Below are 54,655 nucleotides of genomic sequence, written 5' to 3'. Positions count from 1 at the left end.
GCCTTCTACCTGGCCGCGACGACGATCGGTGGAAACGCATGGGACCGTGCCGGTCGGATATGGTACAATGCGCTGCTGGACCCCAATACGCGGGCCAACACGGACTTCGCCGGCTTTGCCCGCGTCACGATCGACGTCGCGGGGCGTTTGCATGGTACGGACAGTGCCGAGACGACAGCTGTCGCCGAAGCATGGACAACGGTTGGAGTGATCTGATGCAGATGGGCAAGGCTTGCGACGAGACCGTAACGGGCGAAGCCCGGGTTCGGATCGAGGGAGGCTTCGCCCATTTTCCCGGTCGTGCGAAGGAACAGACCATTTCGTTCGGCGACCTTGCAATGCCCGAGCGTCAGGAACTCACCAGCCTTGCCGATCAGGCCGACTTCTTCGGTTGCGAGCCATCCACCGATATCGCGAGGCCGGATGCGCGCACGTATACGGTTGGCCTGACGATCGATGGACGAAGCCGGGAGATGCGGCTCGCCGAGCCGATCCGTGACCCCGCCATGGCGAAGCTCGTCTCTGTTGTTCGCCGCCTGAGCAAGCAGCACGCACCCACACGGTGACGGTCTAACCAAACCCTGAGGCTTACTGATCCTTTTCGGCGCGTTTGCGATCGGCCTTGCGCGCCCGGCTAACGGCCGCAGCATGTTCGCGAGCGCGCTTCTCCGACGGTTTCTCGAAATGGCGGCGCAGCTTCATCTCGCGGTACACACCTTCGCGTTGCAGCTTCTTTTTCAGAACGCGAAGAGCCTGGTCGACGTTGTTGTCGCGGACGATGACCTGCATGAAACCTGACTTTCGAAATTGCGTCGATGATTAACGCGCCCATGCCTATAAGCCCGGCGGTCATGTGCCAAGTCCATGATCAACTTGCCGCCTTTGATCGCAGTTTTCTAAGGTGACTGTGTTTACTCCTGCCCCATGCTGGAACGGTTTCTACGCTGCAGCCCCTGGGCATTGACACTGATCCACTAGGCCGGAGAAGACACCATGACCAATTCCGACATACCTACCTTTCGTGTTCAACTGCTACCGGCGCCGATGGTAATCGACGCGGATGGCCTCCCAGTCCCGAATTCCCATGTGGTCGAGATCGTGTTTCCAGGGGACACGATCGACACGACGCTGGGGAAGGTGAACACGATCGTCGGGCCGGGAACGGCCAAGATCATCGTTGAGGACGCGACGTACCGCGGGATCAGCCTTTGCTGAGTTTGCGCCCTGTGTAGCCTTCGGGCAGGGGAGCCTGCCAACCAAGGAAGCAGCGATACATGGCGAACCGTCCCACGATTGATCAAGACAGCCTGGTCGACAACGACCGCGAAAAGCAGGTCGAGTTTACCGCCGAAATCGATAGCGAGGACCGCGATTTTGCCGTGAAATACGCCGTTTTGCGTGAAGTGAGCGGCGACGAACCAGACAATGACGCCCTGGAACTGTTCGAGCGGTTCAGCGACGAGATACTCGATATCTGCGCCGATCTTGCCGAACTTCGGCCAACGGCCAATCTGATAACCGTGACAGAAAGTGACCTCGAGTAGCGGTCGCTCCGAGGCGCCCTTCGAAGCGTGCCGCTTAAGGCAGCAGTCAGGTCAGAGTTGGCATCCTCAAGGCTCATTTAGGATACCAACTTCGGCATGTTTTTCAGTTCTCTACGGCGTTTACAGATCTGTTTTATCGTTGCCAGCTTGGCATTCGGCCTGTCTGTGCAGGCGGCATATGCCCGATCACGCGTCTCTGAGATCGTCGTCGATGCCTCAACCGGTACCGTTCTGTTTTCGCAGGCGCCGGATGCAGCGAGACGGCCGGCCTCGCTGACCAAGCTGATGACGCTCTATCTCGCATTCGAAGCGCTGGCCGATGGCCGCTTACGACCAAGTGACCTTTGCCGATTTCCCGCCGGGCGGCGCGCCAGCCGGCGACGCATTTGGGTATAGCCGCGGGTGGAAGGATCACAGTCGGCAAGGCGCTAGACGCTATCGCGGCGATTTCGTCGAACGATTTGGCCGTTGCCGTGGCCGAACGCATTGCTGGCAGTGAGCCGAAATTCGCCAGACTGATGACGGCAAAGGCGCGCCAGCTTGGAATGCGGAACACGCGGTTTGCAAACGCATCCGGGCTGACCAGCGCCGGGAACGTGACGACGGCGAGCGACATGGCGAAGCTTTCGCGCGCCATCGTCAGGCGATTTCCGCGGCAATATGCCCGGTTCAGCAGACGTACGATTCAGTGGCGATCGCGTCGCATCGGCAATCACAACCACCTGCTCGGCCGGGTCGCAGGCGTCGACGGTATCAAGACCGGGTACACGTCCGACGCCGGCTACAATCTCGCAGCGTCGGCGATGCGTCGAGGTCGGCGTATCGTGGTCGTTGTGCTGGGTGAGACCAGCGTTTCGGCACGTGATGCGCGCGTTGCCAACCTGATCGAGTTGGGCTTCACCGGATCCAGATCGAAGGGGCATCGCGTACGACGGCGGTAACTCTACGAACGGCCTTGGCCTGGCTCAGAGCCATGAGGTTTCAAGTTGAAGTGCGACACGACATACCGCCGGGTAGCAGCAGGGGCAGCGTGTAGCCATCCCAACAGCGCAGCGGTGCCCCCGCTGATGCGATACCCCCGCGGCTCCTGCGACCTTGGACCCGCTGCGCTAGCAGCGGGCTCGGTCACAACGATTTTACGCGCATCAGATTTCTGCAGCGCTTAATGGCCCGGTTTCACGGCATTTTTTGCCTTGATGCGAAACCTGTGATTTTTGCATCAGGCCTGAAGATAGCGTCGGTCAGAGGTTGGGATTTGCTCAAGTTCAAGCTGAAACCTCGACCGTCACATAATTAGTGCGCAACTGCTGGTACGCAGTCGGGCCAGCAATACTCATCAACTTGATGAGAGCCCGAATTCGATACCGTCCGGGATTGGGAAACACGTTAGTGGCGCGCACACCTATTTTGATCTCCAAAGGGCTGTTTGGCGTCACTACCGTAAGTTTTCCTTCGTCCAGCGGTGGCGCCGGGGGCGAGATGGCGATTGGCTCGCGCGGAGCGACCTGCTTTCCGTTCTGATCGATAACCTCAAAAGCGATTCCGCGCGTTGCCGTTATGTAGGGTGAAACCCTAAGCTTCCCGTCATTGGATGATAGGATCACAGTGAGCGCAGCCGAACCATTCATTGAAACCGGCTTGTCGTCAGACGCCATCCGGGCCTTGATATTCGATCCGTCGCCTGCCCATTGAGCTTGAACGGGAGGAGCCCAAGCCGCTGTCACCACCTGAACTAGCATCGCGAAAACAAAGCTTATCATGAAAGTTCCTCACGCGGCGCGTTGCTAACTACTTAAACGCAATGGCAATTATCGGGAAGCCTTCGACGAGGCCCAAGACCAATTGTGAACCCCATAGACCAGTAGGCTTGGGCGCGCCGCTGATGCAAAACTTTTGATTTTCCCATCAGGCTTGCCCGGAGGTGAAGCGGAAGTCATCAGCTCGAGGTGGAGTTCGGGGCATATTCTGCAAAGCCCCGAGCGACGAGCTCGTCGTTTGACAAACGGGGACCTCTCGCGCGCGGTGGCCTGCCGCGAGGCCGCGGTTCCGCTATTACCACATCGAGCGCGGGCGGCTTGGCGAATAGGCCAAATGATCCGGAGCTGCGAGCCGGTTCACTGTTGTTGCGCTTGCGATGGTGCGGAGTTGCGGCGTGCATAGCTTGCGCCATCGCCAGTGCCGCGCCCAGATGCTTGCTCTCGACGATGGCGGCCTGGTTCACTTGGCGCATCTTATCGAAGACGCGGTACGGAAGCGGCTGGTCGCCGTGACGAATTTCGATGCGGCCATCGGGATATTCGCAAATTTGTACCCGCTTGCGGGCCAGGGAGCGGGTGAGGGGCGTAGGTTCCAGGAGGAACATCGCCTTGTTGTAATGGAGGGCTAGCGAGGCGGTCACAGTACGCTCCTCCCGCCAGACCATCTCGGCCTCGACGTTATCATGTGGCGCCAGAGGTCGATGTACGTCCCGGGGATCGACCGGCGGACAGGCGAACCGGCTGTTGTGTCGGATAATGTAGGACGGAAGATAGGCGTTTGCCTCGACGATGGAGGAGATGCCTTCCAACCGCATCGCCTTTACCAAGCGGTCCTGCAGTGTACCGTTCGCGCGCTCGACTCGGCCCTTGGCTTGCGGAGAGTTCGCGCAGATGATCTCGACGCCGAGCTTGTCCAGTGCACGGCTCAGATGCGTCATCCCGTCGCCATCTGCGGTTGCGTTGTTATTCCTGAATGCGCTGTGTTTGTCGGAATAGAAAGCGACCGGCTTGCCATGCCGCTCGAGGTAGGCGCGGGTTGCCCGCATGTAAGAGAAAGCGCTCTCGCTCTCGGCCATTTCGAGATGCATCAGCTCGCTTGTCGCGTCGTCGATATAGACGAGTAGACTACAACGGGGACCGCGACCTTCGAACCAGTCATGGTCGGATCCGTCGACCTGGATCAGCTCGCCCCGACACTCACGCCGGTATCGGGACTGGTAGATCTTGGTGCGCTTCGTCGGCTTCGCTTTCCATAAGCCCGCCGCCATCATGATTTGGCGCAGTGTCTCGTGCGACACGGTGATTCCATGGCGTTCGGCTAGGTATTCGCAAGCCAGCGTGGGACCGAAGTCGGGATAGCGTTCCCGTACAATGGCGATGACCTGGTCACGAAAAGCATCACTGAAGCGACGGTTGCTCGGCTGGCCTCGCTTACATGACACAAGACCGGCTGCGCCGTCTTTCTGCATCCGTTTGAGCAAACGGTACAGCTGACTGCGGCCAAGCTTCAGGAGGACCATGGCGTCTGTCGGTCGAATGTCACCGCGGTCGAGCCGCATGAGAGTGTCGAACGATCGTGTCCCACCGCGTGGTGTAGCTTCAGCGGCGTAGCCGCTTTGATCTCCGGACATGGCCGGGTCGATCACGCCGCCATGGACGACAACGTGACGGTGGGATCATCGCTCAATTGCGTCACGCTTTCCAGTGTCATGTAACGGCCCCGCTGGACCGCCCACTCGTCATTCTGTTCTAGCAGAATGGCCCCGACCAGCCGGGTGATGGCATCCTCGTTGGGGAAGATGCCGACGACATTGGTGCGTCGCTTGATCTCGCCGTTGAGGCGTTCGAGCGGATTGGTCGAATGTAGTTTGGTGCGATGCTGTGGCGGGAACGACATGTACGCGAGCACGTCCTCCTCGGCAGTGTCCATGAGCTTCGCGAGCTTGGGGACATTGGGCCTGAGCTGATCGGCGACCTTGCGCCACTGACCCTTGGCGGCCTCGGGCGTCTCCTGTGCGTACGCGGTGGCGATGAAGGCCGAGACGACGCGCCGCCCGCTCTTGCCGGCATGGGCCGTAGCGTTGCGCGCGAAATGTACGCGGCACCGCTGCCACGTGGCGCTGAACACGCGTGAGACGGCAGCTTTGATGCCCTCGTGGGCATCCGAGATGATGAGTTTCACGCCGCGTAGGCCTCGCCGCGCGAGGCCGCGGAGGAAGTCTGTCCAGAACGTCTCGGCCTCCGACGCACCGATCGCCATGCCGAGCACCTCGCGCCTGCCGTCACTGTTCACGCCGACCGCAATGGTGACCGCGACCGAGACGATCCGACCAGCCTGACGCACTTTCAGGTACGTCGCGTCGATCCACACGTACGGCCAGTCGCCCTCGATAGGCCGGTCGAGAAACGCCTTCACGCGGACGTCGATCTCCTCGCAAAGGCGGCTTACCTGGCTTTTCGAGATGCCGCTCATACCCATGGCCTTCACCAGGTCGTCGACCGAACGGGTCGAGATGCCTTGGATGTATGCCTCCTGGACGACCGCGGTTAGCGCTTTCTCGGAAAGGCGCCGGGGCTCCAAGAAGGCGGGAAAGTAGCTGCCCGTCCTCAGCTTGGGGATACGCAGTTCAACGGTGCCGGCCCGCGTCTTCCAGTCCCGCTCGCGGTAACCGTTACGTTGCGCGAGGCGGTCACTGCTCTTCTCGCCATAACCCGCGCCGGTCAGGTTGCCGACCTCCAGGTCCATCAGCCGCTGCGCGGCAAAGCCAATCATTTCGCGTAGGAAATCTGCATCCGCGCTCTTTCCCACCAGCGCCTGCAGGTTCATCGTATCGTCGGTCATCGAAGGTCTCCGTTGGTTGAGTCTTGCAACCCAAACCTATCCGAAGATCTTCGATGGCCACCCGTGAACCTGACCGGCCGCTACAGCGCTGGATGATAGCGCGCGGCCGGTCAGCTTCACTACCGCTGAGCTACACCACCAGCGGGGACACGACCTGTCGAACCGTGAAACTTCCGAAGCGCTCATTGTCAGCACCGTCATAGCTTGCACATCCTCGCTACCCGAGGACGGCCATGCCACTGCAGACCCGCCACGGCACTGGTTGTGCCATCTCTATCTAGCGGGATAGTGCCATTTCTATGTTGCGCTTACAGCCCATGAGGTTTCAAGTTGAAGTGCGACACGACATACCGCCGGGTAGCAGCAGGGGCAGCGTGTAGCCATCCCAACAGCGCAACGGTGCCCCTGCTGATGCGATAGTCTCGCGGCTCCTGCGACCTTGGACCCGCTGCGCAAGAAGCGGGCTCACTCACAGCGCGGGTGACGGCTTGCGCGCAGCCTGGTCGAACGTTCAGGTGTAACCACTCAACAGTTATCTAAGCTGGTTCAGCTGCTTCTGGATAATGTGCGCAAGATCAAGTGCCTCATTGGATATGTGACCAGCCTGTCGCAAGCAAGGAGACACCAGACCGTGACTGAAAATGCGGGGCCGCTGCTAATTCAGTGTGTCTGCTTTCTTTGTCGTTTGAACCCGATTACTAACCGCCAATAGTAACTGCTGCCGATAATGCAATCTGTTCGGCAAGTATCTCGCGGGGCGTACGGTAGCCGAGGCATTTGCGTGGAGTATTATTGAGCCGAGCGACTAACCGGTCGATGTCAGCTTCTGGGATGCGAGCGATGTCGGTGTCTAATGGCAAGAAGCGCCTTACCCGGCCATTACTATTTTCAACGCTACCCTTTTGCCAAGGTGCTGACGGCTGACAAAAGTACGCGGTCATTCCAAGCGTATCTCGCAATCGAGCGTACGCCGCGAACTCGGTGCCTCGGTCGAACGTGATGGTGCGCCGGAGGGAAGGGGGGAGATGATGGAGGCGTTGCTCTATGCCCCCTATGACTCCGGCAGAGTGGCGGCTGGGGTTCGACGTCAGAACCGTGAAGCGGCTACGCCGCTCGATGAGGGAGGTAAGGTTCGCTGTGCCATGCTGCAATTTGAAGGCGATAAGATCGCCTTCCCAGTGGCCGAAGTCCAAGCGACTTGCTACCTCCGCTGGTCGCGCTGCAATTGTGTTAGCTAGTGGAATGTTCACTCCGCGCGGCCGACGAGCATAACGGCGCCGGCGTTTTTTTCGGCCGGTCGGCAGGAGGCGCGCTAACTCCATGTTGCGGCCCGTGGGGCTATAGACGAACTGATAAATCGTCTCGTGGCTAATCTGGAGGCTATCTTCGTGCCTGTGCCGAAGGTAACCGGCAATTTGTTCTGGAGACCAGGCTTCCATCAGCCGTTCGATGACATACGAAGCCAGTTCAGCATTTTTGCTGATTTTACTGCCCTTAGTTCGTCGAGGCAGCTTTGTCCTGCGCTGTAACTGGGAAATATCCGCGGAACATTGGCTCGTTGTCGAAATGCTGGTTCCGTTTCAGCTCACGATAGATTGTCGAAGCATGCCGCCCGAGCTCGACTGCCGCTTGCCGCGGGCTTCTGCCGCTGGTGATAAGCCGGTATAGCTTGCGACGTTCTTCCAGATCGAGATGCTGGTAGTTACCCATGTGCGACCCCTAAGCGGGTAGAACCCGCGTATAAGCTGACTTTTCGCACTTCAAATTAGAATCCGCCCCACGAGCATCGTTCGGATCGATAATATATCTTATGTTAAATCAATGACTTAGGCGAATAGTTGGCACCGATTTTGCATGTCCCAGTTCCTGTTTTCGCCGAGAGGCGTCCTAGGTAGCAACCCAAGCCAAGACCTCATGCACCTAAGCGCTTCCCGCGCCGAGGTCGCCGGAGATGGACGGCACGGACGAACTGTAACGAGATCGCTCATTGTGATTGATGACGTCAGTCCAAAGGAGTATATACATGGCATATACAATGGAGGCGTCGTGACACAGACATCGGCTCATTTCGACGTGCGCGAAGCCAGGCTGTTTCGTAATAATCGCAGTCAGGCGGTTCGTATACCAGCCGAGTTCGAGTTCTCGGGAAGCCGAGTGCTCATCCACAAGGAAGGTGACAAGCTTATCATCGAACCCGAACCCAAGGCACGACTTCTCGACATCCTGAAAGGGCTAGCCCCCCTCCCCTCTGACGATCAATTCCCAGACGATCTCGATGTCACGCTGCTCCCGCTTAAGGCAGTCGACCTGTGACCGGCTCGCGCTACATGCTCGACACCAACATCGTCTCCGATCTCGTTCGAAACCCGCAAGGCGCTGTGTTCGACAAGATCGTCGAGATCGGGAGCGACAATCTGTGCGTCAGCATCATCACTGCGGCCGAGCTTCGCTACGGTTGCGCCCGTAAGGCGTCCCCTCGCCTGCTCCAGCAAGTCGAAGCCATTCTGGGCGGGCTCGAGATCCTTCCGCTCGGTGTCCCGGCTGACGCCGAATATGGCGGGATCCGCGCCGAGCTTGAAGCCGCTGGCAAACCGATCGGTCCCAACGATCTCCTAATCGCGGCCCATGCCTATGCGCTGGGCGCCACGCTGGTTACCGCCAATGTCGGCGAGTTCGCTCGCGTTCGAGGTCTTAGCGTGGAAAACTGGCTAGCCTGACATCTGCGCGGTCTGCATACCAAAACGGGGCCGGAACCGATAGCAGCGGTCCCGACCCCGTCGATCGAAGGATCCTCCGTCGAGACGGTGGATAGACTGGCTTAACGCATCTGCGTCGAATCCGGTCCACCACCCTCGATATACGGATCGTCGTCAATTTTCCATGAACGGGCCTTTCGGCCGTTCCACCCGCCATACGGCACTTCACCCGAAGGACTTCACCCCGAAGGGACATCACCATGACCGTCATTGCACTTTCAGCCCGACGCAGTTCACTGAGTTCACTCGAGAACGCCTACGCCGTGGCTATTCAGCTTCGTGAGAGCACCGGCGTCGACCAGTTTGTGGTCCGCACCGACAATCCCATTCAGCCTTTCCGTGTCTCCCGGTGCCGGCCACATCACCCGGAGAGTCTTCTCGCCCTGGTCGCCTGACCGAGCGACTATCGTTAGCCCTCGGTCGTTACGTTGGCCATGATCTGCGCAGCCGTCAGGCTCTCGCACAACTGGGCGTTCGTGGCGTAGATTACCGCGAGCTTCTGCTCGCGCATCACCATGCACATCCGACCACGACGGTACGTCAGGCTCTGCAACCATGCGAGTTCTGTAATCGCCTGCTCGATAGGAGTGTCGTACAGCAGGTACCAAAGCCGCATCTGGAACGGGCTCTTGTCGCGCAAGATCTCTTCGAGATCCTTGTGCCCCTCGCCACGGCCCATGCCGTTGCGCGTTTCGCTCGCCAGTGCGGTGAACGCTTCCTGCATCTCCGTGATCGCGAAATAGGCGACGTCGAGGCCGATCCCGATCGTGGCGCCTGCCAGCACCCGACGATCGGTCGATATTTCGGGGTCGCCGTTCTCGTTGGTGCCGCTGTTGTTCAGCACGTCATATAGCGGGAGGTCATAGTCGTACCCCCGCATCATCTCCTGTACTTTCATCATATCCTCCTTCGGGTGAGGCCTCGGATTTCGCGGGATCGTCATTCGATCGAGCAATACCCGGTCGCGTGACGAACATTGACAATTCCGCTGCCTGCGGCAATGTCTGTACGTCACGACAAACAAGGTCAAGCCGCCATGCAAACTTTTTCCAGTCGCGACTTCAATCGCGAACCAGGTCGCATCAAGCGGGCCGCGGTTGATGGCGCAGTTATCATCACCGAACGCGGCCGACCCATCATGGCGGTCATGCCCTTTGCCGAATACGAGCGGCTGAAAGCGCCTCCCGGCAACATCCTCGACGCCCTCGACATGGACGAGGTCGGAGACATCGAGGTCGACTTCAGCCGGGCAGCATCGTTCCCGCGTCCGGCGGTCTTCGACTGATGTACCTGCTCGACACGAACGCCCTGTCCGAGCTGCGCAAGCGGCGCAGCGGAAAGATCAGTGCAGCCGTCGAAGCATGGGCCGGTAGCGTCGATCAGGCGGACATGTTCCTTTCGGTCATCACGATCATGGAGATCGAGCTTGGCATCGCACTGCTCGAACGGCGCGATCCGCGGCAAGCCGGCGTGTTGCGGCTCTGGCTACACGACAAGGTCATGCCCGCCTTTGCCGGGCGCATACTCCCCGTCGACACAACGATCGCGCTGCGCTGCGCGCGGCTGCACGTTCCGGACACCAAGAGCGAACGCGATGCCTGGATTGCAGCGACGGGCCTCGTACACGATCTGACGATCGTCACGCGCAATGTCGCCGACTTCATCGGCATCGGTGTGACGGTGCTCGATCCGTGGACCTTCAAGGTAGGACTTGGTTGAACTGATTGTGCGAAACCGCCGATGATTTTCGGTAGAGAAGCCGGACGATGATACCGGAACCGTTCATCAGAACCTTCCTAGCCCGGATCGAATGATCGGAGATTAGATGACAGATGAGCTTGACCACTCCCCCGTTGCCGATCGGCAGCCGGTAGATATTCCGCTGAACCTCATGAAGATGGCGCTCGCCTTGCTCGACCGCGAAAACGAAGACGGCACCGTTTCGGCATGCCTTCTTCAGCAGGCAATCGAGGCCCGTTCCACGCGATAAACACTTGTGTTGCATGCGCTTTGTGCCGGAGCCATTTTGGCAAATGGCGGGTTGATGCGCATGACCTTATCAACAGTCCCTTACGCCCTGGCCGTCGACGACGAACCGTTCATCCTCATGGATATCACGGGAATCCTCGAAGAAGCCGGTTTCCGCACTTACGAAGCCAGTAGCGGCGATGCCGCGATCGCTATGCTTCCAGAGTACGCCCACACCATCACCCTCCTCTTTTCGGACGTCGACATGCCGGGCGACACCAACGGGTTCGCACTCGCGCGCCACGTCGCCGAAAACTACCCGTGGATTGAGATCGTCATCGGTAGCGGCCGCGTCAGCCCGGAGACGGGTGACCTGCCGGAGAAGGCGACGTTTCTCTCCAAACCGTTCAACGCGCAGATGATCCATGGCCATCTTCGCGAAACCCTGCCCGATGGCAAGTTGCCCGAACCGCTCAAGAACGCGGCCTGAGCAGCGTAGGACGGCGCCGCCTAGTCGTCGTCGCTGTCGATCGGACCAGTGACACCGCGTGCTTTCAAAGCCGTCGCGAGCTGCTGCCTGATGCTCATGCCGTTCAAATGGCTGAACACACTTTCATAGCCTTCCGCCGAGAGACGTTCGCGAATGTCTGAAACGGAAAGACAGGCGCCTTCCCTCGCAAGCTGGAATGCCCGCTCAACCGTGCCAATGCGCGTGTCGTTCAATGTCCCCCCGGATAGCCGATCGATCGCGCATGATGCGGTTGTCGGCTTTCGCCGGTTAACTACCAAAAATTATGCGGTTCAAGCCTGTTCGCGGTTGCAAAACGACGTTCGCAGATGCAGCATGGCAACGCCTTTCAGGCATCCTCTCCTAAAAACTATCCGGGCTGGCTCACGCTGGCCCTTTTTTTGTCTGCCGAACGCAGCCCGGTGCGCCTGACGGTATCCGGGTAGGCCAGGGCAACGTGGCCCGCCATGATCTGAAGGAACCCAGCCCGGCTTGATGTCGCTATCGATGCTTGAGCCGTGCAGCCAACACCCTCGCCTCACGCGCGATCTGCTCTTCCATCATTGGCCAAATGCTCCGCGCCGCGGCGCAGTAACCTGACCAGTCCGCCTCGATCGACGTCGACGTCCACTGTGCGATATGCGCCCGCGAAAACATCCGCTTGGTTGCGGTCGCAAAGAGTAACTCGGACAGCTCCGTCCTCAAGCCATCGTCGGCGTCTTTTAGCAACGTCGGAACGATGACCTCGCTGACATACCTGGATCGCGCCAGGCTGGAAGCAGTCAACTGTTTACGGACGTCCGCAAGCTCACGACTGTTCGGGTTTTCCTCGCCGCAGTGCCGTCTGATTTCGCGAAGGCCAGCCATGATCTCTCGATGATGCCCTTCCAATGTATGGAGCATCGCTTCCGGATTCATTTTTGTAACCCTCCCCTGCCGGACGATCATACATCGCGAGGCATCTGCTTTCGTGTTTTCGGCCAGCGCCGCTGCGACGTTCGCCCTTTTAGATATGCCACTCTAAAGACTTGATCGATGCGCTCAAGCCAAGCATTTCCCCTACGGAACGGAGGTGCCTGCCTGTCGTTCGCCTTGCCTCGAGTGTGCTTTATGACCGTCGTTTAACGATGCCTTCCGCCGTCGTTGGACTATCTGTTCGGTCGCATCGTGCAGAGATTGGTGTGAAAACGAAAGCGCCCCGGTGGTATGATCGGGAGCGATCTAGACGAGGGGTAGCCGGACGGAATCGTCGAAGATTTTCAAGCAAGAACAGGAAGGGTTGGGACATCCCGATCGTGTCCCACCGCGTGGTGTAGCTTCAGCGGCGTAGCCGCTTTGATCTCCGGACATGGCCGGGTCGATCACGCCGCCATGGACGACAACGTGACGGTGGGATCATCGCTCAATTGCGTCACGCTTTCCAGTGTCATGTAGCGCCCCCGCTGGACCGCCCACTCGTCATTCTGTTCTAGCAGAATGGCCCCGACCAGCCGGGTGATGGCATCCTCGTTGGGGAAGATGCCGACGACATTGGTGCGCCGCTTGATCTCGCCGTTGAGGCGTTCGAGCGGATTGGTCGAATGTAGTTTGGTGCGATGCTGTGGCGGGAACGACATGTACGCGAGCACGTCCTCCTCGGCAGTGTCCATGAGCTTCGCGAGCTTGGGGACATTGGGCCTGAGCTGATCGGCGACCTTGCGCCACTGACCCTTGGCGGCTTCGGGCGTCTCCTGTGCGTACGCGGTGGCGATGAAGGCCGAGACGACGCGCCGCCCGCTCTTGCCGGCATGGGCCGTAGCGTTGCGCGCGAAATGTACGCGGCACCGCTGCCACGTGGCGCTGAACACGCGTGAGACGGCAGCTTTGATGCCCTCGTGGGCATCCGAGATGATGAGTTTCACGCCGCGTAGGCCCCGCCGCGCGAGGCCGCGGAGGAAGTCTGTCCAGAACGTCTCGGCCTCCGACGCACCGATTGCCATGCCGAGCACCTCGCGCCTGCCGTCACTGTTCACGCCGACCGCAATGGTGACCGCGACCGAGACGATCCGACCAGCCTGACGCACTTTCAGGTACGTCGCGTCGATCCACACGTACGGCCAGTCGCCCTCGATAGGCCGGTCGAGAAACGCCTTCACGCGGACGTCGATCTCCTCGCACAGCCGGCTCACCTGGCTTTTCGAGATGCCCGACATTCCCATCGCTTTCACCAGGTCGTCGACCGACCGGGTCGAGATCCCCTGGATGTATGCCTCCTGGACAACCGCGGTCAGCGCCTTCTCCGAAAGGCGCCGAGGCTCCAGGAAGGCGGGAAAGTAGCTGCCGGTTCTCAGCTTGGGGATCCGCAGCTCAACGGTGCCAGCCCGCGTTTCCCAGTCCCGCTCGCGGTAGCCGTTGCGCTGGGCGAGCCGGTCACTGCTCTTCTCGCCATAGCCAGCGCCGGTCAGACTGCCGACCTCCAGATCCATCAGCCGCTGCGCGGCAAAGCCAATCATCTCACGTAGAAATTCCGCATCGCGCTCTTTCCCACAAGCGCCTGCAGGTTCATTGTATCGTCGGTCATCGAAGGTCTCCGTTGGTTGAGTCTTGCAACCCAATCCTATCCGAAGATCTTCGATGGCCACCCGTGAACCTGACCGGCCGCTACGGCGCTGGATGATAGCGCGCGGCCGGTCAGCTTCACTACCGCTGAGCTACACCACCAGCGGGGACACGACCGACATCCCGCCCAAGAGGGCGGGACCGTTCAATAGTCGGCAAGGGCCTCCCCGAGCCCCGCGAAGAGCGGGTCTCGGCCCCTCGGGTACAATCACTTGTCGGGCTCCCGGAACGCGCTGACAGGGCCCGTGCGTCAGGTCCGCGGACGGTGTGGGGCGGGGTGCGGATCCACCCTGACGTCACGCCCAGGACAGCGACCACCGCAGGCAGCCTTCGGCTGTGGAATCATGCGCTAGGCGCATGATGTGTGCTTTGTGGGCCTGTGTTCTCATCGCACCCTTCGCCGTCTCTCAGTGTCTCTGCGTGGCAGACCCGTCCGACGGGGTCGGCGTCAAAGGAGAATTGTCCGCAAGCGGACAATGCTTTTGTTTGATTTGAAGACGCCTCAACAAGAATACCGGGCCTAAAGGCCCTACGGTTTCCACGCCGCTGCGCGTCGCGGAGCCTCCGTCATTCGTATTGACCCCGCCAGCCGTGCCTGCCTCTTGAGCCCCTGCGAGGACGGCTCCGGGTGCGATGAGAACAAAGGCCGGCCTTGCCCATCAGCACGGTAGAAACAGAATTGCTCGCTACCGCGATCAATGCGTCTTTGATTTGTTATTTACGCCCCCTAGTCGGGGGCTTTTTTATGCTCGGACTCACCGTGTACGATGATCGGGCGTCAAGTAATCAATCAGGTTGGTAAAATAGAGTGGAGGGGGTAGAAAGAAGATGCCGGAGGGGAAAGGCCCCACGCACCGGCAAGCAGGGGGATAGGCCCCCGCAACATGGAGTGAATACTATGAACATCGGTTCTTTCAAGTCGGTCGGCGGTCAGCTTCTCGGTTCGGTCGCAACGGCAACCATCGACCTCGCGCGCCTTGGCCTCCGTCCCGTCGAGAGCACGAACGACAAGGCCCCCGCGTTCGAGATCATGGTTTTGAACGTCGCGAAGCGTTGGGTGCAGATCGGCGCGCTTTGGGAAATGACGAGCAACAGCAGCGGCGAAGTTTTCTATCAGGGCAAGCTGGACGACCCCAGCATCAGCGAACCCCTCCAGATCATGCTTTTCGGCAATAACGAGGAAGGTTTCCGCGTCGTTTGGAACCGCCCGACCACGCGCCGCGAAAATCTGGACGGCACCCGCCAGAACCGCCGCAAGGCAACGGATGACGGTTTCGGCACCGGCAACGCCACCGACAACGGCCAGCTTTCCGAGCCGCTGAACGACGAAATCCCCGCGTTCTAAGCAACCAAGACGGGCGGGGAGAGCGGCTGAAACGCTCCCCCGACCCTAAACCGCAATCCCTGCCAAAGGTTCGAACCATGACCAAGAAAACGACCTCCCCGCGCCTTACCAGCTTTGCCGACTTGGGCGAAGCCATGAACGGCACCAACGCCACGCCCGCGACCGGCAGCGCGTCCGACGACGCGACCGACCCCCGCACGGCAGAGATTGCCGAGAGCATGGCCGAAGACACCGCGACGACCAATTTTCAGGAAGCGTTCGGCGACGTTGGCGCGCTTTCGATTGTGGAAATGGGCGACGAGCGCGCCGAAATGGATATGCCCGAGCCGATCGAGGCGCAGCACGATTGCGCGGCGATCATGGCAACCCTTTTCGACCTGTTCCGCGACACCCGCTTAGAGACGAGCGCGCAGGCAATCGCATGGGGTTTCGTAAATTCGTTTCACTACGAAGCGCAGAAGCTGGAACGCGAGGAAGACACGCTTTGCCGCGACCTTGGCGAGATGACCCGCCGCTATGATCCGTCCGAGATTTACACCGTCGAGATGGAGGAATTGCAACTCCGCGCGCAGACCAAGACCGAACAGCGCGCCGCCATCGAATGCATGCGCGACTATGCCGCCGACTGCTACCGGGCACAGTCCGGCCACCCATGGTCCCCCGCGCGCGGATCGAAGGTTTCCAGCGGAGGCACCGCAAGCCAGATCGCCGCCCTCGATTTCTTGAAGGCTCGCGCGCAGGACCACCGCGAAAAGCGCAACCCCACCGGCCCGCTTGTCGTCTTTTCAGGCGGTCAGGAGTGGCACGACTTCAAACAGCTTTGGGACCGCCTCGACCAGATCAAGGCCCGTATCCCGCACATGACGCTTTGCACCACCGCGCAGCGTAAAGGGTGCGACATGATCGCCGCATCATGGGCCGCAAGCCGTGGCGTTACCGTGGTTGCCTTCACCCCGCAGACGGGCCGCTATGGCAACCGCGCCGGGTTCGTCCGCAACGAGCAGCTTGTAAAACTCGCCCCCGCCGAAGCCATCGTTTGCCAAGGTTCCGGCCTGCAATCGAACCTGTTGCAGACCTTGAAGGACGCCCGCGTCCCGACCCACGCCTTCCGCATCGACGGACAGGCACCGGCACCGACCGCAACCAAGCGGCAGGCAATCGGCTAACCCTATCCGGGCGGCACAGCCGAGAGCGCGCCGCCCCTCCCCTTTCCTTGGCAGGAAACACTAGTCCAGCGGCGGGCGAAATCCCGGCGCTGGCCCTTTTTGTCAGCGTTGCTGTGGGGGGAACCCTACGGTTCCCCCCACGCCAGGCGACCGGCCGCGCGGCATCCTTGGCACGGCCCCGTCGGGCCGTACCTGGACGCCGCGCAGCCGGTCGCCTTCCCCCCTCCGGTACTGCGCTGCCGCAGCTTTAGAAGCATCGCGAACGAGCTGCCCGACAGTCCGGTTTGAGGCTGGCGCGGCACCCGGCTCGCTCGCATCGGTCAGGCCCTTCGGCCTGCCCTTCGCTACGCCTCGGCCGGGGAAGCGCCAGTGCGGGCATCGAGCCCGCCCTGGCGCTGCTGCCGCGGGGAAAAATCTATCTCAAGTCGTCCTATTATCCCGGGCGGCGCGACGAGCCTCAAGGGACGGCAGGGTCCCACCATTTTTCTGCGAAAAATCGTTGCCCCTACCGCCGCTAAAGCGGTCGCAAGAGCGATCCCTTGACCCTCGCCGCGCCGCCCTAATCCGGAATGCGTCTTGAAGAAGAAGGAGGACGAAATGCAAGTCGCGTTGTTCAGAGCACTAAAATCGGCTAATATCGACGACGAGGCAGCTGCAAAGGCAGTCGTCGTCGTCGAGGAGCAGATCGACATGGCCGTGGGTCGCGCAATAGAGCCGTTGAAGCAGCAAATCGCCGGTCTCGAGCTTAAACTCGACCAGAGAATTGCAGGTCTGGAGGTCAAGCTGGAAAGCGGCCTCAAGGGTATGCAGACCTCAATCGACGGGCTCAAATGGTACATCATCGGGCTCGGCTCACTGATGACGGGAGCAATCGCGATCGGGGCTGCGCTCACCGCCTACGCCCAGTTCATCAAATGACCGCGGGAGGGGCTTCGGCTCCTCCCGTCATCGTCCAACACTCACAGGGCCATCCGCGCGATCGGGTGGCGGCCCTTTTCCGTTGTTGATCTCGACGGGCGTGCGGCACCGGCTCGCTCGCTTCGGTACGGCCCCGTCGGGCCTCCCCTGGCTACGCATCGACCGGGGAAGCGCCGGTGCGGGCATCGAGCCCGCCCCGGTGCTGCTGACGCGGTTTTCCAACATCCGACAATGTTACCCTGCACGCATCGCTCGCCTGCGCGCAGCGGCCCTTCGGCCGTGCGCTAAATAGGCGTCGCAGCCTCGATCGTGGTGCTCGATTGCAGGCGTCGCGAAACCTCTCCGGAGAGGAGGGAGGGAGGGATGTGCGGTTTCAACGAAGGAGGTCACCATGACCATTACGTTCCGCGTAGAAGACGGCCGCGCCATCCTCGCGCCAATGGCGGCAATCATCACTCCCGACCAGCTCGCATCGCTACGCGATCTGCTTGCCGAACAATCGCTACGGTTGGGTTTTGCCATGGTGCTTCCGGGCTACGGCGTCACCGGCGATCCATGGTTCGAGTTCGACGCCCGCGTCTGCCATCTGTCGCTCGCGGTCGTCTCGAAATGCTTCGATCACGACCCTTCCATCATCGCGATTTCGGACGAGGCCCAGTTCCTCGGTCGACGCGTCCGGGTGGCCCAGACTGAACCCACTGGCGATATCACGATGCGCCTGTCTCTGAACCCGGATGCGGCCCCGGAAATAGCTCTCGCAAACCCCAAAGCGCTGGCGCTGTTAGACGGCCTTGGGATCGACCGAATGGTGGCCGGCATGGTGCCGATGACCGAGCTTCGCCGGAGGCTGACGGATCCCCGCATCAGGCGTCGGCTCGATTCCGATCCGGACATGGCCGAGAGCATTGAAACGCTGGCGACGATGGCGGCACTCAAACCGATCGAAGGGGAGTACCTGCTGGCGTGGATCTGATCGGTCTGCGTCTATCTAAACGGACCGCAAGGGACGCCCAGCCTACCGGCTGGCGCGTCCCTTTTTTTGCCTGATGCTACCAAGCCGGCTGCGCCTTTCCCCTGTCGAAAAAAGAATGGCCGCACGAGGTAGCAAACCCGTGCGGCCATTGGCGTGGGCCTCGGCCTCGAACCGTCTCAGGCTTTCGCCGTGAGCCGCTTCTCGACCTCGTCCACGCCCAGCGTCTTCACAGCCTCCATCAACCGCTCCAGTCGATTCAGTGGGAGCTTGAACAACCCTACCTTCTCGACCGTCCCAATAGCCGTATCCCGAAGCTTCCTCAGATGCGCCTTTCGACGATCTGCCAGCTTGCGTTCCTCGGCCTCGATCGCAGCCATTTCAGCGTCCAGTGACTTCGCCATATTACTTGCCTTTTGGTCAGGCTGATCGGGCTCTGAACGGTCCCGGTATAGCCATCGATTAGGCGAGGGAAAAGCGTCAACCGACGGCCATCTCGGCACACCAAGGAAAACCCCGTGACGATCATCACAGACCGACCACAAGACACCACGGTAGAGCAACCAATTCGACCGTCATTCCGCCTTGAAGGCGGACCTTTGCGCCACGGAAAACCGAGATCCCATCATATCGATACGAAGGACCGAGGAGATCAAATCAACACATGGGAATCAGGACTACAGTAGAGCACACCTTACGCAAGCTGCGCTTGCCTTTTCCCGTGGCTTAACAGTGAGTTAGGGAGTCCGAGACAGTGTATACAACGTCTTACAGTTTGTCTTACAACGTAATACGCCACAAATAGCGCGGATTTCCGCCGTTTCCTGTGTAAGACACCTTAATACGGCTTATGCGCAAACCACGATATCGAGCTTGTTGTAGCCGCGTTCCACAGCTATAAGGAACGTCCTCCTAAGGACCCATCAGCCTCTCTGCTAGGAGGCTGGTTACTTGAGTACATCACGCCCTTATACCCTTCGGGTAGCCGGTGATCTGCGTGCCCGTATAGAGGCAGAAGCAGCCAAACTGGAGTGCTCGCCGTCGGACTTGGTTCGTCGGGCGATCGAACAACATCTTGATGGCCGGAAGCTGCTTGAAGGCAGTGAGCGACGCCACTTGCGCGTGACCGAATATATGCAGGTCGCGCTCGATGCGATTATCCGGGAAAACCACCCGGAATTGCGTGACACGCTCGTCCTCGAAGCCGACCGTCGCATGAAGCTTCATCATGGCGCGTGATGACCCCAAAGCGCCGCGCCAGGACATCCGCAACGACCGGCGTCCGATCCCGCAGAAACACCATAGCGCGCGTGGTGAAGCGCCTCGCAATTCAGGCAACTTCACCCGTGGCAGCCAGCTTCTCAATACCCAGGTCCTGATGTGGCTACAGGGTGCCAAAATGCCGATCTACATGTGGCTTGGCATTTTCGTTATCGCGTACTCGACGATCCTCTCGCTCACCCTCGACGAGAACAACGTCCAGCTCATCTCGATGCGCATCCTGTCGGGGCTGTGGGACTGGATCTCGTTCGACGAAATGAAGCGCATCAACCTGCGTCTGCCCGACAACAGCGTGCGCCACACCTACATGGGCTACGTCCCTTACGTGCCAGAGGTCATCCTTGCATGGCACAAGGCCGCGAAGGGGTTCATGGGCTCGGTCGCGATTGCCTCGTGCATCACCATCCCGCTGTCGATCTGGTACGTCGATTTCTCCGCCCGTCGCGGCAAGGCGATGATCCAGGAGCGCCATGAGCGCGGCGCCATGCTGGTCGAGCGCGATCTGCTCTATTCCGAGATCGCCCAGCACAACAGAATCGAGTTCGTGAAGGAGGCCGCAAAACTCTTCCCGGACAAGACGCCGGAACAGGTCCTGAAGCTGAAGTTCAAGGCCCGCAAGATGGGCGGGATCCACCACCCCTACACCGTTGCCGGCATCCCGTTTCCGCACCGTCTCGAGCAGTCACATTTCATGACGCTCGGCACCACCGGTTCCGGTAAAACGACCGTGTTCCGTAAACTCCTTCGGGAGATGCGCGAACGCGAAGATACCGCCGTCGTGTTCGACCTGACCGGGGCCTACGTTGAGGCGTTCTACGACCCGACACGTGACACCATTCTCAACCCCGCCGACGCACGCTGCCCGGCCTGGACGATCTTCAATGACTGCCGAACCTATAGCGAATTTACCGCAGCCGCTGGAGCCCTGATCCCCTCCGACGGCGGGGCGGCTGATCCGTTCTGGGCACTCGCTGCGCGTACCCTTTTCATCGAGATGTGCATGAAGCTCATCGAGAAGGGGCTGACGTCCAACCAGGCGCTTGCCGATAACCTCATGACCGCCGACCTGAAGCTGGTTCACAAGCATCTTGCCAACACCATCGCGGACCCCATTACGGCGCCCGAAGCGGCCAAGATGGCAGAGTCGATCCGCGCGGTTTTCAATACGAACGCGCAGGTCCTGCGCTTCCTGCCCGACGACGGTCCGCAATACTCGATCAAGGACTGGATGACGTCCGAGAAGAAGCCTGGCTCGATCCTATTCATCACCTCAAACTACACAGACCTGGAGATGAACCGGGCACTGCTCACGCTCTGGTCGAACCTCGCCATCCACGCGCTGATGACGATGAAGAAAACCCGCAACCTGCGCACCTGGTTCGTGTTCGACGAACTGGGCGCACTCCACCGCCTTCCGGCTATCGAAGACGGCCTCCAGACCGCCCGTAACTTCGGTGGTGCGATGGTGCTCGGGTTGCACTCGTTCGACAAGCTCACGCAGGTCTACGGCGAGGAGAATGCCCGCAAGGCGACCGGATTCGGTGGACTGATAACGACAAGGAGCGCGGCATCTACAATGCCTCGCTGGCCACGATCGCCGGCATTGAGAACGGCAAGGTCACCGTCGAACTGGCGAACAAGGACCAAGTCACGCTCGAGAAGAACGACCCGATGATGCAGCGGATGGACCTCGCCTACGCGCTCAACATGCACATGGCGCAGGGCATCACCGTCAACAAAGCCATCACGGTGATGCAGAGCTTCGAGCGCAATCTGTCGAACCAGCGGCTCTTCAACGTCGGTGTCACCCGTATTCGGCTCGACCTGACCATGGTCGTCGACAACCAGCAGAAGCTCGAGATGCAGCTGGATAAAAACCCTGGCGACAAAACCTCATCGCTGGAAAGCCTCGGCCGCCTCGATATCGATGGCGCTGCCGTACAGACCAAGGCTGCCGACGATGCGCTGACGAAGGCGATGGAAAGTCTCGACGAGGCCAGCAGCGAGAAGATCCTGATCGATCCCGCCAGCCTCGACATGACGGACCTTCCACCAATGGGAACGTCGACCACAGGCTATTCCGACCTCAAAAACCTCGATGGGGAAATGCCGTCGATCAAGGACGGCCAGGACGCTGATCGGCGTGATGCTCGCGCCGATCGGAAGGACGACGAGCTCGGCATGCGTCCGCTCGACATGGACGACCTCAGCGCCCTTCCTGCGATGCTGAAATCAAATGATCAGATCCGCGGGCTTCCAGAGAAAAACCTCAGCTTGGATATGTGAGCGCAGACATGACGATGGAAAGCTATCCTCTCTCTCTACAAAGGCCCTCTGACCATGGACAAAAATATCGCGGCTGTGATCGCCTTGCTCGGCGTGTTCATGATTTTGAAGGCGCTAAGTGGCGCTGGCGCTAGCATCGGGAGCAGGCGACCGCTGGCCAAGCGGTTCATGACCCCTCGCGAGCTGGCAATGCTCGATATCCTTGACTGCCTGCCCGAATACCGCTTTCACGCGCAGGTCGCGATGGGTGCGTTGCTGAAGGCCCCTCCCCGACTGATCGGCAAAAGCCATCCTGCTGATCGCAATGCCTTCTCTCAAAAGATCATTGATTTCGTGGCGCAGGATCGAGTGACCTGTCAATCGGCGTCCAAAAAGGACCCCCTATCGGCGTCCAAAAGAGACCCCCTTCGTTGGGCGGCGTGACGGTAACGGACGCGCCGTTCGCGCTGGTTGCGGCGTAGGGCGGGCGTAGCCCGTCCGGAGGCGTAACCAGCGCGAAGCGTTCCTCTGTCGGGTTCCCGAGGGCTAGCTGCGGTGCTTGAAGCGCCAGCTGTCGTTGCCGGTTTCGACGATGTCGCAGTGGTGCGTAATGCGGTCGAGCAGCGCGGTGGTCATCTTGGGGTCGCCAAAAACGGTCGGCCATTCGCCAAAGGCAAGGTTCGTCGTGACGATGACCGAGGTCCGCTCGTAGAGCTTGCTGACCAGGTGGAAGAGCAGCTGCCCGCCCGAGCGGGCGAACGGCAGATAACCAAGCTCGTCGAGCACCACGACCTCGAGGCGTGACAGCTGAGCTGCAAGCGCGCCGGCCTTGCCAAGGCGGGTTTCCTCCTCGAGCCGGTTCACCAGGTCGACCGTGTTGAAGTAGCGGCCGCGGGCGCCGTTTCGCACGACGTTGGCGGTAATGGCGCTGGCGAGGTGCGTCTTGCCGGTGCCCGTACCACCGACGAGCACGATGTTGCGCTGGCCGGCCAGGAAGGAGCCGCTGTGCAGCGAGCGCACCAGGCCTTCGTTGATGGGTGTGCCGTCAAATACGAAGGCGTCGAGGTCCTTCACCGCCGGCAGCTTGGCGGCTGACATCCGGTAGCGGACCGACGCTGCATGGCGATGGGCCGTCTCTGCCCGCAGCAGGTCCGTCAGGATTTCCATTGTCATACGCTTGCGCTGCAGGCCGGTGGTGACCGCCTCGTCGAAGGCACCAGCCATGCCTTTGAGCCCCAACTCGGCCATGGCCGTCATCATCTCATGCCGCTGCATGGAAACCTCGCAGGCTGTCGTAGCGGCCGCAGTCAGCACGAGGCGGATGGCGCAGCGCCAGGTCCTCGGGTGTGGCGATGGCCAACGGTCGTGGCGGCTCGCGCCGACGGGCAAGGATGTTGAGAATGACGTCGTCGCTGGTGATACCGGCCAGCAATGCTTCACGGACGGCCGCCTCGACGAGATCGAGCCCGTCGTCGAGCACCGCTGCAAGCACGCGCACGAACCGCCGGTCTGCATCATCGCCAGCGCCGAGCTTACGCCGCAGTCGTGACAGCGCAGGCGGCAACTCCCAGTCCTGGAATGGCGCGCCGTTACGCAAGGCGCCGGGTTTGGTCACGAGCACCGGCAGATAGTGCCACGGGTCGTAGATGGTGCGGTCGCGACCAAAGAACCGAGGATGGTCGGCGAGTACCTCACCGCCGAGGCGCACGACGATGCGCGTAGCATAGGCACGCACCTGAACCGTGCGCCGCACGGCTTTGGCCGAGACGGAATAGCGGTTGCGGTCGAAGCTTATCAGGCACGTGCCGCTCACCGCATGCTCGCTCTCGTAGAACCCGTCGAAGGGCGCGGCGACCGGCTGGAGCACACCGCGCTCGGCAGCCCATGCCTGGGCGACCGTCAGTTCCTTCTGCTCAGGGTGCTGGTGCAGGTCGGCCCAGCGGCAACATTCCGCCTCCAGCCAGCCGTTCAGCTCCTGGAGGCTGACAAAGCGCAGGCGCGGTTGGAAGAACCGACCGCGTGCCGTCTGGACCTGGTTTTCGACCTGGCCTTTCTCCCAGCCGGCTGCCGGCGAGCATGCGGTCGGCTCGACCATGTAGTGGTTCGCCATGACCAGAAAGCGCCGGTTGAAAACCCGTTCCTTGCCTGTGAACACGCTCGTCACGGCGGTCTTCATGTTGTCGTAGATGCCCCGCGTCGGCACGCCATCGAAGAAGGCGAATGCCCGCGCATGGGCGTCGAACAGCATCTCCTGCGTCTCGCGCGGATAGGCTCGCACGTACATCACCCGCGATGCGCACAGCCGCACATGCGCAACCTTCACCCGCATCGGCTTGCCCGCGATCTCGACGTCTTCGTGGCTCCAGTCGAACTGGTAGGCCTCGCCCGGCCGGAACAGCAGCGGGATGAACGCTGGCGCGTCCATTACGTCGCGACGCCGAGCCTGCCGCCAGCGGGTAGCGTAGCGGCGCACCGCATCGTACGAGCCATCGAACCCCTCGCGCAGCAGCAGATCGTGGACACGCGTAATGCGCACCTTCTCGCGCCGCGGTCGTGCCTCATCCTCTTCCAACAGCACATCGAGCCGCATCTGAAACGGCCCCAATTTTGGCAACGGCTGTACTTCTCGCCGGTACTTGGTGTCCGCCTCCGGCGCCCGGATCGCCCTGCGCACGACACCGCGTGACAAATGCAGGTCTCGCATTATCGCCTTGATGGCTTTGCCCGACGCGTGCTCGCGCCGGATCCTCAATACCGTCTCCAATACCAACATCCCGATCTCGCCGCCTGACATCTGCCAAGCGGACAGCCTTAGACCAACGGAATGAGGGGTCCTTTTTCGACGCCGATCACCCCGCTACCGGGGTCCTTTTTCCACGCCGATCCACACGAGTGACCGGCGCGATCGTCGCGCTGATCGAGGTCGATGACGCGAGCCACAATGCTCAGCGAGACAGCCGGCGCGACGCAATGACGTCCCATGCCGGCTACCGCACAATTCGCATCGGCCGCGCTGTCCAGCCCCGGGTCCACGAGGTTCGGGTCGCAATCGCGCCATTTTTTCAGGCTCACGCCATTCAAGGGAACGCTTCGTCATGAGCATTGCCGTCGTTAGCGTACTTCGTGCTTTCGAGTACAATTGGATGGCCTCGAGACTACGCTTGGTCACCATCAGAGCAGTGTGCTCAACGACACATCGGGAACAGCGGGAGGTGAGACATGGGGCTGGCTGACCGCGACTATATGCGAGCGCCACCCAGGCAACGTGGCCGTACAACCCGTCTCGATGCCGCGCCGACCGACGGTGTCATCTGGGAGGCAACGGTCAATTCTCGGCCTGCAGCCAGCCCGCGACACCGCCATCGCCGCCTGATGGGGCTGGCATTCTGGTTCGCGGGCGGAACTGCCGTCTTCACGGCCCTGTGGGCGATCGCCTGCGCGATGATCGGAGCGCAATGGCACGGCCAAGGCACCACCTTCACGCCGCACACTACGCAAAGCGATTCACATACCGAGGAGGGTAATGATGCAGCACGCCGAAAGTGAACGATCGTGTCCCACCGCGTGGTGTAGCTTCAGCGGCGTAGCCGCTTTGATCTCCGGACATGGCCGGGTCGATCACGCCGCCATGGACGACAACGTGACGGTGGGATCATCGCTCAATTGCGTCACGCTTTCCAGTGTCATGTAACGGCCCCGCTGGACCGCCCACTCGTCATTCTGTTCTAGCAGAATGGCCCCGACCAGCCGGGTGATGGCATCCTCGTTGGGGAAGATGCCGACGACATTGGTGCGTCGCTTGATCTCGCCGTTGAGGCGTTCGAGCGGATTGGTCGAATGTAGTTTGGTGCGATGCTGTGGCGGGAACGACATGTACGCGAGCACGTCCTCCTCGGCAGTGTCCATGAGCTTCGCGAGCTTGGGGACATTGGGCCTGAGCTGATCGGCGACCTTGCGCCACTGACCCTTGGCGGCCTCGGGCGTCTCCTGTGCGTACGCGGTGGCGATGAAGGCCGAGACGACGCGCCGCCCGCTCTTGCCGGCATGGGCCGTAGCGTTGCGCGCGAAATGTACGCGGCACCGCTGCCACGTGGCGCTGAACACGCGTGAGACGGCAGCTTTGATGCCCTCGTGGGCATCCGAGATGATGAGTTTCACGCCGCGTAGGCCTCGCCGCGCGAGGCCGCGGAGGAAGTCTGTCCAGAACGTCTCGGCCTCCGACGCACCGATCGCCATGCCGAGCACCTCGCGCCTGCCGTCACTGTTCACGCCGACCGCAATGGTGACCGCGACCGAGACGATCCGACCAGCCTGACGCACTTTCAGGTACGTCGCGTCGATCCACACGTACGGCCAGTCGCCCTCGATAGGCCGGTCGAGAAACGCCTTCACGCGGACGTCGATCTCCTCGCAAAGGCGGCTTACCTGGCTTTTCGAGATGCCGCTCATACCCATGGCCTTCACCAGGTCGTCGACCGAACGGGTCGAGATGCCTTGGATGTATGCCTCCTGGACGACCGCGGTTAGCGCTTTCTCGGAAAGGCGCCGGGGCTCCAAGAAGGCGGGAAAGTAGCTGCCCGTCCTCAGCTTGGGGATACGCAGTTCAACGGTGCCGGCCCGCGTCTTCCAGTCCCGCTCGCGGTAACCGTTACGTTGCGCGAGGCGGTCACTGCTCTTCTCGCCATAACCCGCGCCGGTCAGGTTGCCGACCTCCAGGTCCATCAGCCGCTGCGCGGCAAAGCCAATCATTTCGCGTAGGAAATCTGCATCCGCGCTCTTTCCCACCAGCGCCTGCAGGTTCATCGTATCGTCGGTCATCGAAGGTCTCCGTTGGTTGAGTCTTGCAACCCAAACCTATCCGAAGATCTTCGATGGCCACCCGTGAACCTGACCGGCCGCTACAGCGCTGGATGATAGCGCGCGGCCGGTCAGCTTCACTACCGCTGAGCTACACCACCAGCGGGGACACGACCAAGTGAACCGTCCTCGGCCGAGCTCCTGACACCCGATGCGCTGTCCGACACGGACTTGGCGGACAGCTTCCGGACTCAGTCATTCCACCTGATGCAAGCGCATCCCATCGCCGCTGCTCATCTTGTCCTCGCAGCCGCCTCGATCGCGCCGACATGTGATGCCGAGCAGGATGTCGCGGACCAATTCTCCTACGTGATCGTCGATTTCGCGCAGCAGCTCGGTGTCCTGCACCGCCGCGCAGTCAACCGGCGAGCCCAGGACGCCAAGAGTGGCGCAAATGGGCATTGATGACCGCGACTACATGCGCGAGCGCTATCGCCAGCGCCAAGGACTCGCCGCTAGAACGACATGGTGGAATGACCGCAAGGGCCGACGGGAGCTTCATGAAGACCGAACGGCGGTGCCGCTTGGAAGCGCTAGCTGGATTGGCGGAGGAGGCAGCGGCACCGGAGTTGGTTGTGGCTGGTTCGATGCCGCAAATCGTGGTTTCGACCATCAGAAGAACCGGTATCGACCTAGGCGCCACAGTCGGACGCACCCAGCGCAAAAATGGATATTCCTGCTATGGGCGATACCGATCCTGATCCCCGCGTATCGTGAGGCAAAACGCTCCGGCTGGATTCCAGACCGCGCCGCGGAGCTGCCCTTCCCCGCGTCCGGGACCGTCACGGTCAATGATAGCGTCGACCCAAAAATGGCAACTTCACAGATCAAGGTGAATGCGGCGCAGGCAAATGCAGTCGTACAGCTGTTCGATCGCGAGACCGATCTGCACGTCATTTCTGTCTATGTGAACCGAAACGAGGACGTATCCGTACGTGTGCCACCCGGCACTTACCGGATGAAGATCATCGAGGGGGACAAGTGGCATGGCCTGACGACGTGGTTCGGTACATCGACCACCTATGAGACTGTGGTGCGACCGATGGTCTTCACACGGCGAACCAGTCGGATGATCGACTTACATCGGTCGCCGGCCGGCAACCTGCACACCAGCATCAACTTTACGAACCCAAAACCGCTCAACTGAACAAGGGGAACACAAATGAATCGGACACTCGCAATCTTTGGGATGCTTGCGATCGCCCTCCCCTCCCCTCGCGACGGCGCAAAAGCTCGTTGAGGGCGGCAGCGGCATTGATGGCGACATGGAGGTGCCTTGCGGCGACCGATCGCTAGGGACAATCGCGCTAAGCTAGAAGCGTACGCGGTGAACCCTGCCGACGGGCTCTTTGCCGTTATGGTGGCTCTAATTTGGGTGGCTGACGCTCAGAGCGGTGAATGCCCGGGTGTTGGCCCCCCCTCCCCCTTTGCTGAAGCTGTTGGTGTCATAGTCGGGCGATCCCCTGCTTGTCGCCTGCGGAGAGGGTTTAGATGGCCTTCAGCGCGAGCGGCAGCTTGCTGCGGGTGGATCGGTCGCTGGCGCAAACAATCAGGCTGCGCTGAAGGCGGCAGATTACATATTGCATGCAAAGCTGCTCTATTCCGACAACGATCCTGGCCGCGGCGGTGGTCGTCTAACTCCAGCAGGCCACAACGTAGGCCAGCGAGGAGGGTGGATATCCGCAGGATATCCGTTTGATTTGGCCACCATAAGGATATCCAGTCAATATTCTTTGGGTGGCGATCGTCTATTGGACACCATATCCATATGCCACCATAGCCATATGCTATCATAGGCATAGGCTACCATATCCATAGGCCAACATATCGATAGGCAACCATATCGGTAGGCGATTCAAAGGCTACCAAAAGGATATCCATCGTATATGTATTGCGCTATTGATAGGGTTTCGATACGCAACCAGCAGCCTATGCATGGCCAATCGATCGCAATAGGCAATTAGTAGCCTAGTAAAATGTTAATGAGGAAACGCAGGCATGCCAGCGATATCAGTAGCAAACCCGAAAGGGGGTGCCGGCAAAACGACCCTTACGTTCATTCTCGCTGGGGAGTTGGCTCGCAGCGGCGCGTCGGTTGTCGTCGTCGATGCTGATCCAAACGCGATCATAGCGAAGTGGGGCGCCAGGCGTACCGCTGAGGGGAGGGCACTTCCGTTTGAGATCGTAGCAAGCCCTAAAGAGTCAGAGCTAGTAAAAGTGCTCGACGCCCTCACAGAGAAGAACGAGTTTGTTTTAATCGATCTTGAGGGGACTGCTTCGCGAATGACATCACGAGCACTTGCCCGCTCTCACTTGGTACTGATTCCGTTCAATCTCTCGCCGATTGACGCAGAATTAGCAGCTAATGCCGTTGGTTTGATACACGAGGAGGCGGAAGCCTTAGGCCGCGTTATTCCGTACCGCCTCGTCCGGAGTCGTGACAACGCGGCGATTGAGACGAAATCTGCGAAACGAATTACCTCAGCAATCAAGGACGCTGATCTACCCTTGCTCAGCAAGGGACTGGTAGAACGAGCGGCTTACCGTGACGTATTCGATTTTGCATCAACATTGGAAGAACTGACCGATGAAAAGACTTCAGGACTTGCGGCAGCCAAACGAAACGCATTCGAAGTTGCGTACGCAGTCGTAGAGGCTGTGCGTGAGGAGACTGACCGATGAGCGGTTATGGGTTCAAGAAGCCTAATGCGGCATCGGCTGACGAAGTCGCCGACAAACTCAATCTTTCCGGCCTCTCGAAAGCGCCCCTTCGTATCGATCGTGTGAGAGAAGAGGAGGCAGTTGCGCGTGGCGCTGCAATGGGGTTCGTCGATCGCGCCCAGGGGGAGGGCGAGAGTGTCTCAGCTCGACCTAGCCGACGTCGGCGGGAAACCGTCGCTCAGGGAAATCTCTTTATTAAGGGTCCACAAGAAACACTCGACTGGTTCGTTGAATTTACCAACCAGCGTGGTCACCGTTCTTATTGGCAGGCACTTGAGGAACTGAGGGCACTTACCGCAAAGGGTTAGGATCTTCTAGGCACCGAGCCTCCTGCAAGTAAGGCAAGCGAACGGGCTAATAATCTTCCTGGGTATCCAAAAATCGCACTGGCTAGTTTCGTTTATCGAGACCCCGTGCGAGGAGGCGGTCAATCTCTGCCATTGCGATATCAAGATCCGCAGCCGCTGTACAAAGCGGACCGTGATCGAGGGATGCAGACGGCAACGGAGACGAACCGGGGAGGGCAGGGGATACCAAACCTCCCGTTTCGAGCCCAACGAGTCTCGCAGCAGCAAGCGCGCGCGCCTGGATATCGGCACCGGCGCGCGACAAGCTAAGTGCGCGCATGAGCTGCTTGCGCGTGGTCGGACCGAGCGCCGCCAAAAGCGTCCAAGCCTCAAACGCACGGGCGTTGCGGGATAAGCCGGCGAGGGCCTCACGACCGCTACCCAACACCGACTCTATGCGCTCCAAGTTCGTGAACGCGGCCAACGCTTCATGCGTGCTATGGTCGACGAGCGCGGCAGCCCGCTGGGCATCCGTGACATCGAGGCGAAAGACCGTGCGCGGGACTATCCCGGTAACCTGTGGGACGATGCCGCGTGCAACAAGCACAAGGTTCAGGGCCCAGCATCCGGCCGGCTCGGACGCAATGTAATGCCGCATCGATCGGGAGGGCAGGGGGAGTAGCGCCTCGTGCCCAGAGCTTTCGGCGAAGTCCGGCGCGCGGATCAAAACGTCGACCGCGACCGCAGCGCGCGCCAGCCCATGGAGCGGATGATCCGGACCGGCTTCTGCCAGTCCGCAGGCACCGGTGAGGGGGCCACGAGCAGCCGCCTGCGCCAAGGCGTCCTGGGCGGCGTTGAGCAATGCCAGCGCATCGACCTCGAACCCGCGCGTCGCGTTGACCATGCGAACGACCATCGTTGCAGCGTCGGCAATCGGTGGCACCCCGTGTGCAGCAAGCCAGAGCACGACGGCGTCGCGGCGGGGGTCGTCGGTCAGGAGGATCGAGAGGGCGTCAGTAGAAGGCTGGTGGGCAGGGCCGACGTTGCCAATGCCGGCATCGCGTCGATACGCGCGCCACGCGTCAGCCACGGTGGCGAGGCTCGCAACCTTACGGATTTCCGGGGAGGCAAAGCGAATTGCACCCGCCAGTCGACCGAGCGCGTAGCCCAGAGAAGTATGATCAATGAACGTCATTGCGCCCACCATATGCTAGCAATCGCGCGATCGCTAGGCAGCTCTATGTATCATGTATACGAACTTGCCATAATCGGACATTATGGTAACTACAGCGATGTGCTACGAAGGCGGAATGCAGGGTAAATCGGACCAGCGGGCAGGTTCCGCATGAGCGAAATCGTCGTCCATCGCACCGACGGGGAGGGGCTGCCGGTCCGCGCGCGGCGCGGGATCGTCGAGCCGATCGATGTCCGCGTTACCCGGTTGCTGGGTCTTGCGCTGCCGGCTGAAGGTGTCCCGGTCAGCGAGATCGGTTTTGCGGCGCAGCTCGGCGCTATGGCAGCGGCGAGCAAGGCGGCGCTGGCGTCGGACCTGGCCTGCTATCTGCGTTGGTGTGAGAACATCCGTGTCGCCCCGCTGCCCGCAGAGCCCGAAAACCTGGTCCGCTACATCGCCATGCTCGAGGCGCGCGGCGCCAAGCCCGCGACGATCGCCCGGCGGGTTGCCAGTCTCGCCACGGCACACGGCCTGTCAGGTCTGCAGGAGAGGGGACATGCGCCCACCAGCGACGTCATGGTCCGCGCCGCCCTCAAGGGCCTGCGCCGACGGCGTGGCGCTGCCCAGCGCCAGGCGGCTCCGTTGCGCTTCGGGGCCTCGCTAGATCCCCATACCAAGGGGTTCACGCTTACTGCCTTGCTCGGCGCCTGTGGCGGCGATCTGCAGGGCTTGCGCGACGCAGCGCTGCTGTCGCTCGGCTATGACGCGGGACTGCGCGTCAGCGAGCTTGTGGCGGTCACCGTCGCGCATATCGATCCGCACAGCGATGGGTCGGCGCTGCTGTTCATTCCGTCGTCGAAAACCGATCAGGAAGGGCAGGGGGCCTGGGGGTGGCTGTCGGCCGATACGATGCGCCGCGTTGGCGCCTGGCTGGTCGCGAGCGCCATCACAGACGGGCCGGTCTTCCGCCGCGTCGGGGTCGATCGGCGTCGCGTACGCGCGGCGGTTCCGCCGATGGCGTACGAGGCGATCCCCGGGCACACGCGGCACTGGCAGGAGAAGCTCCGTGGCAAGAAGGCGGAGCCCGCGCGTACGGTCTACACCGTCGGCACGGCCTCGCTTAGCCGCCAAGGGGTCAACGGCATCTATCGGCGCGTGGCGCTGAACGCGTTCGATCAGGGGCTGGTCGAGATGCCGATCGCGAAGGTCGAGGAGGCGGCGCGTGCCCTGTCGAGCCACTCGCTGCGCGTAGGTCTCACACAGGATTTGTTTGCGGCCGGCGAAGATGGTGTCGGGATCGCGCAGGCGCTGCGGTGGTCATCACCATCGACAGCGTTGCGCTACGGGCGGAAACTTGCTGCCCGCAGCAACGTCGCTGCGCGGGTTTTGTCACGAATCAGAAGCTGAGTAACACCTCGAGCACAAACTTGTTCGTAGTCTTACTCGCCATGGCTCCGCCTTCTCAGAAGTTGGTGCCTCCGATAAACCCAGGGCGGTTCAGTGCCCGCGCAGCGTAGATGAGCAAGGTACGCAGATAGGATTTGCCGGCTTGGATATTCCGAGTAGCCGAGCCTTGCCGGCAGTGGTGTGCTGTAGGGGAACAAGACCGAGCCCCGCGCCAGATCGCGGGCTTTGGCCAAGCTGCTCGCATTCCCACGGCCGCGACCAAAGCAATTACATTTTGAACCCGATGCCAAGGATTGAGTTCCACCGTCGCGTGGTGGGATCATTACGCGCGAGTGCAGCGAATTTTCCATTCAGTGCTTCGATCTTTCTGTGCCTCGTCCATTCGTCCCGCGGTTCGCTGACGAGTTGATGCAGCCGCGTTGACAGAACCTCACTGTCAGAACCTCGTGCATCACGAGCGGCAACCACAAAAGACCTCAGCCTAGGAATATCCGACGCACCGACAGAGTATATTGAAGTAATCGCTTAATGCCGCATCTCCGGTCCAACTTACAAAGCCATCGGGTCGTACCAATATCAGGCTGCTCCTGTAATGTTGGGCAAGATCCCGATCATCCGTTGAGAAAATGGTCAGGGGAATATTTTGGTCGATCGCGGCGCGGCGGAACCCATCCTCGGTCGTTGCGTCGGCATTCAACGACAGCAGCGTGAAATCGTCGCCAAGTGCATCATGTACGGAGCCGCCGAACGCAAGAGCGCCGGGCGCGAGATGATGCCCCGCCACGGCCTTGAACTGGTGGTGGCCAACGGCGCTGCTCGGTGTCGCTGCATCGCCAAAAACGACAGGCGAACCGAAATAATGTGGCTCGAAACGGTCAACCTCATCGACGGCAGCAAATCCGCGTTTCATCCATTCCGAGGCAAAGCGTGCCGGATCGACAGCCGGATCGAAGGTGTCCAGGAACTGACGGTCGGTATTGATCGACCTTTCGATAAAATCGTTCGCTGTCGACACGAAGACTGCGTGGCGTTCCGCGTGATAGCTATCGAGCAATGCCGACCCGGCCCATCCTTGCAGCGTCGCCGCAAGCTTCCAGCCTAGGTTCCTTGCGTCTTCGAACCCGGTATTGATGCCGTATCCACCATAGGGCGGGTGACTATGCGCCGCGTCGCCCGCAACGAACATGCCGTTCCGACCATATGCGTCCGCCGTCGCAAAACGCAGGTCCCAGAAACCGACATGCTCCATTTCGACGTCGAATGTGGCGCCAACGGTGTCGTGGAGCATGGCGATGAAGTCAAAGTCGCCATCGCGTGCCGAGTGCGGCACTGGGGCATGGAAGAACCATCGATCCTCGAGGTCGACCCGACCAAGAAACAGCCAATAGCCTTTTTGCGCCGGTTGCAGGACGTTGAAGTAGAGTTTGTCGTCGAACCGCGCCAGCAAACGCGTCAATTCGGAGGACCGGAAAACGAGCAGCGCCATCAGTCGATCATGGTCGGACAACGTCTGTTCGATGCCCGCCGCCTTCCGGACAACGGAGCGACTGCCGTCGCAGCCTACGACATAGCGAGCAGTCACGTCGCTCGCCTGGCCTGCACGGTCCGTCGCGGTGACCCGCACCGCACCGCTGTCGGCAACGGCGTCCGTCACCGTGCTTCCGTAGATGATCTCGACGGAAGGCAACTGCGCGGCACGTGAGCGCAGCACGGCCTCGGTCGCATATTGCGGCAGCCTTTCATTGGCCCGGCTGTAGAAACCGCTGACCAGCGCTCGCTTGAGCCATTCGTAATGATGTCCGCTCAGCAAGGTGCCATACGCCGTCAGCCCGCCGCCGCCCGCCGTCGCTGGAATCGTGCGCGCGGCGCGCAGTGCGTTTTCGGCTCCCCAGGCATGCATGTGCTCCATGGTCCGCTGCGTGAGATTCTGGCCCTTGGGTATCGGCTGCGGGGTTGGGTAGCGCTCGATTACGACCGTTCGCACGCCGCGTTGTCCCAGCTCGATGGCGAGACCCATTCCTACCGGGCCACCGCCCGCGATAACCACCTCAGTATCGGTTCGCATCTGATTCACCTAATTAGACAGACGTCTGCCTATTATCGATGTGGGCGACAGGCTGTCAAGTTGAGCGGATCGCCAGACATCAGCCTGGGTGATAGCGATGGACCGAAAAATTTCGTAAACATGCGGCGTTTGTCTCGGGGTCACCATCAATGCGGAAAGTTGTCGTCGTCATTCAAACTCGGGTAGATCCTGGGGAAGCGAGACGCTTGCGTTTGATCTTGGCAGTTCGTCCGCGATGACGAATGAGACGATAGGCTCCCCTGTCGACCTGGAGGCACTGTGGGGGCGTCCCGGATTTCTAATCCGCCGAGCGCATCAACTTGCGCAGGCGTTGTTCCTGGAAGAAATGGGCGATTTAGGCGTCACGCCCACCCAGTACGGGATCATGCGTATTCTTTCGGTGTGTCCGGGCGTGGATCAGATTGGCGTAGCGAAACTGCTAGGGCAAGATCGCTCGACGACCGCCTTCGTGCTCGATAAACTCGTACTGGACGGACTGGTCGAACGCCGCGCAAATCCATCCGATCGTCGCCGGCGCGAACTCGCGTTGACCGTCCGCGGGAGCGATGTGCTCGGCACGCTTGCGGACCGGGTGCGCCGGGCTCAGGAGAAACTCGTCTCGCCGCTTTCGGCCGCCGACGCCGAGCAGCTTCTCGCACTCCTGCGCAAACTGGTGGACGCTTTCAATGACGTCGCTCGTACGCCGCTGGACCCAACGGCGGTGGAGCGCATGGCTATTGGTCCTAGAACAAAGGCGACGTGATTCCGTCACCTCGCGACGCCCTGTTCCCGGCTAGGCCGGAAATCGATAACCGTGTTGCGTCGGGTCGATCGTACCGCCTTCGGCCAGTATCTTCTTGGCCTGGACGAACGACTTCGGTGCGTTGACGCAATCGACTGCGAGAAGCTGTTCGCCGTCCAGATACGCCACGGCAAAGCTGCGGCTTGCCGGATCGCCCGATACCAGCGTGCGATCATAGCCGATGTTGATCCCGGCGGTCTGCAACTTCAGATCGAACTGGTTCGACCAGAACCACGGCACGGGTTCGGCATCCGGCGTGACGCCCATGATATCGGCGGCGGTCGCCTGGGCCATCACGCTGGCGTTCTGCACCGACTCGATGCGCATCCTTTCGATCCTCGCATACGCGCTGGCCCGCGTGGCGCAGTCGCCGATCGCGTAGATGTCCGGCAACGACGTGCGGCCCATCCCGTCGACGATCGCGGCGGCGTCGCACGATGCGCCCGCGTCGCGCAAAGGGCCGACCGACGGCACGATGCCGATACCGACGATGACCATGTCGGCCGCGATCGTCTCGCCGTCCTCGAGTTCGACGGCGGACACGTGATTGCCCGTCGCAACCAGCCGCGTGACCGAGGCTCCGGTACGGATGTCGATGCCGTGCGCGCGATGCTCTGCTGCGTAGAAGGTCGCGATCTCGTTGCCGCAGACGCGTGCGAGCAGCCGGTCCTGCGCCTCCAGCAGGGTCACCGCCTTGCCAAACTTGCTAAGCACGGCGGCCGCTTCCATCCCGATGAAGCCGCCGCCGACGATGACCACGGTCCGCACCTCGGGCAGTTCGGCAAGCAACCGGTCGACGTCGGCGCGCGTGCGTACCGAATGGACGCCGACCAGATCATGACCGGCACAGTCGAGGCGGCGCGCGCTGCCGCCCGTCGCCCAGACCAGCGTTCCATAGTCCATCGTCGTCGCATCGTCGAAGACGACCGCTCGTGCATCCGGATCGACCCGTACCGCGCGCATGCCCGCGCTGACCGCGATATCCCGATCGGTCCAGAACGAGGGGGGGCGCAGCAGCATGCGCTCGAACGGGCGCGTGCCCGATAGGTAATCTTTGCTGAGCGGCGGGCGCTCATACGGAGGATTGGGATCCTCGCCCGTGAGGCCGATCGTCCCGGGGAAACCGCGTTGGCGCAGCGCAATCGCGACCTGCGCGCCCGCATGACCCGAGCCGACGATCAGCACATCCTGATGAATAGGCATATTTTCCACCTTCTCGGTTCGTCCCGGTCGCTGGTCGACCGGGCGCGGATTGCATCGTCGGCGAACAAGCCGGCCCGCAGGCGATTGACATAAAACCAAATAAAAGTCATTTTGTAAATGAGACATATGTCCGCTGTACGGACAATCAAGTGAAAGGAGTTTTTGCGCATGAGCGATACGCAGATCATGGTGGATGTCCGTAACGGTGCCATCAGTCGCGAAATCTTCGTCGACGCAGACATCTATCGTCGCGAACTTGAAACGGTTTTTGCGCGGGCTTGGCTGTTCATCGGACACGAGAGCCAGATCCCGAATGCCGGCGATTTCTATACCTCGCGAATGGGCGAGGAGTCCGTGATCCTGTGTCGCGACAAGAAGGGTGAGGTTCATGTCTTTCTGAATTCATGCCGTCACCGCGGCATGAAGGTGTGTCGCTACGACAAGGGTAATACCTCGCTCTTTACCTGCCCGTATCATAGCTGGAGCTACACGACGGAGGGCAAGCTGCAGGGTGTGCCGCAGTACCGCACGCTCTACGAGGGATCGCTGAACCGCGAAGATTTCTCGCTGATCGAGGTTGCCCGGCTGAAGGTTTACAAGGGTACGGTCTGGGCGAGCTGGGACAAGGACGCGCCGGACTTCGAGACATACATGGGCGATGCGCTGATCCATCTCGATCAGGTGCTTGATTGCCGCGATGGCCGCCCCGGTGGATCCGAGGTTATCGGCGTTCACAAATGGATGGTTCCCGCGAACTGGAAGTTCGCATCCGAGAATTTCCTCGGCGACACCTATCACAATCCAAGCCACCGCTCGGTCGACCTGATCGGCATCGGGCCGGGTTCAAAGGGTGGCGCAGCCGGACGTCGCAACGATGCCGAGCTCGAAAAGGCGCAGCACGTCTGGGTCAGCTTCCCACAAGGACATGGCGTTCACAGCGCCATGGCCGGCGAGCAGAACGAATATTCCAGTTCGTACACGAGCGACCCCGAGATCGACGAGTACTTCCGCGACGCGCATGAGCAGCGCAAGGAGAGGCTGGGCGAGGGCGCGCGGCTTCTGCCGTTTACCGGAACGCTTTTCCCGAACACATCCTATCACGGACGCCAGCCACGCGGGCTGTGCGTATGGCATCCGCAGAGCCCGACCGAAACCGAGGCATGGCGCTTCTTCCTGGTCGATGCGGATGCACCGGCGAAGGTGAAGGATTACCTGCGCCACTATTACATGCGCTATTCCGGACCGGCCGGCATGACCGAGCAGGACGACATGGAGAACTGGCTCTACGCAACGCGTGCGAGCACGGGCACGATCGCGCGGCGTCACCCGTTCAATTATGCACAATCTATCGACAAGTTCACTAGGAACGGGCCGGTCGCGGGCGATGTGAGTTTCCAGATTACCGAGCAGAACGCGCGCAATTATTATCAGCGCTGGGCAACGTATCTGGAAGGCGCGGACTGGAATACCCTGCTAGGCGCAAGCAACACGTCGGCCGCGCCAGATGCGCTGAAAGACGGTGTGGTGGAGGCCGCGGTTTGACGCGTCCCGTTGCCATCGTCAGCGGCGGCACGTTTGGCCTTGGTCGCGATATCACCGTGAATCTGGCGCGGCGCGGCTACGGCGTCGTTGCGTTCGGGCTTGAGGCGCAACAGGTCTCGAGCACCGCCGCCGGTGGTATCGCGGGTACGCGCGCGTTGCTCGAGGCGGAAGGGCTCGACGCCATCCTGCTCGACGCCGACGTCTCCGACGAAGCCGCCGTCGCCGCCGTCGCCAGTCGGGCGCTCGACAGCTTCGGCCGGATCGATGCGCTGGTCGCCAACGCGGCGATCGGACCGCTCGGCACGGTAATCGACACGCCGCCGGCGCTGTGGGACCGCATCTTTGCGGTCAACGTCCGCGGCACATATCTGTCCTCCCGTTCGGTCATCCCCGCCATGCGCGATCAGGGCGGCGGATCGATCGTGATCGTCGGCTCCGGTGCGGCCTGGGGCAAGCCCAACATGGCAGCCTATGCCGCATCGAAGGGCGCACTCGCGACGCTGGCCCAAGCCATGGCCTATGATCATTTCCACGATCATATCCGCGTGAATACCGTAATTCCAGGCGGCGGCGGCATCGTCAGCGGCATGAGCGTTGGCCGGGTCGGCGGCGATCCGCGCAACCTCTCGATCGATGTCCCCGGCACTGCAGCCGGACGCGTTGCGACAGGCAGCGATCTTGCTGCTGCGGTCGCCTTTCTCCTGTCAGACGACGCCGCAGCGATCTCCGGCACCGTGATCGATGTCGGCTGCTTTTCCCATCAGGGTGGACCGGTACCGCGCCGACCAGCCCAGCAAGGATCGAACGCATGAGCGAGACTCTTCCGGATACGCCCCAGGCGTCCAGCCTGGCACGCCTATTGTTGAAGGCCGAGGTCGAGGAATTCCTGTACCGAGAGGCCGATCTGCTCGACCGTCGCCGGTTCACGGAATGGCTGGACCTGCTGGCGGAAGACATCACCTATTTCATGCCGCTGCGGCAGAACGTGAAATTCGGCCAGCACGATGAACGTGAGAACACCCGACTTGGCGAAGGCATCAGCTGGTTTGACGAGGACAAGTGGACCCTGACGAAGCGTGTTGAGCAGATACTGACTGGAGTGCATTACGCAGAAGAGCCGCTGTCGCGTATCTGCCACATGGTGTCGAACGTGCGTGTCATCGATACGCAGGGCGATCCGGTAAGGCCCGATGCCGTCACCGTACAGTGTCGCTTCCTGGTCTACCAGAACAGGGTCGAGCGCGAGAATTATACGTTCATCGGCAGGCGAACGGATGAACTGCGGCGGACTGGCGATAGCTGGCAGATCGCCAGGCGTGAGATCATTCTTGATCAGAATGTTCTTCTCGCAAAGAACCTCACGGCGTTTTTCTAAGGAATTATCATGATCGATGTCATGCCTATTACCGGCGGCACGAAACTGAAGCTCGCCAACGGCGCGCTTGCCGAGGTCGTCGAGAATATGAACGACGGCCAGTGGCTGATGATCCGCTACCTCGCCGCGCGCGACGAGGCGCTTATCGGCGAGGAAGAGCTTTGCCATGCGTCCGACGTCGTGGCGTTCGATGAGGCTTAAGGTCTCGCCTTCCGGACCGGTTCACGCGCAGGGCGTGCGGCACGCCCCGTCGGGCAATCGGCTGTCAGGCAGTCGGCGGCCCTCCCAGATCCGCCGAGAGCCGGCGCGCCGCATCGCGCAACTGTGCGATCCGCATGTCCAGTCCGTCGTCGCCGATCCGTGCCTCGGGACCGAACAATGCAAGCGATCCGAACACCTTGCGGTTATGATCGAAGACCGGCGCGGCGATCGAGGCCGCGCCCCGGTAGATTGCGCCGTGGCTGATCGCATAACCTGCGGCCTGAGCGGCGACGAGTTCGGCGGCGGTGATCCGCGGTTTATCCTCCGGCGTCGTCTGCTTCGCCAGCGCCAGCGCCTCGTCGCGATCCATCCAGGCGAGGATCGCGATCCCGCTTGCTCCATGGAAGCCATCGGTCAGTTCGCCGATGCCGCGCGACATCGAAAGCGCGTGGCGGCTCTTGGATTCGAGCACGCAGAATTGCCGTCCGTCGCGCACTTCGAACAGGGCGCAAGTCTCGCCGGTGGCGTCGCGCAACGCCTGCATGATCGGCTGTGCGACGACATCAATCGTCAACTGGTCCGCCCAGGAGCGGCCCAATCTGGCGACCATCCGGCCGAGCCGGAAGCGTTGCGGGCTACCCTCCACATGCAGCATTTCGGCGGCGACCAGCGTGTCGAGCAGGCGGTACAGCGTCGGTCGGCTGAGCGGGACGCTTCGCTTAATGTCCGCGACCGTCAAAGGGCCGGAGGCGTCGACGAAACTCTTCAGGATATCGACCGCACGGAACACGGACCTAACGTTTCCGGCACCGGCTTCCGCCTCGATTTCTGTTTCGCTCATGTCGTTCTTCCTAGGGACGCCCGTTCGCGGTGTCCACGAATGCCCTTTGTACGGCAAAAGGAGTAAATCATGCTTCGGTACGGCTTCTTGCCCAGCGATTTCCATCCCCAGTTCCTGATCCTCGGCGAGCGCGACGACGTCGCTGTACTGGCAGGAACCCTCAGGCGGTTTGCCGCGGATTCCGCGACCATCACGATCGAGCACGACGCGGCCGCCGATGACGAGCGGAACGTTACGCTCGAACTTCGATCGGCGTCATCGTCGGTCGACGGATTGGTACAGGGAGCGTCGCCGGGCGATTTTGCCTGGGTGTTGGACGGCGCCATTGCGGAAGCTTTCGCCGACATGATCGACGAGATGCTCGTGTCGGAGGATCCCGCGGGCTCGATGATCCTGGAGGTCGCCGGCACCGCGAACATCCCCGTCAAGGTTTCCTATGGCGAGTTCACCGACGATTTCCTGATCAACGACTTTTGATGTCACGGAGAGTAAAATGACGACGATTACCTATCGCCGCGACGGCAAGGATACGTCGCTGGACGCTAATGACGGCGACAGCGTGATGTTCACCGCCGTTCAGCAGGGCGTAGGCGGCATCGTTGGCGAATGTGGCGGCGTCCTCTCATGCGCGACCTGCCACGTCTATGTCGACCCCGAATGGTTAGGCCAAGTGGGTCCTCCGGGGGCTGACGAGGAGGACATGCTGGAGGCCACCGCCGCCGAACGGCGGCCGAACAGCAGGCTGTCATGCCAGATCGAAGTCCAACCAGAGCTTGCGGGGCTGATCGTCGAGATACCGACCGAGCAATAGTACCGGCCAGTTGAGCGGCGACTTCAATGGGAGCGCCGATTTCTAGGAGAGATCGATGACATCGCTTATTATGGTGTGCGGAATAGCGGGAGCGTGGCTTCTGGCCGGATCGGCTGCCGTGTCGCCGCAGGTGGCCACATCATCTGCGGCGGGTGAAAAAGAGAAGCTTGAGGCGAACAGTACCTCCCCGAGCGCGGGTACAGTTCAGCGCCCGAGGCGTAAGACCTACACTCCGACGGGGAGCGGCGAGGCATCATCTCAGGAGCAACTCACGCAAAATCGGAAGGCTGCGCCGACGCGTTTTTTGCTGCGCGACAGGCCAGTTCCAATTTTTCCGAATCCCTTTCCTGCTGCCGCGCGCGGAGACGGACCCCGAGCGGGACCCTTCATGTACGTCCGCTACGCGGAGGATTGGTCCAGCCTGCGCGATGCAGGCAGTGGGAAACGTGATTTGTTCGACCCGCTCAAGTTCATACCGATTGCTGACGGTGGGGACGTGTATCTAACTCTTAGCGGCGAACACCGTTCGCGTCTAAATTATACTACGAACCCAGGGCTGCGCGACGTCAAGGCGCAGGACCAATGGCTAGTACGCAACGTCGTCGGCGCTGATCTGCACGTGGGTTCTCACTTCCGGGCATTCGGGGAACTAAACAACAGCAACGCCTTCGGCGCTCCAGGCGTTGATGCCTCGCCGATGCAGCGCAACGATCTGCTGGTGCAGCAGCTTTTCGCCGAAGTCGACGCAGTAGTATCTGACATCGCACTAGGCCTGCGGATCGGGCGTCAGGAGTTTATGGACGGTCCACCTAACGTCCTGCACATCCGACCGGCGCCAGACGTATACACCTCGATGGACGGAGTTCGGCTGAATGTTGCCAGCAGCAGGGCGCGGGCAAGCCTCTTTTCCTTCAAGACTGTAGCTCTCGGACGCAAGGCGTTCGATGATCCAACCAACGACGGGGAGCGGTTCCGCGGCGTGAGCACGAGCTTCGTTCTGCCCGCGTTCAAGATCGGAAGCGCTGACGCGAAGCTGTTCTTTGATCCGTTTCTGTGGAACCACCGTCAGGACGAGCGCCGCTGGGGTTCGGCTGTCGGCCGAGACGATCGCAACTTCTATGGGGCGAGGCTGTGGGGAACTGCGGGCGATGCGACGTTGGATCTGTCAGTAATCCGGCAGGACGGCTCCTTCGCCAGCCGCGACATTTCCGCTTGGGGCGTGTTCGCCAATGGTGGGTACTTATTGAGCGATGGCCCGCTGCATCCGCGGATCGGTGCCCATGTCGACTATACGAGTGGGGGAGGGGCGTATGGCTCGGGCAAGCTGAAAAGCTTCCAGTTCTTTTACGGCTCCATTCCGTATTTTTCCTGGGGCAACCTCGTCGGGCCGACCAACTTGGCGGACGTTTCCGTCAACATGCGAGTGACGCCGCTTTCCCGAGTGTCGGTGACCGCGGAAGCGTCGCTGTTGCGCCGGCCGAGTGAGACCGACGCCGTATATACCTTCTTGGGAACGCCCTTCACTGGCACCCAGAACGTACGCGGTCACGACATCGGGCGCCTGATCAAGGCTGATGTGCTCTGGCAGGTAAATCCTCACCTTAGCGCTGGGATAAAGACCGACTTCCTGTTCGCAGGCGATGTTCTGAAGCGTGCTGGGCTCAGCAGCAGCACGTACTTCGGATCGGAGATCCAATTTCGGTTCTGATCTCTGCAGCGCGGAGAGTGCGCCACCATCAACAATAAGCCCGGTCGCCGGGAAACAAGGAGAGCGACGTTGACGACATCGAATGAGGGCCAAACCGACCATGTCCTACGAGAGCGCAACGGCTATCGTTGGTTCCTCCTCGTAATATGTTGGTTGGCATTCACGCTCACCTCCGCAGATAGATCGGCATGGGGACCATCATCGCTGTTCGTCGGCGAGGCGCTAGGCGTACCACTCGCAAGCCTTGGTGTCTTTGCGACCGCCTACTACGCGGGATATGTGCTCTCGAACGTGGCGGGCGGCTACTTCACGGATCGAATGGGCGGGCGCACCATAATCGCAACTTCGCTAATAGGAGCGGGCGTATTCATGTTCGTCTTCGGATCGACCCGTTCGGCGGTGCTTGGCATCGCCGTGCAGGGCGTGGTCGGACTGTTCGCCGGGGCCGAATACAGCGCGGGCATCAAGCTGCTTGCGAGCTGGTTCCGTCCTAAGGAGCTCGGCAAGGTCATGGGAGTGTACACCTCCGCTACTGCATTAGGCGTGTTCATCGCCAACACGATCGTCCCACGGCTCATCGACGCGTACAACTGGACCGCCGCATATCACGCATTTGGCACGATCTCGATTGGCATCGGCGTCCTGTGCTTCTTCGCGGTCCAGCCCGGTCCGGTCCGTGCAAAAGCACTCGCTGAAGCGGGCGAGAGCCCGATACGCGCGCTGTTGCGCAACCGTAATCTCCTCTTGGTTGCCCTGTCTGGCTTTGGAGGGTTTTGGGGTACGTACGGCTTCGTAATTTGGTCGAATGCCCTCATGATTAAGGGGCGAGGACTCGATCACCGTACGGCAGGGACCATCGTCGCCATCTTCGCGGTCACGGGCATCTTGGGCAAGCCCCTCATTGGCTGGCTATCGGATCGGATGAACGGCGCGCGGCGGGTGCCTGCCATGGCCATGCTCGGCCTCTTCTCCGTGATGCTGCTGGTGTTTGGCGTGCTCCATACGCCGATCGCGTTCATCATCGCTGCGCCGCTGCTCGGTCTATCTGCGTACTGCTACCTGCCGATGATCGTTGCGCTCGTTCCTCGGCTCGTAGGCAGCGCCCACCTGGGCGTGGCAGCGGGCGTTACTAATGCGTTCTGGCAACTTGGCAGCACGCTGGTTCCACTCGCAGTAGGCGCGGCGTTTGCATGGTCAAGCAACTCGTTCATTGTCGCGCTGGCCGTCCTCGCGGTCGGCCCTTTGCTGGGAATGATCGCGATGTACTTCGTCAACGAACATCCTGCGGATGTACAGGTCATCGTCGACAAGGGAGCCGGCGGATGAGAACAAGGGCAGCTACTGTACGTAAAACGTTCTTTTCGAACTCGTGTGATCCGCAGGAGAAGGCATGACCAACAAGATTTTTGTCTCCCCTTCCTCGGCCTTGCGGGGAATTTTGTTCGACGGCATGACCATCATGTCGGGCGGCTTCGGGCTATCGGGCAACCCCGAAAGCTTGATCCCGGAAATTCGCGCGGCAGGTGTCACGGGATTGACCGTCATCTCCAACAATGCGGGCGCGGACGGGTTCGGCCTGTGGATGCTTTTGGAAAGTCGGCAGATAGCGAAGATGATTTCGTCCTATGTCGGTGAGAACAAGCTGTTCGAGCAGCAATATCTAAGCGGTGAACTGGAACTGGAACTGACCCCGCAGGGGACGCTTGCCGAGCGCATCCGCGCGGGCGGCGCGGGCATACCGGCGTTCTACACGAAGACCGGCGTCGGTACCGTTGTAGCCGAGGGCAAGCCGGTCAAGACGTTCGACGGCGAGGAGTATGTTCGCGAGACGTGGTTGAAGGCGGACCTGTCGATCATCAAGGCATGGCGCGCCGACCCGGCGGGCAATTTGATGTTCCGCAAGACCGCGCGCAATTTCAATCCCAACATGGCGACCGCAGGCAAGGTGACGGTCGTCGAGGTCGAGGAGATCGTCGAGGCGGGCGCGTTCGACCCCGACTGCATCCATGTGCCCGGCATCTATGTCGACCGCATCGTCCTGTCGACGATCGACGAGAAGCGCATTGAGAAGCTGACCGTGCGCCAGCGGGAGACGGCATGATGGCCCATCAGACCAAAGGCTGGACGAGGGAGCAGATGGCGGCACGTGCGGCGCGCGAGTTGCAGGACGGCTATTACGTCAATCTTGGCATCGGCATTCCGACGCTTGTCGCGAACTATATCCCGGACGGCGTGAACGTCACGCTACAGTCGGAAAACGGCATGCTCGGGATGGGGCCATTCCCGTATGAGGGCGAGGCCGATCCCGACCTGATCAACGCGGGCAAGCAGACCATCACCGCGCTGCCGACCTCCAGCTTCTTCTCCAGCGCGGACAGCTTCGCGATGATCCGCGGCGGGCATATCGACATGGCGGTGCTCGGTGCGATGGAAGTCGCCGCCAACGGCGACATCGCCAACTGGACGATTCCCGGCAAGATGGTGAAGGGGATGGGCGGCGCGATGGATTTGGTCGCCGGCGTGCGTAAAGTCGTGGTCGTGATGGATCACGCGAACAAGGCGGGCGAACCCAAGATTCTTGAAACGTGTACGCTGCCGCTGACCGGCAAGGGCGTGGTCGACCTGATCGTCACCGATCTGTGCGTTCTCGCCTGCGACAAGAAGGCGGGCGGGCTGACGCTGGTCGAACTTGCGCCGGGCGTGTCGCTGGATGAGGTCCGGACGAAGACCGGTGCGGCGTTCGACGCGCGCGCCCTCGAGCAGGAGAATGCGGCATGACCGACGTGATCGCTTATTCGGCGGAGGAGGCGGGACTGTCGCCTTCGCTGCATCCCGACTATCGCTCGACGGTCGACCGCAGTCCGCGCCAGCCTTTGATCGCGATCCCGCCGACGCTGACCGAGACGACCGGTCCCAGCGCGTGGGACCGCCTGATGGTGGGACCCTCGGGGATCGACCTGACCGCGCAACATCCGGGCGTGCCGCAGGGTCAGCGCATCATCGTCTCCGGGCGCGTGCTCGACGATCGCGCACGCCCAGTGGGCAACACCGTTATCGAGATCTGGCAGGCCAATGCTGCAGGGCGCTACATCCATTCGGCGGACAATTGGGACGCGCCGCTCGACCCGAATTTTACCGGAGCCGGGCGGGTCGTCACCGATGACGAAGGGCGGTACAGCTATGTCACGATACGGCCGGGCGCCTACCCTTGGGGTAACCACAAAAACGCCTGGCGGCCGGGGCATATCCATCTGTCGCTGCTCGGCCCTGCGTTTGCGACGCGGCTCGTGACGCAGATGTATTTCCCCGACGATCCGCTGATCGAGATCGACCCGATCGCCAATGCCATACCGATGCCCGCTCGCCAGCGGATGGTTGGCCGCTTCGACATCAAGAGCACGAAGCCTGCCTGGGCGCTCGGCTATCTGTTCGACATCGTCCTGAAAGGGCGCGACGAGACGCCCTTCGAGGATCACGACCATGACCATTGAGATCGTAGTCGAGGACCGCGAGACTGCACCGCGGATCGACAATCAGGATCCAACGATTTTCGGGCAGACCCCGTGGCAGACGGTCGGGCCCTTCTTCCACTACGGCCTGCCATGGAAGGGCGGCGCCGATCTTGTCGGCAAGTCCGACATGGGCGCCCGCACCGACCTGTTCGGCGAGGAGCATTATGTCCTCAATCTGTCATCGCCGAGCGGCACGCCTGAGGGCGAGGTGATCGAGATCGCGGGGCAGGTGTTCGATGCGAAGGGGGTGCCGATCCTCGATGCGATGATAGAGATCTGGCAGGCTAACGCGGTCGGTCGCTATGCGAGCATCGACGATGCGCGTGAGACGGTGCCGATCGATCCGCATTTCATCGGCTTCGGTCGCGCTTCGGTCGACAGCGACGGTATCTACCGGTTCCGCACCATTCGGCCGGGGCGTGTGCCGGGGCCCGGCAACACGCTTCAGGCGCCACATCTTGCGGTGTCGGTGTTCGGGCGTGGTATACTGAAACGCCTCGCGACGCGGCTGTATTTCGCCGATGGCGAAGGCAATGACGACGATCCGGTCTTGAGCGCCGTTCCGGAAGAGCGTCGCACGACGCTTATCGCCCACCAGCGAGCCGACCGGTGCTGGTGGTTCGACATCCGGCTGCACGGCGATGCTGAGACGGTTTTCTTTGCGGTATGATCCCGAATGACTGATCTCCTCCGTACCCGCCCTGCCACGACGCCCGCCATGCTGGCCGTCTTCGACGACGACGCCACCATTGCCCATGCGCTTGCATTCGAAGGCGCCTTGGCGCGAGCACAGGCGGCAGAGGGGGTGATTTCCGAGGAGCTTGCGCTTGCGATTGTCGATGCATGCATAACGACGGCGATCGATTCTGGTGAACTGGCCGAGGAAGCAGCGCTGGCAGGCACGTTGGCCATACCTCTCGTCGCCCGCTTGCGTGCCTCACTAAGTGGCGATGCTAAGAAGGCGGTACACAAGGGCGTGACCAGTCAGGACGTGGCCGACACCGTATTGATGATGCAAACGCAGGCGGCAGCCGAGCTGGTACTTAGGGACCTCGACCGTATCGTCGAAGCCCTTAGCCACCTTGCGATACGCCACGCCGAGACACCTGCGGTCGGGCGCACATTGTTGCAGGATGCGTTGCCCGTCGCGTTCGGTCTTCGCATCGCGCACTGGATGGCCGGCATCGCCGATGCCGCCCAGCGACTGCGCGGCGAAGTAGCAGACCATGCCCGGATCCAGCTTGGGGGCGCGGCGGGCGCGAGAACTGGGCTCGACGGCGCAGGACTGGCAATTGCATCGCGGATGGCAAGCGAGCTTGGTCTTGCGGCCAGCGAACCATGGCACGCGCGCCGGATCGGCATCGCCTCGATCGGCACCAGTCTGGCTATCGCGATCGGCGCCGTTGGGAAGATGGCGCGCGACGTAGCGCTCCTGTCGCAGAACACGGTTGCTGAGGCACGTGAGCCGGCGATCGCGGGGCGGGGCGGGTCCTCCGCGATGGCGCATAAGCGCAACCCGACCGGGTGCCAGATCGCGCTGTCGGCAGCGCTGCGCGCACCTGGGCTAGCGGCGACAATTCTCGCAGGCCTGCCGCAGGAAGAAGAGCGCGGGCTAGGTGGTTGGCAAGCGGAGGGTCCCGTATTGGCCGACCTGTTCCTGCTCGCGGCCGGTGCGGCGGAAGCGATGGCGGGTGTCGCGGAGGGGCTCGAGATCGACGAAGGCGCGATCGCGCGCAACTTGAGTGATGCCAGCATTGGTATGGATATCGGCGAAAGCGCTGCCATCGTCCGCGCGCTTGTCGCCAGACGCGAAGGATAACTCTATGCCATTTGCGATCCGTGACGACGTGCGTCTCTATTGGAAGCTTGACGGCGCGCCCGACCTTCCCGTGCTCGTCCTGCTAAATTCTATCGGTACGGACATGGGGCTGTGGGATACGAGCGTTCCACACTTGCTGCCCGCCTTCCGTCTCCTGCGGGTCGACACGCGCGGGCACGGCGCGTCGGATACGCCGGATGGTGACTATAGCTTGGCGATGCTGGCCGACGATGTCGTAGCGGTCATGGATGTCGCAGGAGTGCAGACTGCAGCGGTCGCCGGTGTGTCGCTCGGCGGGATGATCGCAATGGAGCTGGCGCTGACGCATCCGACACGGATTATTGCGCTAGCGCTCGTCTGCACGTCGGCGACTATGGATGCTGGCGCATGGCGTGATCGGATCGAGGTGGTACGCTCAAGGGGTACGCGGGCGATCGCCGACATGGTCATGGGGCGGTTCCTGTCGCCGCGCTTTGTGGCGACGCATGGCGGCGCGGCCGCAAGCTTGCGTCAGGGCCTGATTGCTATGGCCGATGCGGGCTATGCGGGTTGCGGTGCCGCGATCCGTGACATGGCACTGGTCGACCGGTTACCGGCGATCGGTATTCCCACGCTCATCGTCGCGGGCGATCGCGACACCTCGACGCCGTTTGCGGGGCATGGCGAACACATCGCGGCGGCGGTGCCCGGCGCGCGCGTGGTGCATCTCGACGCCGCGCATCTCGCGCCGATCGAGACGCCCGTAGCGCTGGCGGCGACGCTTCGCGATTTTCTGGTACCGACCGATACTCAAGATGCCGCAAATACACTGTTCGAGGTAGGGCTGCTCAACCGGCGTCGCGTGCTGGGCGATGCGTGGGTCGATGCGTCGCTCGCCAAGAGGACGGACTTCACCGCCGATTTTCAGGCGATGATCACGCGGATCGCGTGGAACGAAGTCTGGGGTCGGCCGGGTCTTGATGATCGCAGCCGTCGGTTCATTGTGCTCGCCATCACCGTGGCACTCGGCTGCTGGGAGGAGTTCGCGCTCCATGTGCGTACCGGGTTGATGCGCGACGGCTTCACGCGCGAGGAGCTCAAGGAAGTGCTGATGCAATCGGCCATCTACGCGGGCGTGCCCGCCGCCAACACCGCCTTTGCCGAAGCAGGCAAGATCATCGCCGAGATCGACTCCGGCAGCGACAAGGATTAAACTCATCACTCACGCTTTCCTCTGCGACGCGATCCGCACGCCCATCGGCCGACTGAACGGGTCGCTCGCCGGCATCCGCGCCGACGACCTAGCCGCCATCCCGATCAAGGCGTTGATGAATCGCAATCCCGGCGTTGAATGGGGCGCTGTCGACGACACGATTTTGGGCTGCGCGAACCAGGCGGGCGAGGACAATCGCAACGTTGCGCGCATGGCCGTGCTGCTTGCCGGATTGCCCGAGGGCGTGTCGGGATCGACGATCAACCGGCTGTGTGGTTCGGGTCTCGACGCGATCGGGTCGGCAGCACGGGCGATCCGCAGCGGCGATGCCGAGTTCATGATTGCGGGTGGCGTCGAGAGCATGACGCGTGCGCCGTATGTCATGGGCAAGGCACATAGCCCATTCGATCGGGCGCAGAAGCTGGAAGATACGACGCTGGGCTGGCGTTTCGTCAACCCGGCGATGCGGCATGCTTATGGCGTCGACTCGATGCCGGAGACGGGCGAGAACGTTGCTGATCAATGGCATGTTAGTCGCGAAGACCAGGATCGCTTCGGCTTTGCCAGCCAGGAAAAGGCCGCTGCTGCGCAGGCGAGCGGACGGTTTACCGCTGAGATCGTGCCTGTCACGATCCCGCAGAAGAAGGGCGATCCGATCGTCTTCTCCGCCGACGAACATCTGCGGGCAACCAGCCTTGAGGCGCTCGCAAAGCTGAAGCCGGTCGTGCGGGCGGATGGCACCGTGACAGCCGGCAACGCGTCCGGCCTCAACGACGGCGCGGCCGCGACGCTCATCGCGTCAGAAGACGCAGCGGTGCGACACGGGCTGACCCCGCGCGCGCGGATCGTCGCCATGGCAGCGGCGGGCGTTGCTCCCCGGATCATGGGCGTGGGGCCGATAGAGGCGGCGCGCAAGCTGATGACGCTGGGTGGCATCTCGATCGAGCAACTCGACGTGATCGAACTGAACGAGGCGTTCGCTAGTCAGGCGATCGCAACGTTGCGCGACCTCGACATAGATCCGTTCGACGACCCGCGCGTGAACCGTAACGGTGGTGCAATCGCGCTTGGTCACCCTCTCGGCATGTCCGGCGCGCGGATCACGATGAGCGCAGTCGAGGAACTTCATCGTACGGGTGGTCGCTACGCGATGGCGTTCATGTGTATCGGTGTCGGGCAGGGGATCGGCTTGTTGCTTGAGCGGGTCTGACATCCCGAACACAAAGCCGTGTCGATGAGAGTAGACCCGCAGTACAGACTCATCTGTCGCAACCGCTTCTACGTCTGATCAGCGCCATTCTCGGACATTATAGTAACTATAGCGATGTGCTACGAAGCCGGAATGCAGGGTAAATCGGACCAGCGGGCAGGCGTCGCGTGAGTGAAATCATCGTCCATCGTACCGACGGGGGGGGGCTGCCGGTTCGAGCGCGGCGTGGGATTGTCGAGCCGATCGATGTCCGCGTTACCCGGTTGCTGGGTCTTGCACTGCCGGCTGAAGGTGTCCCTGTCAGCGAGAGGCGGAGCCCGCACGCACCGTCTATACCGTCGGCACCGCCTCACTTAGTCGTCAGGGCGTCAACGGGATCTATCGGCGTGTGGCACTGAGCGCCTTCGATCAGGGGCTGGTCGAGATGCCGATCGCAACGGTTGAGGAGGCCGCGCGGGCGCTGTCGAGCCACTCGCTGCGCGTGGGCCTCACCCAGGATCTGTTTGCGGCCGGGGAGGATGGGGTCGGGATTGCTCAGGCGCTGCGCTGGTCCTCTCCGTCGACCGCGCTGCGCTACGGACGCAAGCTTGCAGCCAGGAGCAATGTTGCAGCACGCGTGTTGTCGAAGATCAGAGGCTGATAATCGGCTTACCCAGTGGGTGTTATGGCACGGACAGCGGTCCCGGCAACTGCCGAGGGAACCACGTCAGGAGGGCGTCCGACAGCGCCGTAGCGACAACGGAGGGATCGCCCGTTCGTGTGCCGCTAGCGCGCACCGTGGTCGCCTGCCCCGTCCACACAACGTGATTGTCGCGGCGCAGCGATACCGTCACCGCGAGACGGGTTACGATCAGTCCGCGCAATTGATCCTTCCCCGAAGGCAAAGTCAGCGACAGGCCTCCAAGGCCCGCTGCCATGCCCGGTCGGTCTGATCGATCGTTGCCAGACCGGACAACGCCGCGCTGTGTCTGCGATACCTCAACCTTGGCGACGTAAAGACTGTGGTTCGGGTCGGGCAGGGGCAGGAAAGGTGTTCGAAGGAGGGTTCGTTGAACGGCGTCGGTGAACGTTCTCGTGATAGCGGGAGACGAAGTCGAACTATCAGCAGCGACGATCGCTATCGTGCCGGGCCTGACTGCGGTGGTGGCAACCGGCGATTGCATCAAGGCTGCTGCCGCAGCGAGAGGAAGTACGTACATCCAACACAATCCGATGCTTTAAGGGGCTTTTGATGTAGCTCGGCACGTCGGAGGCATGTGATTTCCCGTCTCAGCCGCGGTCTTTCGCCTCGGTTCGATTACAGAAGATCTTCGATCCTGAACGGCATCTCGCGCAGCCGCTTGCCCGTCGCATGATGAATGGCATTGGCAATGGCGCCTGCACAGCCCGTCATTGCAACTTCGCCAAGCCCTTTTGCGCCAAGGGCATTGATGAGAGGATCTGGTCGATCGATAAAGCCGACGTCTATCGACCCGATGTCGGCATTCACAGGCACGACATAGTCGGCAAGATCGTTGTTCAGCCACCCGCCATAGCGCGGATCAACTTCGGTCGCTTCGCGGAGCGCCGCACCAATGCCCCAGATCACGCCACCCCGAACCTGACTCTCGGCCGTGCGCGGCGAGATCACCCGTCCACAATCGGCAATGCTGACGACGCGTGGCACGCGGACCCGCCGCGTACCGGGCTCGACATGCACTTCAACGAAGTGGGCAATGTAGCTGTAGGTCGTAAAGGTCGAATAATCCGGCCCGACCAGCGCCATGCCGCCCTTGCGCAGCGTCGCCAGATCCTTCGGACCCTGGTCGACAGCAACATGCTCGACCTCAACCTGAAGCGAGGGACGCCGTACAGTCGCAAGCTGTCGGTGAAGATTGCCCGCCACCTGACGCCCCGCCAACAGCTCGGCCATCGTAGCGTTCAACTTGGCAGCCGCCTCTGCCGCTGCCGGCACGACACTCGCGGTACCCCAGGATCCCGCCGTCGTGTGCTGAGGCGCTACACTGGTGTCGCCGATCGCGATCTCCAGTTTCAAAGGATCGATCGCCAGTTCGCGTACGAGAACCTGTTCGATGGTCGAGCGGATGCCCTGGCCCATCTCATGCCCCGCAGCCGCAAACCGGGTCGTGCCGTCTGCGTTCACGCGTAGCGTCACGATGTTGGGATGTGCGGAGCCCGGATAGGCGCCTGATGCTACGCCCCAGCCGACCTGCGTGCCGTCGGGCAGCGTCATCGATCCCGGCTGGAGACTGCGCCGTTCCCAACCGAACCGGCGTGCCCCCTCTGTCAGGCAGTCCGACAGATAGCAGGAAGAGAGTTTATGGCCGTGGATCGGATCGGTCGTGGCGCGGTGGCGCAGTCGGAAGGCGACCGGATCGACGCCGAGCTTGAGGGCAAGTTCGTCCACCGCGCTTTCGAAGGCGAAGCACGACGGGTGCGGCGTCGGCGACCGCATATAGCCTGGCGCCTGCGTATCGATCCGCAGATTGGCGGCGGTCCCGTGATAATTCTCGATACCGTACAGCATGGGCACGGACTCATGGTAGTCAGGCGGAAACTGGCCTTCGCGTGATTGCTGCTGATCGGCATCGTAGCGCACCGCGATCATTTTGCCGCTGGCATCCGCACCGATCTCGATCCGGTGACGGTTCTTTGGCCGGAAGGTCGCGTTATGGAAAATCTGCCCGCGCGGCAGGACAAGTTTGACCGGTCGGCCGAGCAGCATCGCGGCGCGGGCGACAAGGGCGGTCTGGCGCTGTGCCCCGCCACGCTGGCCGAAGCCCCCGCCGATTTGTGGGCTCTTTACCGTCACCTGCTCGGGCGTAAGGCGCATGTTGCGCATTACGGCACCCTTAGTGTTGCTGCTGCTCTGCGTGCTTTCGTAGATGGTGAGTTGCCCATTCTCCCATACGGCGGTCGTCGACAGCATCTCGATCGGGTTATGGTGCTGTGGCGGGGAGACATAGTCCGCCTTGTGCCGTGTTACCGCCCGCGCCATCGCCTGCGTCGCATCGCCCGCTGTCACCGGTTTGACGGCTTCGCGCACCATCCCCGGCTGCTCGACGAGCGAGGTGAACGCGGGCGCTGTTGTGTAGGTCGGACGAATGGCCTCGGCGCCCTCGATCGCGGCCTCGAGCGTCTCGGCAACGACAAGTGCGACCGGCTGGCCACGATAGGCAATGTCGGCCGTGAGCGTCGCAGGCGGGGGCGGTGCGCCAGGGGTCGCAGGAGGGGGCGGCAGAAAGTCGGTCGCGGTCAGCACGCGAATAACGCCCGGCACCTGCATCGCTGCATCGACCGACAGCGCGGCAATCCGCCCCTTCGCAATGGTTGCCGGGACCTGCATTGCGTACAGCAGCCCAGCGACCTGATGGTCGGCTCCATAGCGCGCAGCGCCCGTCACCTTCTCACGGGCATCGGCACGGGGACGGTTGGGGAAGGGGGCGGTCATGACCGGTTCCTCGCTGCGGCGATAGTCAGGGCATCGGCAACGGTCCGCGCGCCGAGTTCGATCTTGAAGCCGTTCTGCTTGCCAGCTTTGGCATCGGCAAGCGCGGCGTGGCCTGCAGCCAGGGCAGTCGCCGGGGTCAGGGACTTGCCAGCCAGCAGCGCCTCTGCCGCGGTCGCCCGCCATGGTTTGGTCGCCACGCCGCCAAGTGCGATCCGGGCGCGCGTCACTGTGTCACCATCCATGTCCAACGCGACCGCTGCCGAGGCGAGCGCGAAGGCGTAGCTCTCCCGGTCACGGATCTTGTGATACGTCGAATGCCGGCCTGCCTTCGTCTTTGGCACGACGATCGCCGTGATCATCTCGCCTGGCTGCAGCGCGAACTCCAGGTTCGGCGTGCTGCCCGGTAGACGATAGAGTTCGGCAATCGGGATCGCGCGGCTACCACTGGCGCCCAGCACTTCGACATAGGCGTCGAGCGCGACGAGCGCGACGGGCCAGTCGCCAGGCGAGACGGCGGTGCATGACGAACTCTGGCCTAGCACGGCCTGGCCGCGGTCGA

The 54,655-nt window shown here is 61.6% G+C and carries 61 protein-coding genes and 4 pseudogenes (2 of these 65 only partly in view); 44 read left to right on the top strand and 21 right to left on the bottom strand.

Annotated features, from left to right (window positions below; all coding sequences use genetic code 11):
* A protein-coding gene (locus AC3D24_RS22345) for a M4 family metallopeptidase (RefSeq protein WP_489033762.1) crosses the window boundary here: on the top strand, positions 1–216 show its final stretch. It extends 588 nt beyond the left edge of the window; only the last 216 of its 804 coding nucleotides appear in the window; its start codon lies off the left edge, out of view; it ends in the stop codon at positions 214–216.
* On the top strand, positions 216–566 hold the full coding sequence (locus AC3D24_RS22340; protein ID WP_489033761.1) for a protealysin inhibitor emfourin: 351 nt from the start codon (positions 216–218) through the stop codon (positions 564–566). Before AC3D24_RS22345 ends, AC3D24_RS22340 begins: the two co-directional genes overlap by 1 nt.
* A 22-nt stretch (positions 567–588) precedes the next feature.
* Here AC3D24_RS22340 and rpsU read toward each other — a convergent pair whose 3' ends face one another.
* Positions 589–789: a 30S ribosomal protein S21 gene (gene rpsU, locus AC3D24_RS22335; RefSeq protein ID WP_056483632.1), complete on the bottom strand. Its 201-nt coding sequence runs from the start codon at positions 787–789 to the stop codon at positions 589–591.
* Between the two features lie 204 nt (positions 790–993).
* Between rpsU and AC3D24_RS22330 the strand changes: the two genes are divergently transcribed.
* From AC3D24_RS22330 to AC3D24_RS22315, 4 genes are all read left to right on the top strand, one after another.
* The gene (locus tag AC3D24_RS22330) at positions 994–1,215 is read left to right on the top strand and encodes a hypothetical protein (RefSeq protein ID WP_489033759.1); all 222 of its coding nucleotides are present in this window, start codon (positions 994–996) and stop codon (positions 1,213–1,215) included.
* 59 nt (positions 1,216–1,274) lie between these two features.
* Entirely contained in the window at positions 1,275–1,544 is a 270-nt protein-coding gene (locus tag AC3D24_RS22325; protein WP_489033757.1) for a DUF1488 family protein, read from the top strand.
* Between the two features lie 96 nt (positions 1,545–1,640).
* The gene (locus tag AC3D24_RS22320) at positions 1,641–1,940 is read left to right on the top strand and encodes a hypothetical protein (RefSeq protein WP_489033755.1); all 300 of its coding nucleotides are present in this window, start codon (positions 1,641–1,643) and stop codon (positions 1,938–1,940) included.
* A complete protein-coding gene (locus tag AC3D24_RS22315; protein WP_489033753.1) occupies positions 1,889–2,485 on the top strand; it encodes a D-alanyl-D-alanine carboxypeptidase family protein in 597 nt (198 codons plus the stop codon). Before AC3D24_RS22320 ends, AC3D24_RS22315 begins: the two co-directional genes overlap by 52 nt.
* A gap of 324 nt (positions 2,486–2,809) precedes the next feature.
* Here AC3D24_RS22315 and AC3D24_RS22310 read toward each other — a convergent pair whose 3' ends face one another.
* The 4 genes and pseudogenes from AC3D24_RS22310 to AC3D24_RS22295 form a co-directional block, all read right to left on the bottom strand.
* Complete coding sequence (locus AC3D24_RS22310; RefSeq protein ID WP_489033751.1) at positions 2,810–3,304, bottom strand: hypothetical protein; 495 nt, start codon at positions 3,302–3,304, stop codon at positions 2,810–2,812.
* 176 nt (positions 3,305–3,480) lie between these two features.
* Complete coding sequence (locus AC3D24_RS22305; RefSeq protein WP_489033749.1) at positions 3,481–4,860, bottom strand: ISNCY family transposase; 1,380 nt, start codon at positions 4,858–4,860, stop codon at positions 3,481–3,483.
* An 83-nt stretch (positions 4,861–4,943) separates the two neighbouring features.
* On the bottom strand, positions 4,944–6,143 hold the full coding sequence (locus AC3D24_RS22300; RefSeq protein WP_489033726.1) for an IS256 family transposase: 1,200 nt from the start codon (positions 6,141–6,143) through the stop codon (positions 4,944–4,946).
* 698 nt (positions 6,144–6,841) lie between these two features.
* A pseudogene (locus AC3D24_RS22295) lies at positions 6,842–7,853 on the bottom strand (IS30 family transposase).
* A gap of 336 nt (positions 7,854–8,189) precedes the next feature.
* Between AC3D24_RS22295 and AC3D24_RS22290 the strand changes: the two are divergent.
* The 3 genes from AC3D24_RS22290 to AC3D24_RS22280 all read left to right on the top strand — a co-directional run bounded on the left by AC3D24_RS22290 (position 8,190) and on the right by AC3D24_RS22280 (position 9,294).
* Positions 8,190–8,456, top strand: a complete 267-nt coding sequence (locus AC3D24_RS22290) for an antitoxin (protein ID WP_489033748.1) — start codon at positions 8,190–8,192, stop codon at positions 8,454–8,456.
* Positions 8,457–8,470: 14 nt separating this feature from the next.
* The gene (locus AC3D24_RS22285) at positions 8,471–8,860 is read left to right on the top strand and encodes a type II toxin-antitoxin system VapC family toxin (RefSeq protein ID WP_489033811.1); all 390 of its coding nucleotides are present in this window, start codon (positions 8,471–8,473) and stop codon (positions 8,858–8,860) included.
* Between the two features lie 239 nt (positions 8,861–9,099).
* Positions 9,100–9,294: a hypothetical protein gene (locus AC3D24_RS22280; RefSeq protein WP_081874273.1), complete on the top strand. Its 195-nt coding sequence runs from the start codon at positions 9,100–9,102 to the stop codon at positions 9,292–9,294.
* A 14-nt stretch (positions 9,295–9,308) separates the two neighbouring features.
* On the opposite strand, the gene AC3D24_RS22275 is transcribed toward AC3D24_RS22280, so the two are convergent.
* Positions 9,309–9,797, bottom strand: coding sequence for a hypothetical protein (locus AC3D24_RS22275; protein ID WP_489033746.1), 489 nt, complete (start codon positions 9,795–9,797; stop codon positions 9,309–9,311).
* A gap of 78 nt (positions 9,798–9,875) precedes the next feature.
* Between AC3D24_RS22275 and AC3D24_RS22270 the strand changes: the two genes are divergently transcribed.
* The 4 genes from AC3D24_RS22270 (at position 9,876) to AC3D24_RS22255 (ending at position 11,357) form a co-directional block, all read left to right on the top strand.
* Positions 9,876–10,184 carry a type II toxin-antitoxin system Phd/YefM family antitoxin gene (locus tag AC3D24_RS22270; protein ID WP_480965876.1) on the top strand — a complete coding sequence of 103 codons (309 nt, stop codon included), beginning with the start codon at positions 9,876–9,878 and terminating at the stop codon, positions 10,182–10,184.
* On the top strand, positions 10,184–10,618 hold the full coding sequence (locus AC3D24_RS22265) for a type II toxin-antitoxin system VapC family toxin (RefSeq protein WP_489033745.1): 435 nt from the start codon (positions 10,184–10,186) through the stop codon (positions 10,616–10,618). Before AC3D24_RS22270 ends, AC3D24_RS22265 begins: the two co-directional genes overlap by 1 nt.
* 106 nt (positions 10,619–10,724) lie before the next feature.
* Positions 10,725–10,889 (top strand): hypothetical protein, encoded by a 165-nt coding sequence (locus tag AC3D24_RS22260; protein ID WP_489033743.1) that lies wholly within the window; start codon positions 10,725–10,727, stop codon positions 10,887–10,889.
* Between the two features lie 54 nt (positions 10,890–10,943).
* Positions 10,944–11,357, top strand: coding sequence for a response regulator (locus AC3D24_RS22255; protein ID WP_489033741.1), 414 nt, complete (start codon positions 10,944–10,946; stop codon positions 11,355–11,357).
* A 20-nt stretch (positions 11,358–11,377) separates the two neighbouring features.
* Here AC3D24_RS22255 and AC3D24_RS22250 read toward each other — a convergent pair whose 3' ends face one another.
* From AC3D24_RS22250 to AC3D24_RS22240, 3 genes and pseudogenes are all read right to left on the bottom strand, one after another.
* A complete protein-coding gene (locus tag AC3D24_RS22250) occupies positions 11,378–11,590 on the bottom strand; it encodes a hypothetical protein (protein WP_489033739.1) in 213 nt (70 codons plus the stop codon).
* A gap of 286 nt (positions 11,591–11,876) precedes the next feature.
* Positions 11,877–12,293 (bottom strand): hypothetical protein, encoded by a 417-nt coding sequence (locus AC3D24_RS22245; RefSeq protein WP_489033737.1) that lies wholly within the window; start codon positions 12,291–12,293, stop codon positions 11,877–11,879.
* Positions 12,294–12,736: 443 nt separating this feature from the next.
* Positions 12,737–13,935, bottom strand: a pseudogene (locus AC3D24_RS22240) (IS256 family transposase).
* A gap of 936 nt (positions 13,936–14,871) precedes the next feature.
* Here AC3D24_RS22240 and AC3D24_RS22235 point away from each other — a divergent pair.
* From AC3D24_RS22235 to AC3D24_RS22220, 4 genes are all read left to right on the top strand, one after another.
* A complete protein-coding gene (locus AC3D24_RS22235; protein ID WP_353444336.1) occupies positions 14,872–15,318 on the top strand; it encodes a DUF736 domain-containing protein in 447 nt (148 codons plus the stop codon).
* 77 nt (positions 15,319–15,395) lie between these two features.
* Positions 15,396–16,484, top strand: coding sequence for a DUF2493 domain-containing protein (locus AC3D24_RS22230; protein ID WP_489033736.1), 1,089 nt, complete (start codon positions 15,396–15,398; stop codon positions 16,482–16,484).
* 576 nt (positions 16,485–17,060) lie between these two features.
* Positions 17,061–17,402, top strand: a complete 342-nt coding sequence (locus AC3D24_RS22225) for a hypothetical protein (RefSeq protein WP_489033735.1) — start codon at positions 17,061–17,063, stop codon at positions 17,400–17,402.
* 391 nt (positions 17,403–17,793) lie between these two features.
* Positions 17,794–18,375, top strand: a complete 582-nt coding sequence (locus AC3D24_RS22220; protein WP_489033734.1) for a hypothetical protein — start codon at positions 17,794–17,796, stop codon at positions 18,373–18,375.
* Positions 18,376–18,551: 176 nt separating this feature from the next.
* Here the strand turns inward: AC3D24_RS22220 and AC3D24_RS22215 are convergent, their stop codons facing one another.
* Positions 18,552–18,776, bottom strand: coding sequence for a hypothetical protein (locus AC3D24_RS22215; RefSeq protein WP_489033733.1), 225 nt, complete (start codon positions 18,774–18,776; stop codon positions 18,552–18,554).
* 547 nt (positions 18,777–19,323) lie between these two features.
* Between AC3D24_RS22215 and AC3D24_RS22210 the strand changes: the two genes are divergently transcribed.
* The 4 genes and pseudogenes from AC3D24_RS22210 (at position 19,324) to AC3D24_RS22195 (ending at position 22,362) form a co-directional block, all read left to right on the top strand.
* The gene (locus tag AC3D24_RS22210) at positions 19,324–19,611 is read left to right on the top strand and encodes a hypothetical protein (protein ID WP_489033732.1); all 288 of its coding nucleotides are present in this window, start codon (positions 19,324–19,326) and stop codon (positions 19,609–19,611) included.
* Positions 19,601–21,178, top strand: a pseudogene (locus AC3D24_RS22205) (type IV secretion system DNA-binding domain-containing protein); the annotation flags it as partial. The gene AC3D24_RS22210 and the pseudogene AC3D24_RS22205, both read left to right, overlap by 11 nt.
* A gap of 146 nt (positions 21,179–21,324) precedes the next feature.
* Positions 21,325–21,939, top strand: coding sequence for a hypothetical protein (locus AC3D24_RS22200; protein WP_489033731.1), 615 nt, complete (start codon positions 21,325–21,327; stop codon positions 21,937–21,939).
* Between the two features lie 54 nt (positions 21,940–21,993).
* Entirely contained in the window at positions 21,994–22,362 is a 369-nt protein-coding gene (locus AC3D24_RS22195; RefSeq protein WP_489033730.1) for a hypothetical protein, read from the top strand.
* A 102-nt stretch (positions 22,363–22,464) separates the two neighbouring features.
* Here AC3D24_RS22195 and istB read toward each other — a convergent pair whose 3' ends face one another.
* The 3 genes from istB to AC3D24_RS22180 are packed head-to-tail and all read right to left on the bottom strand — an operon-like array spanning position 22,465 to position 24,999.
* Positions 22,465–23,193, bottom strand: a complete 729-nt coding sequence (istB, locus tag AC3D24_RS22190; RefSeq protein ID WP_133032303.1) for an IS21-like element helper ATPase IstB — start codon at positions 23,191–23,193, stop codon at positions 22,465–22,467.
* Positions 23,180–24,691, bottom strand: coding sequence for an IS21 family transposase (gene istA / locus AC3D24_RS22185; RefSeq protein ID WP_489033809.1), 1,512 nt, complete (start codon positions 24,689–24,691; stop codon positions 23,180–23,182). Before istA ends, istB begins: the two co-directional genes overlap by 14 nt.
* A 38-nt stretch (positions 24,692–24,729) precedes the next feature.
* Positions 24,730–24,999, bottom strand: a complete 270-nt coding sequence (locus AC3D24_RS22180; RefSeq protein ID WP_489033729.1) for a hypothetical protein — start codon at positions 24,997–24,999, stop codon at positions 24,730–24,732.
* Between the two features lie 138 nt (positions 25,000–25,137).
* On the opposite strand from AC3D24_RS22180, the gene AC3D24_RS22175 reads away from it, so the two are divergent.
* Positions 25,138–25,464, top strand: coding sequence for a hypothetical protein (locus AC3D24_RS22175; RefSeq protein ID WP_489033727.1), 327 nt, complete (start codon positions 25,138–25,140; stop codon positions 25,462–25,464).
* Between the two features lie 72 nt (positions 25,465–25,536).
* On the opposite strand, the gene AC3D24_RS22170 is transcribed toward AC3D24_RS22175, so the two are convergent.
* On the bottom strand, positions 25,537–26,736 hold the full coding sequence (locus AC3D24_RS22170; protein WP_489033726.1) for an IS256 family transposase: 1,200 nt from the start codon (positions 26,734–26,736) through the stop codon (positions 25,537–25,539).
* Between the two features lie 246 nt (positions 26,737–26,982).
* On the opposite strand from AC3D24_RS22170, the gene AC3D24_RS22165 reads away from it, so the two are divergent.
* The 4 genes from AC3D24_RS22165 to AC3D24_RS22150 all read left to right on the top strand — a co-directional run bounded on the left by AC3D24_RS22165 (position 26,983) and on the right by AC3D24_RS22150 (position 29,804).
* Positions 26,983–27,180 (top strand): hypothetical protein, encoded by a 198-nt coding sequence (locus AC3D24_RS22165; protein WP_489033724.1) that lies wholly within the window; start codon positions 26,983–26,985, stop codon positions 27,178–27,180.
* Positions 27,170–27,922 (top strand): hypothetical protein, encoded by a 753-nt coding sequence (locus tag AC3D24_RS22160; protein WP_489033722.1) that lies wholly within the window; start codon positions 27,170–27,172, stop codon positions 27,920–27,922. Before AC3D24_RS22165 ends, AC3D24_RS22160 begins: the two co-directional genes overlap by 11 nt.
* A gap of 851 nt (positions 27,923–28,773) precedes the next feature.
* Positions 28,774–29,457: an AAA family ATPase gene (locus tag AC3D24_RS22155; protein ID WP_489033721.1), complete on the top strand. Its 684-nt coding sequence runs from the start codon at positions 28,774–28,776 to the stop codon at positions 29,455–29,457.
* A complete protein-coding gene (locus AC3D24_RS22150; protein ID WP_332796250.1) occupies positions 29,454–29,804 on the top strand; it encodes a hypothetical protein in 351 nt (116 codons plus the stop codon). Before AC3D24_RS22155 ends, AC3D24_RS22150 begins: the two co-directional genes overlap by 4 nt.
* A gap of 82 nt (positions 29,805–29,886) precedes the next feature.
* Here AC3D24_RS22150 and AC3D24_RS22145 read toward each other — a convergent pair whose 3' ends face one another.
* Positions 29,887–30,990 (bottom strand): hypothetical protein, encoded by a 1,104-nt coding sequence (locus AC3D24_RS22145; RefSeq protein ID WP_489033720.1) that lies wholly within the window; start codon positions 30,988–30,990, stop codon positions 29,887–29,889.
* A gap of 138 nt (positions 30,991–31,128) precedes the next feature.
* On the opposite strand from AC3D24_RS22145, the gene AC3D24_RS22140 reads away from it, so the two are divergent.
* On the top strand, positions 31,129–32,364 hold the full coding sequence (locus tag AC3D24_RS22140) for an integrase (RefSeq protein ID WP_489033718.1): 1,236 nt from the start codon (positions 31,129–31,131) through the stop codon (positions 32,362–32,364).
* 481 nt (positions 32,365–32,845) lie between these two features.
* Here AC3D24_RS22140 and AC3D24_RS22135 read toward each other — a convergent pair whose 3' ends face one another.
* On the bottom strand, positions 32,846–34,429 hold the full coding sequence (locus AC3D24_RS22135) for an FAD-dependent monooxygenase (protein WP_489033717.1): 1,584 nt from the start codon (positions 34,427–34,429) through the stop codon (positions 32,846–32,848).
* 235 nt (positions 34,430–34,664) lie between these two features.
* Between AC3D24_RS22135 and AC3D24_RS22130 the strand changes: the two genes are divergently transcribed.
* Positions 34,665–35,192 (top strand): MarR family winged helix-turn-helix transcriptional regulator, encoded by a 528-nt coding sequence (locus tag AC3D24_RS22130; RefSeq protein ID WP_489033715.1) that lies wholly within the window; start codon positions 34,665–34,667, stop codon positions 35,190–35,192.
* 30 nt (positions 35,193–35,222) lie between these two features.
* Here AC3D24_RS22130 and AC3D24_RS22125 read toward each other — a convergent pair whose 3' ends face one another.
* The gene (locus AC3D24_RS22125) at positions 35,223–36,434 is read right to left on the bottom strand and encodes an NAD(P)/FAD-dependent oxidoreductase (RefSeq protein ID WP_489033714.1); all 1,212 of its coding nucleotides are present in this window, start codon (positions 36,432–36,434) and stop codon (positions 35,223–35,225) included.
* Positions 36,435–36,602: 168 nt separating this feature from the next.
* Between AC3D24_RS22125 and AC3D24_RS22120 the strand changes: the two genes are divergently transcribed.
* Genes AC3D24_RS22120 through AC3D24_RS22105 form a run of 4 tightly spaced genes read left to right on the top strand, consistent with a single transcriptional unit; the run spans position 36,603 to position 39,552 of the window.
* Positions 36,603–37,976 (top strand): aromatic ring-hydroxylating oxygenase subunit alpha, encoded by a 1,374-nt coding sequence (locus AC3D24_RS22120; RefSeq protein ID WP_489033712.1) that lies wholly within the window; start codon positions 36,603–36,605, stop codon positions 37,974–37,976.
* Positions 37,973–38,788, top strand: a complete 816-nt coding sequence (locus AC3D24_RS22115) for an SDR family NAD(P)-dependent oxidoreductase (protein ID WP_489033711.1) — start codon at positions 37,973–37,975, stop codon at positions 38,786–38,788. Before AC3D24_RS22120 ends, AC3D24_RS22115 begins: the two co-directional genes overlap by 4 nt.
* Positions 38,785–39,351, top strand: a complete 567-nt coding sequence (locus AC3D24_RS22110) for a 3-phenylpropionate/cinnamic acid dioxygenase subunit beta (RefSeq protein ID WP_489033709.1) — start codon at positions 38,785–38,787, stop codon at positions 39,349–39,351. The genes AC3D24_RS22115 and AC3D24_RS22110 overlap by 4 nt, the downstream gene beginning before the upstream one ends.
* A gap of 9 nt (positions 39,352–39,360) precedes the next feature.
* Positions 39,361–39,552, top strand: a complete 192-nt coding sequence (locus AC3D24_RS22105; protein ID WP_489033708.1) for a hypothetical protein — start codon at positions 39,361–39,363, stop codon at positions 39,550–39,552.
* A 64-nt stretch (positions 39,553–39,616) separates the two neighbouring features.
* Here the strand turns inward: AC3D24_RS22105 and AC3D24_RS22100 are convergent, their stop codons facing one another.
* Entirely contained in the window at positions 39,617–40,393 is a 777-nt protein-coding gene (locus AC3D24_RS22100; protein ID WP_489033706.1) for an IclR family transcriptional regulator, read from the bottom strand.
* Positions 40,394–40,462: 69 nt separating this feature from the next.
* Here AC3D24_RS22100 and AC3D24_RS22095 point away from each other — a divergent pair, with 69 nt between their 5' ends.
* From AC3D24_RS22095 to AC3D24_RS22040, 12 genes and pseudogenes are all read left to right on the top strand, one after another.
* Positions 40,463–40,870 (top strand): hypothetical protein, encoded by a 408-nt coding sequence (locus AC3D24_RS22095; RefSeq protein WP_489033705.1) that lies wholly within the window; start codon positions 40,463–40,465, stop codon positions 40,868–40,870.
* Positions 40,871–40,886: 16 nt separating this feature from the next.
* Positions 40,887–41,204 carry a 2Fe-2S iron-sulfur cluster-binding protein gene (locus AC3D24_RS22090; protein WP_489033704.1) on the top strand — a complete coding sequence of 106 codons (318 nt, stop codon included), beginning with the start codon at positions 40,887–40,889 and terminating at the stop codon, positions 41,202–41,204.
* 55 nt (positions 41,205–41,259) lie between these two features.
* Complete coding sequence (locus AC3D24_RS22085; protein ID WP_489033703.1) at positions 41,260–42,912, top strand: alginate export family protein; 1,653 nt, start codon at positions 41,260–41,262, stop codon at positions 42,910–42,912.
* A 69-nt stretch (positions 42,913–42,981) separates the two neighbouring features.
* The gene (locus tag AC3D24_RS22080; protein WP_489033701.1) at positions 42,982–44,238 is read left to right on the top strand and encodes an MFS transporter; all 1,257 of its coding nucleotides are present in this window, start codon (positions 42,982–42,984) and stop codon (positions 44,236–44,238) included.
* Between the two features lie 64 nt (positions 44,239–44,302).
* Positions 44,303–45,013 (top strand): CoA transferase subunit A, encoded by a 711-nt coding sequence (locus AC3D24_RS22075; RefSeq protein ID WP_489033700.1) that lies wholly within the window; start codon positions 44,303–44,305, stop codon positions 45,011–45,013.
* Positions 45,010–45,690, top strand: coding sequence for a 3-oxoacid CoA-transferase subunit B (locus AC3D24_RS22070; RefSeq protein WP_489033698.1), 681 nt, complete (start codon positions 45,010–45,012; stop codon positions 45,688–45,690). Before AC3D24_RS22075 ends, AC3D24_RS22070 begins: the two co-directional genes overlap by 4 nt.
* Positions 45,687–46,403 (top strand): protocatechuate 3,4-dioxygenase subunit beta, encoded by a 717-nt coding sequence (pcaH, locus tag AC3D24_RS22065; protein WP_489033696.1) that lies wholly within the window; start codon positions 45,687–45,689, stop codon positions 46,401–46,403. The genes AC3D24_RS22070 and pcaH overlap by 4 nt, the downstream gene beginning before the upstream one ends.
* On the top strand, positions 46,393–47,094 hold the full coding sequence (gene pcaG / locus AC3D24_RS22060) for a protocatechuate 3,4-dioxygenase subunit alpha (protein ID WP_489033694.1): 702 nt from the start codon (positions 46,393–46,395) through the stop codon (positions 47,092–47,094). The genes pcaH and pcaG overlap by 11 nt, the downstream gene beginning before the upstream one ends.
* A gap of 6 nt (positions 47,095–47,100) precedes the next feature.
* A complete protein-coding gene (locus AC3D24_RS22055; protein WP_489033692.1) occupies positions 47,101–48,243 on the top strand; it encodes a lyase family protein in 1,143 nt (380 codons plus the stop codon).
* 4 nt (positions 48,244–48,247) lie between these two features.
* Positions 48,248–49,435, top strand: coding sequence for a bifunctional 3-oxoadipate enol-lactonase/4-carboxymuconolactone decarboxylase PcaDC (gene pcaDC / locus AC3D24_RS22050; protein ID WP_489033690.1), 1,188 nt, complete (start codon positions 48,248–48,250; stop codon positions 49,433–49,435).
* Between the two features lie 4 nt (positions 49,436–49,439).
* Entirely contained in the window at positions 49,440–50,645 is a 1,206-nt protein-coding gene (pcaF, locus tag AC3D24_RS22045) for a 3-oxoadipyl-CoA thiolase (protein ID WP_489033808.1), read from the top strand.
* A 307-nt stretch (positions 50,646–50,952) separates the two neighbouring features.
* Positions 50,953–51,285: pseudogene (locus AC3D24_RS22040) on the top strand (site-specific integrase); the annotation flags it as partial.
* Between the two features lie 22 nt (positions 51,286–51,307).
* Here the strand turns inward: AC3D24_RS22040 and AC3D24_RS22035 are convergent.
* The 3 genes from AC3D24_RS22035 to AC3D24_RS22025 all read right to left on the bottom strand — a co-directional run.
* Positions 51,308–51,562 (bottom strand): hypothetical protein, encoded by a 255-nt coding sequence (locus AC3D24_RS22035; protein WP_489033688.1) that lies wholly within the window; start codon positions 51,560–51,562, stop codon positions 51,308–51,310.
* Positions 51,563–51,942: 380 nt separating this feature from the next.
* Positions 51,943–54,096, bottom strand: coding sequence for a xanthine dehydrogenase family protein molybdopterin-binding subunit (locus AC3D24_RS22030; protein WP_489033686.1), 2,154 nt, complete (start codon positions 54,094–54,096; stop codon positions 51,943–51,945).
* Positions 54,093–54,655, bottom strand: the 3' portion of a protein-coding gene (locus tag AC3D24_RS22025; RefSeq protein WP_489033685.1) for an FAD binding domain-containing protein. 457 nt of this gene lie beyond the right edge of the window; 563 of the gene's 1,020 nt are visible here — the last part of the coding sequence; its start codon lies beyond the right edge, outside the window; it ends in the stop codon at positions 54,093–54,095. Before AC3D24_RS22025 ends, AC3D24_RS22030 begins: the two co-directional genes overlap by 4 nt.

The organism is Sphingomonas sp. SL1004 (genome assembly GCF_057815015.1).
The sequence above is the reverse complement of the archived record's forward strand: the minus strand, read 5'-3'. Positions and strand labels throughout refer to the sequence as shown.

Bases quoted from the DNA above. Each gene is read 5' to 3' on its own strand.
- AC3D24_RS22340 (WP_489033761.1), top strand. From the start codon at position 216: ATGCAGATGGGCAAGGCTTGCGACGAGACCGTAACGGGCGAAGCCCGG.
- rpsU (WP_056483632.1), bottom strand. From the start codon at position 789: ATGCAGGTCATCGTCCGCGACAACAACGTCGACCAGGCTCTTCGCGTT.
- AC3D24_RS22330 (WP_489033759.1), top strand. From the start codon at position 994: ATGACCAATTCCGACATACCTACCTTTCGTGTTCAACTGCTACCGGCG.
- AC3D24_RS22325 (WP_489033757.1), top strand. From the start codon at position 1,275: ATGGCGAACCGTCCCACGATTGATCAAGACAGCCTGGTCGACAACGAC.
- AC3D24_RS22320 (WP_489033755.1), top strand. From the start codon at position 1,641: ATGTTTTTCAGTTCTCTACGGCGTTTACAGATCTGTTTTATCGTTGCC.
- AC3D24_RS22310 (WP_489033751.1), bottom strand. From the start codon at position 3,304: ATGATAAGCTTTGTTTTCGCGATGCTAGTTCAGGTGGTGACAGCGGCT.
- AC3D24_RS22305 (WP_489033749.1), bottom strand. From the start codon at position 4,860: ATGCGGCTCGACCGCGGTGACATTCGACCGACAGACGCCATGGTCCTC.
- AC3D24_RS22300 (WP_489033726.1), bottom strand. From the start codon at position 6,143: ATGACCGACGATACGATGAACCTGCAGGCGCTGGTGGGAAAGAGCGCG.
- AC3D24_RS22285 (WP_489033811.1), top strand. From the start codon at position 8,471: ATGCTCGACACCAACATCGTCTCCGATCTCGTTCGAAACCCGCAAGGC.
- AC3D24_RS22280 (WP_081874273.1), top strand. From the start codon at position 9,100: ATGACCGTCATTGCACTTTCAGCCCGACGCAGTTCACTGAGTTCACTC.
- AC3D24_RS22275 (WP_489033746.1), bottom strand. From the start codon at position 9,797: ATGAAAGTACAGGAGATGATGCGGGGGTACGACTATGACCTCCCGCTA.
- AC3D24_RS22265 (WP_489033745.1), top strand. From the start codon at position 10,184: ATGTACCTGCTCGACACGAACGCCCTGTCCGAGCTGCGCAAGCGGCGC.
- AC3D24_RS22260 (WP_489033743.1), top strand. From the start codon at position 10,725: ATGACAGATGAGCTTGACCACTCCCCCGTTGCCGATCGGCAGCCGGTA.
- AC3D24_RS22255 (WP_489033741.1), top strand. From the start codon at position 10,944: ATGCGCATGACCTTATCAACAGTCCCTTACGCCCTGGCCGTCGACGAC.
- AC3D24_RS22245 (WP_489033737.1), bottom strand. From the start codon at position 12,293: ATGAATCCGGAAGCGATGCTCCATACATTGGAAGGGCATCATCGAGAG.
- AC3D24_RS22235 (WP_353444336.1), top strand. From the start codon at position 14,872: ATGAACATCGGTTCTTTCAAGTCGGTCGGCGGTCAGCTTCTCGGTTCG.
- AC3D24_RS22230 (WP_489033736.1), top strand. From the start codon at position 15,396: ATGACCAAGAAAACGACCTCCCCGCGCCTTACCAGCTTTGCCGACTTG.
- AC3D24_RS22220 (WP_489033734.1), top strand. From the start codon at position 17,794: ATGACCATTACGTTCCGCGTAGAAGACGGCCGCGCCATCCTCGCGCCA.
- AC3D24_RS22215 (WP_489033733.1), bottom strand. From the start codon at position 18,776: ATGGCGAAGTCACTGGACGCTGAAATGGCTGCGATCGAGGCCGAGGAA.
- AC3D24_RS22200 (WP_489033731.1), top strand. From the start codon at position 21,325: ATGATGCAGCGGATGGACCTCGCCTACGCGCTCAACATGCACATGGCG.
- AC3D24_RS22195 (WP_489033730.1), top strand. From the start codon at position 21,994: ATGGACAAAAATATCGCGGCTGTGATCGCCTTGCTCGGCGTGTTCATG.
- istB (WP_133032303.1), bottom strand. From the start codon at position 23,193: ATGCAGCGGCATGAGATGATGACGGCCATGGCCGAGTTGGGGCTCAAA.
- istA (WP_489033809.1), bottom strand. From the start codon at position 24,691: ATGTTGGTATTGGAGACGGTATTGAGGATCCGGCGCGAGCACGCGTCG.
- AC3D24_RS22175 (WP_489033727.1), top strand. From the start codon at position 25,138: ATGGGGCTGGCTGACCGCGACTATATGCGAGCGCCACCCAGGCAACGT.
- AC3D24_RS22170 (WP_489033726.1), bottom strand. From the start codon at position 26,736: ATGACCGACGATACGATGAACCTGCAGGCGCTGGTGGGAAAGAGCGCG.
- AC3D24_RS22165 (WP_489033724.1), top strand. From the start codon at position 26,983: ATGCAAGCGCATCCCATCGCCGCTGCTCATCTTGTCCTCGCAGCCGCC.
- AC3D24_RS22160 (WP_489033722.1), top strand. From the start codon at position 27,170: ATGGGCATTGATGACCGCGACTACATGCGCGAGCGCTATCGCCAGCGC.
- AC3D24_RS22155 (WP_489033721.1), top strand. From the start codon at position 28,774: ATGCCAGCGATATCAGTAGCAAACCCGAAAGGGGGTGCCGGCAAAACG.
- AC3D24_RS22150 (WP_332796250.1), top strand. From the start codon at position 29,454: ATGAGCGGTTATGGGTTCAAGAAGCCTAATGCGGCATCGGCTGACGAA.
- AC3D24_RS22145 (WP_489033720.1), bottom strand. From the start codon at position 30,990: ATGGTGGGCGCAATGACGTTCATTGATCATACTTCTCTGGGCTACGCG.
- AC3D24_RS22140 (WP_489033718.1), top strand. From the start codon at position 31,129: ATGAGCGAAATCGTCGTCCATCGCACCGACGGGGAGGGGCTGCCGGTC.
- AC3D24_RS22135 (WP_489033717.1), bottom strand. From the start codon at position 34,429: ATGCGAACCGATACTGAGGTGGTTATCGCGGGCGGTGGCCCGGTAGGA.
- AC3D24_RS22130 (WP_489033715.1), top strand. From the start codon at position 34,665: ATGACGAATGAGACGATAGGCTCCCCTGTCGACCTGGAGGCACTGTGG.
- AC3D24_RS22125 (WP_489033714.1), bottom strand. From the start codon at position 36,434: ATGCCTATTCATCAGGATGTGCTGATCGTCGGCTCGGGTCATGCGGGC.
- AC3D24_RS22120 (WP_489033712.1), top strand. From the start codon at position 36,603: ATGAGCGATACGCAGATCATGGTGGATGTCCGTAACGGTGCCATCAGT.
- AC3D24_RS22110 (WP_489033709.1), top strand. From the start codon at position 38,785: ATGAGCGAGACTCTTCCGGATACGCCCCAGGCGTCCAGCCTGGCACGC.
- AC3D24_RS22105 (WP_489033708.1), top strand. From the start codon at position 39,361: ATGATCGATGTCATGCCTATTACCGGCGGCACGAAACTGAAGCTCGCC.
- AC3D24_RS22100 (WP_489033706.1), bottom strand. From the start codon at position 40,393: ATGAGCGAAACAGAAATCGAGGCGGAAGCCGGTGCCGGAAACGTTAGG.
- AC3D24_RS22095 (WP_489033705.1), top strand. From the start codon at position 40,463: ATGCTTCGGTACGGCTTCTTGCCCAGCGATTTCCATCCCCAGTTCCTG.
- AC3D24_RS22090 (WP_489033704.1), top strand. From the start codon at position 40,887: ATGACGACGATTACCTATCGCCGCGACGGCAAGGATACGTCGCTGGAC.
- AC3D24_RS22085 (WP_489033703.1), top strand. From the start codon at position 41,260: ATGACATCGCTTATTATGGTGTGCGGAATAGCGGGAGCGTGGCTTCTG.
- AC3D24_RS22075 (WP_489033700.1), top strand. From the start codon at position 44,303: ATGACCAACAAGATTTTTGTCTCCCCTTCCTCGGCCTTGCGGGGAATT.
- AC3D24_RS22070 (WP_489033698.1), top strand. From the start codon at position 45,010: ATGATGGCCCATCAGACCAAAGGCTGGACGAGGGAGCAGATGGCGGCA.
- pcaH (WP_489033696.1), top strand. From the start codon at position 45,687: ATGACCGACGTGATCGCTTATTCGGCGGAGGAGGCGGGACTGTCGCCT.
- pcaG (WP_489033694.1), top strand. From the start codon at position 46,393: ATGACCATTGAGATCGTAGTCGAGGACCGCGAGACTGCACCGCGGATC.
- AC3D24_RS22055 (WP_489033692.1), top strand. From the start codon at position 47,101: ATGACTGATCTCCTCCGTACCCGCCCTGCCACGACGCCCGCCATGCTG.
- pcaDC (WP_489033690.1), top strand. From the start codon at position 48,248: ATGCCATTTGCGATCCGTGACGACGTGCGTCTCTATTGGAAGCTTGAC.
- AC3D24_RS22035 (WP_489033688.1), bottom strand. From the start codon at position 51,562: ATGGCAGCGGGCCTTGGAGGCCTGTCGCTGACTTTGCCTTCGGGGAAG.
- AC3D24_RS22030 (WP_489033686.1), bottom strand. From the start codon at position 54,096: ATGACCGCCCCCTTCCCCAACCGTCCCCGTGCCGATGCCCGTGAGAAG.